The organism is Pseudonocardia asaccharolytica DSM 44247 = NBRC 16224 (assembly GCF_000423625.1).
In the GTDB taxonomy this organism is placed as follows: Bacteria; Actinomycetota; Actinomycetes; order Mycobacteriales; family Pseudonocardiaceae; genus Pseudonocardia; species Pseudonocardia asaccharolytica.
This window is the reverse complement of the sequence record NZ_AUII01000028.1, coordinates 1-55,782: the sequence shown is the minus strand read 5'-3', so window position 1 is coordinate 55,782 and position 55,782 is coordinate 1. Positions and strand designations below refer to the sequence as shown.

Genomic DNA, 55,782 nt, shown 5'->3' with positions numbered 1-55,782 from the left:
CGAGTTGTGGGAGGCCCCCGCCGCCTGACGCTTTGTCCGTTCTCTCTGTCCCGCACCGCCAGTACCAGGAAAGGGCCGCCACCGTGAGCAACTTCGGGTTCCTCAGGGCCGAGTGGCCTGCCCTGCACGCCGAGGCGGTGCGCGCCGAGCGGCTGGCGGTGGCGGACCCGCGGGCGTCGTGCTTCTACGCGCGCCGGGTCTTGGAGCTCACGGTCACCTGGCTGTTCCAGGCCGACGGCTCGCTCCAGCGCCCCTACCGGGAAGACCTGGCGGCGATGATCGCCGAGCCGACGCTGGTGCGGGTGGCCGGGCCGGGGATCCGGGCGAAGATGGACGTCATCCGCCGGCAGGGCAACACCGCGGTGCACCGCAACGGCCCGGTGGCGCCCAACGACGCGGTCCGCGTCGTCGCCGAGCTGTTCCACGTCCTGTACTGGGTCGCCCGCACCTACTCGCGCGACCCGGCCGACCTGCCCGCCGCCGGCCTGGCCTTCGATCCGGCCGTCATCCCGCGCCCGGTCCCGGCCGGCGTGCGCCTGGCCAAGCAGGCCGAGCTCAAGGCGCAGGCCGAGAAGTACGCGGCCCAGGACGCCGCGCTCCGCGCCGAGATCAAGGCGGCCGACGAGGCCCGGCCCGACACCCACCACTACGACGAGGCGCAGACCCGCACCCTGATCATCGACCTGCGGCTCAAGGAGGCCGGCTGGGCGCTCGACCAACCGCAGGACCGCGAGTACCCGGTCACCGGGATGCCCGTCTCCGCGTCACCCTCGGGCACCGGCAAGGTCGACTACGTCCTGTGGGACGACGACGGCAAGCCGCTCGCCCTCGTCGAGGCCAAGCGGACCACCCGCGACCCGCAGCAGGGCCGCCACCAGGCCAAGCTCTACGCCGACTGCCTGGAGGCGCAGTTCGGCCAACGCCCGGTGATCTTCTACACCAACGGCTACCACACCCACCTCTGGGACGATCTGAACTACCCGCCGCGCGAGGTCCAGGGCTTCTACACCAAGGACGAGCTGCGGCTGCTGATCCAGCGCCGGGCGAGCCGCCTCACCCTCGCCACGCTCCCGATCAACGAGCAGATCGCCGGACGCCGCTACCAGTCGCACGCCATCCGCCGCATCGCCGAGGCGTTCGAGAACGATGCGCAGCGCCACGCCCTGCTCGTCATGGCGACCGGTGCCGGCAAGACCCGCACCGTGATCGCGCTCACCGACCTGATGATGCGGGCGAACTGGGCCAAGCGCGTCCTGTTCCTCGCCGACCGCAAAGCACTGGTCATCCAGGCCGCGGACGCGTTCAAGCAGCACCTGCCGAACGCGCCCGTGGTCAACCTGCTGACCGACAAGGACCTCAGCGGCCGCGTGTTCGTCTCCACCTGTCCGACGTTGCTCAACATGATCAACGACATGGACGGCAGTGGGCTGCGACGCTTCGGCCCCGGCTACTTCGACATGATCGTTGTCGACGAGGCGCACCGCTCCATCTACCAGAAGTACGGCGCCATCTCGACTACTTCGACGCCCTGCTCGTCGGCCTGACCGCGACCCCCAAGGACGAGATCGACCGCAACACCTACCGCCGCTTCCAGCTGGAGGACGGCGTGCCCACCGACGTCTACACCCTCGACGAGGCCGTCTCCGAGGGCTACCTCGTCGCCCCCCGCGCCGTGGATGTCCCGCTGAAGTTCCAGCGCGGCGGCATCAAATACGCCGAGCTGTCCGAGGAGGACAAACAGCGCTGGGACGAGCTGGAGTGGGACGAGGACGGCGACGTCCCCGACGAGATCACCTCCGACGAGCTGAACAAGTACCTGTTCAACGCCGACACCGTCGACAAGGCCCTGCAGACCCTGCTGACCCATGGCCTCAAGGTCGCCGGCGGCGACCGGCTCGGCAAGACGATCATCTTCGCGGCGAACAACCGGCACGCCGAGTTCATCGCCGAGCGCTTCGACGCGCACCACCCCGAGTACAAGGGCGAGTTCGCGCAGGTCATCACGCGCCGCACGGAGTACGCGCAAAGCCTGATCGACCGATTCGCCAACCCGGCCAAGGCCCCGCACATCGCCATCTCCGTGGACATGCTCGACACCGGCATCGACGTGCCCGAGGTCGTCAACCTGGTGTTCTTCAAGCTGGTGCGCTCCAAGACCAAGTTCTGGCAGATGATCGGCCGCGGCACCCGCCTCGCCCCGGACCTGTTCGGCCCGCACCGCGACAAGACCGGTTTCCTCGTCTTCGACCTGTGCCAGAACGTCGAGTTCTTCAACCAGAACCTCATGCCCGCGGAGGGCAAACTCGCCCCGCCCCTGGGCCAGCGCCTGTTCTCCCGCCGCGCCGATCTCCTGCTCGCCCTCGACCAGCAACATCCCGACCAGGTGCCCGCCGCGGAGGACGGCGCCGACGGCACGACCAGCGAGGTCGGCCTGCGCTGGGACCTGGCCCGGCGTCTGCACCAGGAGGTCACGGGCATGAACCCGGACAACTTCCTGGTCCGCCCGCACCGCGAGCAGGTCGAGGTGTTCAGCAACTTCGACAGCTGGCTCAAGCTGACCCCCGGAGGCGCACGCCGAGCTCGTCGACCACCTCGCCGGGCTGCCCACCACCTTCCGCGAGAACGACAGCAGCGAGGAGGCGAAGCGCTTCGACCTGCTCGCGCTGCGCCTCCAACTCGCCCTGGTCAACGCCGAGCCCGGCTACACCCGGCTCCAGGCCCAGGCCAGCAGCTCGCCTCCGCGCTGCTCGACCAGCTCACCATCCCCGCTGTCCGCGCCCAGCAGGGACTCCTCGACGGGCTCGCCGGCGACGGATGGTGGCAGGACGTCACCCTGCCGATGCTGGAGACCATGCGTCGGCGCCTGCGCAGCCTGGTCAAGCTGATCGAGAAGACCAGGCGCGGCATCGTCTACACCGACTTCGAGGACGAGCTCGGCGAGCTGTCGGCCGCGTCCCTGCGCGGGATGGAGATCGGCGCTGATCTCACCCGGTTCGAGCAGAAGCTGTGCATCTACCTGCGCACGCACGAGGATCAGCTGGCCGTCCAGAAGATCCGGCGCAACCGGCAGATCACCGCGACCGACCTCGACGAGCTCGAGCGGATCTTCATCGAGGCCGGCATCGGCACCGAGGTCGAGATCGACCAGGCCAAGACCACCGCCGGCGGCCTCGGCGTGTTCCTCCGCTCCCTCACCGGGCTCGACCGGGAGGCCGCGGCCGCGGCGTTCGACGCGTTCCAGCAGGGCAAGACCTTCACCTCGACCCAACTCCACTTCCTCCATGAAGTGATCGGCTACCTGGCCCGCAACGGCACCATCGAGATCGACGTCCTCTACCAGTCCCCGTTCACCGCCATCGCCCCCGGCGGACCGGAAGACATCTTCCCCGAGATCGAGATCGACGAGATGGTCACGACGATCCACGCCGTGAACGCCACCGCGGTCCCCGCGTAACGCGCGGAACTCGCCCGCGCTCGCCTACAGCGACCGCAACCGGACGTGGCGGTATGGGAGGACGCAGGACGTCTTCACCACCCAGACGGGTGGCGCTCGTCTGTTCGAGCCACCCGTGACGATTCGTCGTCCCCCTTTGACAACCGCTTCGCCCTCTTTCCCACACCCGACCGAGGCTGCGGTCACTCCTCAGGCGGGGGCTATTGCCAGCCGCGGGAGGCGACCATCCTGGCCCAAAGTCTCGGATCTCTCGGACAAGGAGACTGCCATGGTCGAGACCCGCTTCACCAGGCTCGTCGGTTGCTCGATTCCGATCCAGCAAGCGCCGATGGGTCCTATCTCCCCGCCCGGTCTGGCTCTTGCCGTCGCGGCGGCGGGCGGGCTGGGGACCCTGCACGCTTTGCACCCCGCAGCCGAGGTGGAAGCGGCATGCGGGTCTCTGCCCGAGGAGACTTCCGGGGCTCTGGCGCTCAACGTGCTCATCCCGCTCTTCGATCGCCCAACGCTCGAGCTCGCCGCTCGGCGGTGCCGGGTCATCGACTTCTTCTGGGGTCCCCCCGACCCCGAACTCGTCGAACTGGCCCACCAGGGCGGCGCCCTCGCCGGCTGGCAGGTCGGGTCCATAGAGAGTGCCCGAGCAGCGGTGGGCGCCGGATGCGACCTGGTGACCGCCCAGGGAGTCGAAGCCGGCGGCCACCACGACGGGCGCAGCGCGCTGATGCCGCTCCTAGAGGCATGCCTGCAGGAACTCGACGTCCCCGTGCTCGGGGCGGGCGGCATCGGCGGGACCGAGGACGTCGAGCGGGTGATGGCTGCCGGCGCTGACGGTGTGCGGGTAGGCACCCGCTTCATCGCCACCGAGGAGTCCGGAGCCCACCCTCGCTATCAACAAGCCCTCATCACCGCCCAAGCAGAAGACGCCGTGGAAACCGACCGGTTCTCGATCGACTGCCCGCTTTGCCCGTCGCACCATGGAGTGCTGCGTGGCTCCATCCATGCCGCCGAGCTCCGCAAGGGTCAGGTCATCGCACGGCTCGGCGCGAACAAGATCCTGGCATTTGCCGGGATCCCTCCGCTGGCTCAGGTGGAGGGCGAGCCGGAAGCCATGTGCATGTACGCCGGCCGCGGTGTGGCCGCAATCCGAGCGGTCCAGCCCGCCGCAGCGGTGGTGGCAGAGCTGGCCGAGGGGACCGCCCGGGCATCGAACCGGGGCGCCGCGCGCCAGTGAGACACGGTCCGGACCTGCTGCCGGGAGCGCGGACCCGACGAACAGAGTGGCCTGGTTGCCTGGTGTGGGCGATGTGTTGATCAGCCGCCGGAGCCTGCTCCGGAACGGTGCCGCGGGTCTAGGAGCGCTGCTCGTGAGCGGCGCGCTGCCGGGGTGCGCCCGACCTCGGCCGACGGACCCGTTCACGGTCGGGGTCGCGTCCGGTGAGCCGAGCGCATCCGGCGTCGTGCTGTGGACCCGGCTTGCGCCGAACCCGCTGGCCGAGGACGGGTTCGGGGGGATGGGTCCGGGTCCGGTCGAGGTGGAGTGGGAGCTGGCCGTCGACGAGTCGTTCCGCCGGGTGCACCGGCGCGGGACCGAGACGGCCGTTCGCGAGTCGGCGCACAGCGTGCACGTGGAGCTCGAGGGGCTGGCACCGGGGCGGGAGTACTTCTACCGGTTCCGCACCGGGTCGTACCAGTCCCCGGTCGGCCGGACCCGCACGGCCCCCGGTCCCGGCGCGCATGCCGGCACGCTCACGATGTGCGTCGCGTCCTGCGCGCAGTACGAGCACGGTTACTTCACCGCGTACCGGCACCTCGCGCAGGAGCATCCGGACCTCGTGCTGCACCTCGGTGACTACCGGTACGAGCACGCCGCGCAGGACTATGTGGCGCCCGACGGCAACGTCCGCGATCATGCCGGACCGGAGACGGTCACCCTGGGCAACTACCGGCAGCGGTACGCCCAGTACAAGACCGACCCGGACCTGCAGGCCGCGCACGCCGCCGCCCCGTGGTTGGCGGTGTGGGACGACCACGAGCTGGACAACAACTGGGCCGACGAGATCCCCGAGATGCCACAGCCCGATTTCCTCGCCCGGCGGGCGGCCGCGTTCCAGGCGTTCCACGAGAACATGCCGCTGCGGCGCATCTCGGCGACCCGGGGCATCGACCTACAGCTCTACCGACGGGTCGACTGGGGGAACCTGGCCAGCTTCTTCCTGCTCGACACCCGCCAGTACCGCAGTGATCAACCCTGCGGCGGACGGTTCGGCTCCGACTGCCCCGGGCGCACCGACCCGAGCCGGTCGATCACGGGTGGCGAACAGGAGTCGTGGCTGCTCGACGGGCTGCGCAGCTCGAGCGCCCGTTGGAACCTCCTGGGCCAGCAGGTGTTCTTCACCCAGCTCGATGTGCGGCCGGGCGCCGGGCGCGGCTTCAACCCGGACGCCTGGGACGGCTACGTCGGCAGCCGGGAGCGGCTCGTCGCGGCGCTGCGGGACTCCCGTGCGCGCAACAGTGTGATCCTCACCGGCGACATGCACCGGCACTGCGCGGCGGAGGTCAAGGAGCGCTTCGACGACCCGGCCTCGGCGACCATTGCCGCCGAGCTCGTGTCGACCTCGATCACCTCGGAAGGCGACGGTTCGGAGACCGAACCGACGACCGCCGCGATCCTGGCCGACAACCCCCATATCCGCTTCCACCACAACCGCCGCGGTTACCTGCGGGCCGCCATTCAGGACCGCGAGATCCGGGCGGACTTCCGGGTCGTTCCGTACGTCTCCCGGCCCGGCGCACCGGTCGAGACCCGCGCCTCGTTCGTGATCGAGAACGGGCAACCCGCCCTGCACCGCAGCTGAGGTGGTCCGAATCCTGCCGGGCGCAACGAGAGGGCCGGCGATCGGCGCGCTCGACCTGACGGGCTCCCCGCATCATGATCATCCGACCCTGGTGTCGAATCCGAGCGCGGACCGACCGGCGTCACGGCCTCGCCTTGTCCCCCGTCGGCGTGACGGCGAACCAGGTCCCGTCGGCACCGTTGGCGCCGGCCCCGTCGTGGTCGCCCGGATCGCCGGCGACCGTGTAGAGCGGCCACCCGCCGAGCGTGACCTGGGTCGTGCCGTCGCCTCGGCGGATCGTCCCGACCTTTGCGGGCTCGACCCCGAGCAGCACCGGCTCCGCACCGTCCGGCAGCATGACCGGCACCCATTTGTGGGTGCATTCGCCGGCGCAGCGGGACGTCGGCGGGTCGTTGGTGTCGGCGTCGGAGCGGTAGAGGATCCGGCCGTTTCCGTCGAGGACGATGGTTCCCAGCGTCGCCGTCTGCGTCGCCCACAGCTCCAGACCACCGCCGCCGTGGTGCCCATGGTCCCCTTGGTCCCCTTGGTGCCCCTGCGGCCCTTGCTGCCCCTGCGGCCCTTGGTGGGCCGCGGGCGGTGCCGTCGTCGCCGGTGCCGGGCCGGCGGGTTCGTCCGTGCCGCAGGCCCCAAGCAGCACCAGGCAGGCCGAGCCGGCGGCCAGGACCAGGCGCGCGGAACGACGGTGGGCCATCTCGATCCTTCCGGCGGTGCGGCTCGGTGTCATCCGGTGTCGAGCGGCCACGGTAGGCCCGCCCGGGCGAGCGGTTCCTCGGCGCAACGGGTACTGGGCCGAACGGCGGCTCCTTCGGCGACCGACCGGCCGCCTACGGATCGGCGGTGAGTGTGCTCAGGTCGCGTGGCGGGCCCGCTCGAGGCCGTCGAGGATCAGGTCGAGTCCGAACGCGAACTCGTTGCCGTAGTCGTAGCCGGGCGCAAGGACCCGCTTGACTGTCCTCCGGCGAGATGGGGGTACTCGCCGGAGGACAGTCGCGCCAGAATCGTCTGCGCGACCTCGGCCGTCTCCTCCGTGGTGTCGAACGGCAGGCTCGCCTCCTGCAGGGCGAATCCGTAGATATAGCTGCCCAGGACGGAGAACGCGTGGGCGGCCAACTCGATCGAGAACCCCGCTCCCCGCAACGTTCCGATCTCCGCGCCACGGTGCCGCAGCGTTGCCGGGCCGGGCGTGGTGTGCGATTCCATCAGCCCGGTCGCCCGGCGGTGGCGCGACAGGACCTCGCGGACCGAGATCGCCCGCTGCCGCATGGCCGTCCTCCGGTCGGTTCCGCCGGGAGGCAGCTCGATCTCGGCGAAGACGGCGTCGATCATGCCGTCGAGAAGATCGCCCGTGTTGGCCACGTGGTTGTACAGCGACATCGCCTCGACGCCCAGTTCCACGCCGAGCTTTCGCATGGTGAGCGACTCGATCCCCGTCGCATCGGCAAGGGCGATGGCAGCGCGCAGCACCCGATCCCGGTTCAGCCGAGCTCGGGACTCCGCGATCGTCCTCACCGAGCTTCATCGAGTCCGGCATGGTGACCCCGGTCGTCGACCGGACCTACCCGCTGAGCGAGATCCCCGCGGCCATCCGGTATGCAAGAAGGGATGCCGGTAAGAAACGTGTCATGAGCCCCAACCGAGCGGTTCTGCACAGGCAGCCCGCGAAGGCTGGGGTGACTTCGCGGCCGGAACTCGCCGCGGATCGTTATCGATCTTGTCCGGAATCGATCGTTCACGAGACATCTCGGGAAGATGGGCATCGACACCTCCACCGCGGTGGGCCGGATGTTCTTCCACATCCTCGGCGCCATCGCCGAATTCGAACACGCCCTGATGTCCGAACGCATCCTCGACGGGCTGGCCGCGGCCCGCGCCCGCGGCCGAACCGGCGGTCAGAAACCCAAGCTCGGCCCCCGCCAGGTCGCGCTGGCCCGGCAGATGTACGACGAGACCGGGCCCGACGGCAAGCGCCGCTACACCGTGGCCGAGATCGCCGCCGAGTTCGGCGTCCCCCGCCCCACCACCTACCGGCACCTGGGCAAGCCACCCGGACCCGCGCCGGCCCCGTAGCCACGGTCGCTGCCGCGCCCCCGTGACGCACTCCGTGCCGGCTCCTCGGCACGCACCTCCCACCCCAGCGGCGGGCCTCGCTCCATGAGCGGCCGCCGCGCGGGATCCCCAGAGGCTGGTTTAGCTTTTGCTATACTCGACGGCGTGGTCGCCGACGAGTGGGAGGTGTACCTCGTCGACGAGGTGCTCGAGTGGATCGACCGGCTCGATGAGCCGACCCACGCGCGGGTCGTGCAGGCCATCGATGCGCTGGCCGCGGGCGGCCCGGCCCTGGGCCGCCCGCTCGTCGACACGATCGCCGGCTCCAGGATCCAGAACCTGAAGGAGTTGCGGCCGGGAACGGTGCGGATCCTGTTCGCCTTTGATCCGTGGCGCTCCAGCATCCTGCTGGTCGCCGGGGACAAGGCCGGGCAGTGGAGAAGCTGGTACCGGCAGGCGATCCCGCTCGCCGAGCAACGCTACGAGGTCTACCTGAAACAACGTCGAGCCGAGGAGGAGGGCGAGCGATGACCAGCTACACGCGGTGGAGCGACGTGCGCGCGGCGCACGTCGAGCGGGCCGGCGGCGAGCAGGCCGTGCAGGCCGGGAAGGAGGAACTGCTCGCCCCGGTCCGCGGCCGGCGTCTTGCCGAGATCAGGCGTCGCCGGGGCCTCACCCAGCAGGAGGTGGCCGATCGAATGGGGGTCACGAAGGGGCGGGTGTCTCAGATCGAACGAGGCAGGGTCTCCGGACACGACGTGCTCGCCCGCTACGCCGCCGCCCTCGGCGGCCGGCTCCACCAGTCCATCTACTTCGACGACGGCGACATCGCGGCGATCGCCTGAGCAGCATCCACCGTGGACATTCGGGCCGGGTAAGCCAGCCCATCCCGCCCTGCCGCACGCCTGCACCGGCTGCGGCATGTACCGCGAACCGGACGCCGACTTCGAGATCGTCGAGAAACCGGCCCGGCTCGGTGGACGATCCGCCGGAAGCGCTTGCCATGATCAGCCCCGTCCCCCCGGGCCAGCGCAAGGTGCGCAACCCGAGCCTGGCCAGCATCTATCACGCGACCCTGAGGCCGTCGAGCAAGCCCACGCCGACTTCGCCGCGCTCCAGGCCAACGGCTGACCGAACAGCGACATCACTGCAGGTCAGACCCCTAAAACCTTGGATACTGCGCGAAACGACCGGGACGCCGGACCCCGAAACCGTCCTGGGCCCGGCCGCGATCACGCTGTGATCAATCCGCGCGGGCCCTAAAAGTTGAGAACTGCAGGTCAGCGCCCATAGTGCTGCGTATCGTTCTACGGTTGACGTCGTTGTACTGGTATGCTGGATAACCTTTCGATCCACACCACGCCGGACGTGATGGCCTGGCTGGAAAGAACTCGCACGTGCACTTCCACTTCACTCCGGTCGGGTCGCCCTGGTTGAATCAGATCGAGACCTGGTTCTCGGTTATCACCCGACAGTCCATTCGTCGTGGCTCGTTCAGCTCGGTCAAGGTTCTTGTCCGGCAGATCCGCGACTACATCGAGCAGTGGAACGCAAATCCCAAGCCATTCGAATGGACGGCCACCGCGGGCGAGATCCTGGCCAAGGTGCAGCTCGTCCATACGGAGCGCTAGCGAAATAGCGTCTCAAAATTCGCGTACGAAAACTATGTTTCGTTACTCCACGGCATGGCCCTTTATGAGACACTGCCGCGGTGAGCGGGATCGGCTACGGACGCGTCTCCACTCGCGATCAGAATCCCGAAAGCCAGCACGACGCTCTCACGGCCGCCGGATGCGATCGGATCTTCATTGATAAGGCGTCCGGGAAGATCGACCGCCGTCCCGAACTCGACAAGGCTCTGGATTACTTGCGGCCGGGGGGGACACCTTCGTCATCACCCGATTGTCCCGCGCCACACGTTCCTTGAGGCACCTGCTCGACCTGGCCGCCCTACTCCGTGAGCGCGAGGTCGACCTGCTGGCGCTCAAGCAGGGCATCGACACCTCCACGCCTTCGGGGCGCCTGCAGTTCCACATGTTCGGCGCCTTCGATGAGTTCCTGCGCGAACTCATCGTCGAAGGCACCCTCGAGGGAGGTGAAGAGCCGTGTCGGTGAATGGTGGCTCATCCTTTGCTTCGTTGTCGACAATGTCATCCGGCGTCGTGCCGGAGCGCCTCGCGCAGGGCTGTCACCGAAGGGGCGCCGCCGGTCGGGCCGGTCTCGTCGTGGTAGAGGCGGCAGGAGAGGCTGGCCGGGGTGTTCGGCGGGGCGAAGACGTCGACCCCGTTGATCAGCAGGGTTGGGGAGCCGTGCATCTCCAGCCGGGCCGCGTCCGCCTCGTTGCCGATCAGGTGGTGGGTGATCGACACGGCCGGGCGCCCGGTGAGGGCCTGGGTGAGCCGCTCGCGCAGGACAGCCTCGTTCGGGCAGTCCGGCACGGTCAGCACGGTCAGTTCCAGCACGGTCGCCTCCTGGTCCTGGGCAGCGTGTGGTGCTCACCATGGACGGTAGAGATTCCAGTGCGCTGGAAGGTCAAGCGTAAGCTGCAGGGATGCGCATCGGAGTGCTCGCCCAACGAGGCGGGGTGACCGCCAAGACCGTCCGGTTCTACGAAGAGGCCGGGCTGCTGTCCGAGCCGCCCCGCACCTCGGCCGGCTACCGCGACTACCCCGAGGGGGCCGTCGCCCGATTGGGGTTCATCCGCGACGCCCAGGCCGCAGGTCTCACCCTCGCCGAGATTCGCGGCGTCCTGGCGATCCGCGATGGCGGGCTGGTCCCCTGCCGGCATGTCACCGACCTGATCGACCAGCACTTGGCCCAGATCGAGCAGCGCCTGACCGAGCTCGCCCAAGCCCGCGACGTCCTACGGCGCCTGCAACGCCGCGCCGCCACCACCGACCCGGCGCAATGCGCGAGTGACGAGGTGTGCAGTATCCTCGCCGGCCCGGCGGCCAGCGCTTGACGTCCTCCGGCGGGCGTCAGACTGTGGGGGCGGACCACTCCACCAGCGGCGGGCGGACCGCCGCGCACAACGGGTGACCGCGCGAATCCGTCAGCCCCAGCCGGGCCACCAGCAGCCCTTCTTTACCGCGGCGTCCAGTACGGCCGCAGGGAGGCCATCGAACCACAGCTTCACCCGCCGGAACATCGCAAACACTCCGGCATCATCGACCGTGCCCCACAACAGGTACACGAACCGGCCGCCTGGCCTGCCCGGTACAAACGGGCCCGGTCATCCCGCGCACCTTCGCGCCGGCGCCGGGCTGGTCGCCCGACGGCCACCGCATCACCGCGCCGCTGACCTACTCCCGCGGCAGCGACAAGACCTGGGTCTACGGGGCGCTGCGGGTCCGCGACGGCACCGAGGTCACCTGCTGCGCCCCGGCGCGCAACAGCGACGGCTGGATCGGGCTGCTCGGGCAGGTCGCCCGCGCGAACCCGCGGGGGCAGATCCGCATCGTCACCGACAACCTGTCCAGCCACACCAGCGTCGCGGTGCGCGGATGGCTGGCCCGCCACCGGCGGATCCGGCAGGTGTTCATCCCCCGCTCCGCCTGCTGGCTGAATATGGCCGAGGGCTGGTGGCGGTTGCTGCGGCGGGCGGCGTTCGCCGGGCAGACCTTCGCCGACGCCGCCGAGATCGCCTCCGCCGTACAGACCGCCACCGCCCAGCTCAACACCCGCGCCACCCCCTGGGTCTGGGGACGACCGCCGCCACCCACCCGCACACTCCGCCGCAGGTTCGTCTACCTGCTTTGAGGAACGCAGCACTACACGCAGCTCCGCCTGGTCCGCCCCCTGGCCGAAGACCTCCGGCGCCCCTGGGAAAGGCCCCTGACGCCGGATCGGTTGGCCCCCGAAAGGGTCCGGCGCAGCTATCACCGCAGCCGGCGGGCCCTGGGCACCCCGGCCGGCGCGCCGAAAGCCACCCACCCCGGCCCGGGCCGACCCAAGGGCCGCGCCTCCACCCCCGCACCTCGCCACCCAGTCGGCAAGAAACAACACAAAAAGGACGCTCCTCGGAGCGGCGGAGCCACGGAGGGTTAAAAGTCAAGCTCAAGCCAGGGGTTTCTCGGGCAAACCGTGATCGCCGAGGACGCCCCTGCTCGGGGTGGCCCAGGAGACGATCGAGACCTCGGACCTGCCCAGCGGCTGGGAGCCGTCCGCGGCATCGACACCGACGAGTTCGCCGCGTTCTGCAGACGGCAGTCGGCCAGCTACAAGACGCCGAAGTACTTCGTCGTGCTGGAGAGTCTGCCGAAGAACGCCAGCGGCAAGATCCTCAAGCGGGACCTGCGCATCGCCTTCGCCCACCTCACCGGGTAGCGGCCATGCTGTACCCGCACTGAGCCCCGAGGGTCTGGTGCGCCGGCGGGGCGCCGTGGGGATTCGGGTTTCGTCGCCGATCGTCCACAATGCTGTGGTGTTCACGGTCCTGGGCGTTCCGGCCCACCCGCTCCTCGTCCACGCGGTGGTCGTCCTGATTCCGCTGGCGGCGCTCGGCGCCGTCGCGGTCGCGATGCGGCCGGTCTGGACCCGGCCGTATGGACCGCTCGTCGCGGCGGGGGCACTGGCCGGGGCCGTGGCGGCCACGCTGGCGAAGTTCGCCGGCGACCAACTGCAGGCCGCGATCGACATCACCCCGTCGTTCGTGCCGGTGATCGAGCAGCACGCACGGTTCGGCCTGTTCGTGGTGGGGGCGTCCTGGGCGTTTGCGGTGCTCGCGATCGCCGCGGGACTGCTCGGCCGCCGCTCGCGCGGTTCGGCGCCGCGGGTCGCCGGGGCGTTGTCCGCGGCCGCAGGCCTCGTCGCGATCGCCGCCGCGGTGCTCGCCGGCCACACCGGCTCGCAGGCGGTGTGGGGCTCCGTCGCGGGTTGGCCAGCAGGCGCCGGGGGCTAGGGTCAGGCATGCTCGGCCGCGCCTGGGGGATCGGACGGTCCCTGGTCATGTACCACTCCGTGCCGGGCAGGCATCGGCGGATGGCGCGGTTCTACCGCGAGTTCCTCGGGCCCGGGGATATCGGCTTCGACATCGGCGCCCACGTGGGAAGCCGGGTGCGCGCCTGGCGGCGGCTGGGGGCGCAGGTGGTCGCGGTCGAGCCACAGCCCGATTTCGTCCGCATCCTGCGCCTGTTCTTCGGCCGTGACCGCGGCGTCACCGTCGTGCCGATAGCCGTCGGGGCCCGGGCCGGACGGGCGCGGCTGGGCATCTCCACCGCGACGCCGACGGTCTCGTCGATGGCGCCCGACTGGATCACGTCGGTGGCGGCGGACCGCAGCTTCGCCCGGGTGCGCTGGGACCGGTCGGTCGAGGTGGAGGTGGCGACCCTCGACGATCTCATTGCGGTCCACGGCGAGCCGGCCTTCTGCAAGATCGACGTCGAGGGCTTCGAGGTCGACGTGCTGGCCGGGCTCAGCCGACCCCTGCGCGCGCTGTCGTTCGAGTATCTGCCGCCGGCGCATGACGCCGCCCTCGCCGCGCTGGACCTCGTCGAACGGCTCGGCGAGCCGGCCGGCGGGTACCGCTACAACTACTCTCCGATCGAGACGATGCGGTTCGCCGGCGACCGCTGGCTCGACGCGGACGGCCTGGTGCGGCTGCTGGAGCGGTTCCGCCCGCTGGGCCGCTCCGGCGACGTCTACGCGCGCCTGGCCCGCGAGTCCTAGCAGACGTCCCACGCGGTGAGGATGTCGTCCGCGGTGAGGTGGACGGAGCGGTTGCGCAGCGCGATCCCCTCCGCCACCCGGGTGATCCCGAGATCGCCCACCGCCTCCTTCCCGGCGCCGATGATCTTCGGCGCGGTACCGACGATGACGCGGTCGACCAACCCGTCCGCCAGCAGTGACGTGATCACTCTGGCGCCGCCCTCGACCAGGAGGCTCCGCACCCCGCGCTCGCGCAACGCCCGCAGCCCGGCCACGAGGTCCACACCACCCGGCCCGGCCGGCAGCACCACGATTCCCGCGCCGGCGTCCCGCACTCGCTTCCGATCGCCTTCGGTGGACCGGTCCGTGGTGAGCAGCACGGTCACCGGGTCTCCGTCGAGCAGCAGGGCGTTCGACGGGGTCCGCAGGGTGGAGTCGAGGACGACCCGTAGCGGCGACACGCCGGGGACGAGACGGACGGTCAGCCGCGGGTCGTCGTGCAGCACCGTTCCCACGCCGACCATCACCGCGTCGCAGGCCGCCCGCAGCGCGTGCGAGACGGCGCGCTCCTCCTCACCACTGATCCATTGCGAGTCGCCGCCCGCGGTCGCGATCCGCCCGTCGAGGGTCTGGGCGTACTTCAGGACGACATAGGGACGATCCGCCGGTGGGTCGACCTCGCCGAGCAGGTGGACGGCGTCCGGTGGCGACGAGGGCGCCGGTTCCAGCTCCTCCCCGGACGGCCGGAGGTGGCCGAGCCGCCGCTCCTTGGTGTGCAGGTAGCCGACGTTGCGGCTGTGCGCCGCCGTCCGCAGCGGCTCCATCCCCTCGACCGGGATCCCCGCCTCGCGCAGGCCGCGCGCCTTGTCCGGATTGTTGCTCAGCAGCCGCACCGGGCCGATGCCCAGCGCGTGCAGCACCGCGGCGGCGTCGTCGTAGCGGCGACCGTCGACCGGGAGCCCGAGCCGCAGGTTGGCCTCGACGGTATCGGCGCCGCCGTCCTGTTCGACGTACGCGCGCAGCTTGTCGACCAGCCCCACGCCGCGCCCCTCGTGTCCGGTGGCGTAGAGCAGCAGGCCGCGCCCCTCGACGGCGATCCGGCGCAGCGCGAGACGGAGCTGGACGCCGCATTCGCAGCGCACCGAACCGAGGGCATCACCGGTCAGGCATTCCGAATGCAACCGGACGAGCGGCGCGTTCCCGCCCACCAGCTCGCCCTTGGCCAGCGCGAGATACACCAGCCCGGTGGGCACCTCGAACGCCGTCACCTGAAACTCGCCGAACTGCGTCGGTAGCCCCACACGGACCAGCTCGCGCACGCCGTTCACCCAGGCCCCCCTTCCGAGCCTCAGGTGGACTCGCTGCCGAGTAAACCCAGGCCCTGCGACCGTGGGCAAGCATCATTGAACGCGAGCAGGCGCGGCACCGGGCCACCGGTGTCGATCCGGCAGACCGCGGCGTCACCAAGGAACATCCGCCAGCCCACCTCGTCGCCGACCCCCAACGCCCAGGTGACCGCGGCCTTGATCGGGGAAACGTGGCTGACCACCACCACGTCGCCACGCGCGGCGTCGTCGACCAGCTCGACGCAGGCCTCGTGCACCCGGACACAGACCGCCGCGAGCGACTCGCCGCCCGCGGGCACGTACTCCGGGTCCTGCCGCCACCTCCGCCACGACCGCTCGTCCAGCGCCGCCGCAGGCCTGCCGTCCAGCTCGCCGTAGTCCATCTCGATCCACCGCGCGTCCACCTCCACGTTCCCGGCGGCACCGGCGAGCACGGCGGCGGTGTGCCGAGCGCGTGTCAGCGGGCTGGACACGATGCGAGCCGCCCGCGGGAGTGCCGCGGCCAGTGCGCGCGCCTGACGGAGACCGGTCTCGTTCAGCGGCGGGTCGGCTCGGCCCAGCAGCAAACCATGCGCGTTGGCATCGGTCTGCCCATGCCGGACGAGGATCAGCACGCCACCACGCTAGTCGCCGGCGGCCGGCGGCCGGGCCACCGCCACAGCAGCACCCCGACGCCGGGAAGGCAGGCGATCAGGCTGAGCACCCCGTACACCACGGCGGCGGTGAGCCCCTGCGTCGCGCCGAACCCCACCGTCCCGAACGCGACCGTGGCGACGGCCTCCCGGGGCCCCCAGCCGCCGATGTTGACCGGCAGTCCCATCGCGAGCAGGGCCAACACCAGCAGCGGGAGCAGCTCGCCGAGGGTGGCCTCGGATCCCGCGGCCCGCGCGGCGACGACGAACAGTGCCAGGTACCCGGCCAGCGTGGCCACCGACAGCAGGACCACCCCCGGCCAGACACCGCGGGAGAGGACCGTGCGGGCGTCCGCGAGACCCGTCCGCAGGGCCGTGCGGATTCTCGAGGGGAGCGATCCGGGCATCGTTGCGACCCCGAGCGCGACCACGGCGAGGACGGCGAGGGTCCCGAGGACGACCCCGCGGCCTGGGATCAGATCGCCGGCCGCGGCGGCGAGCAGGGTCGGCTGGGCGAGCAGCACAACCACCCCGACGACGATCAGAACCACGTTGCCGGCGACCCGTTCGAGAACCACCGCGCGGACGCCCCGTCCGACGTCGCCGACCTGTTGGCCGTGGCTCACCGCACGATGTACGTCGCCGAGCACCCCCGCGGGCAGCACCGAGTTGAGCAGCAGCGCCCGGTAGCAGTCCGCGACCGCCGCCCCCAACGGCAACCGCAGGCCGAGACCGCGCGCCACGAGGCACCAGCGCCACGCGCTGAACACCGTGGTCAGCAGGCCGATGCCGAGCGCGGCGAGCACCGACCCGGTCTCGATCGCCCGCAAACCGTCGACGACGGCGTCGGTGCCGAGACGCACCCCGAGCGCAACCAGGATGCCGCCGCCGACCAGCACCCGGAGATAGGGCCAGAACCGCTGCATCACGGGGCACCGCTCGGGAGCGCGAGCACGTCGACGTGGCCGACCACGGCCCTCAGCTCGCCTGCGGTGCAGGCGTCGATCCTGCGACGCAGGTAGGCGCCCACATGCCGCTGCAGGTCCGGCTGCTGCGCACACGCGGCGTCGATCCAGCCCCGCAGCCATTCCTCCGCCAGCTCGTCCTGATCCACTCCGAGCCGCCACGGGCTGGGCCGGGTCGTCACCGCCGCGCCCCGCCCGGCGAACGCGTCGGCGGCCGCGGCGCCCGCATCCGGCCCGAGCAGCCGCCTGCCGCCGGTGCACCGCCGCTGATGGGCGTCGAAGGCGGTCGCGAACGCGGCATCCAGCGGATCGGGCGGGGCGATCTCGACGCGTCCGACGACCGTCAGGGTCAGCAGCGCCGCGCAGCCGGCCTCGGCGCAGGCGGCGGCGAGCCCGTCCACCTCCTCGGCGGTGAGCAGGTCCAGCAGGGCGGACGCGGTCACCAGCGACGTCCCGTCGAGATCCGCGGCGCGCAGCTCGCAGACGTCCCCCTCCCGGGTCCGCGCGATGACCGGGGCGCCGTCGGCGGCCACGCCCGGCAGGCCCGCGCTCGCGCGGGCGAGCAGCCCGGGGTCGCGGTCGTGCAGGATCCAGTGCTGTGGGCCGGGCAGCCGGGGCGCGAGCCAGCGTCCCATCGAGCCGGTGCCGCAGCCGAGGTCCCTGATCACGACCGGAGCACCCGTACCCAGATGGCCGCGGACGAGCTCGACCAGCTCGGATGCCCTGGCCGCGGCGTCGGCAGGTTCCCGCAGCGCCAGCCAGTCCGGCGCGCACACGGGCGACCCGGGCACGCTCAGCCGGGCAGCCGTGCCAGCACCCCGGCCAGACACCGTGACGTCATCTCCCACCCGTCCAGCGTGCCGCGCCGCGCCCGGGCGGTGTGACGCAGCCCCTCCCGCAGCGCCGGCTCACCCAACCAACGGCGCAGCGCCGCGGCGAGCGCGACGACGTCGGCCGGGGGCACCACGATCCCCGGTACCCGGCCGTGCAGGTCGCGGCCCAGCGTTTCGAGCACCCCGCCGACCCCCGCCGCGAGCACCGGGATCCCGCGGGCCAGCGCCTCGGTCACCACCATCCCGTAGGCCTCGACGCGCGACGGCAGTACGAGGAGATCGGCCGCGGCGTAGACCGCCTCGAGCCGCGCGGTCGTGAACGGGCCGGTGATCCGGACCCGCCCGCCGAGCCCGTGACGTTCGATCGCACGCCGGACCGCGGCCGCGTACGCGGGATCGCGGTGCAGCGGGCCCACCAGGTCACAGCGCAGGCGCGGGCCGGCCGTGTCACCCACGGCGGCGAGGGCCTCGACGAGCAGATCCTGCCCCTTCGTCGGGGTGACCGATCCGACGCACAGCAGGCGGGTTGCTCCGTCGGTGCCGGCGGCGAGCGGCGCGGGATCGACGCCCGGCATGACGATATGCACCCGGTCGGCGGGGACCCCGTGCCGCGCGACGAGCCGGCGCGCCACCCACGGGCTGGTGGCCACGACCGCCCGCGCGCCGTGCAGGGTCTCCCGCTCAAGGGCGGCCAGCTCCGCCGCGGCCGCGGGCGCCGGCCCCGCCTCGTCGCCGAGCGGCAGGTGCACCAGGACCACGAGCGTCAGTCTGCGCGCCGCCGGGACGAGGACGTCCGGGACACCGCAGGCCACCAGCCCGTCGAGGAGCACGACGGCGCCGTCGGGCACGGCGGCCAGCGCACGGGCCAGGCACCCGCGGGCGGCGGCGTCGGGCCGGGGCCACGCCCCGACGACCGCGAGCTCGTGCACCGCCCAGCCGATGGCCGCCAGGCCGTCACAGATGCGGCGGTCGTAGGCGTTGCCGCCGCTCGGCACGGCGGCGTCGTCGATATCGGCCGGCACGACGACGTGCACCTCGCTCACAGGGCGCGTTCGTAGCTGGCCCAGGCGACGTGCGACTCGTGCAGCGTGACGGCGATCCCGGCCAGACCGCGGGCCCCCTCACCCAGCGCGCCGGCCTGTACCTTCTCGGCGAGCCGGTCGGCGATGACCTTGGCGAGGAACTCCGTGGACGTGTTGACGCCGGCGAAGGCGGGTTCGTCGTCGAGGTTGCGGTAGTTGAGGTCGGCCAGCGCGGCACCGAGCCCGCTCGTGGCCAGCCCGATGTCGACGACGATGCCGTCGGCGTCGAGATCCGCGCGGCGGAACGTCGCGTCCACGATGTACGTTGCGCCGTGCAGCCGCTGCGCCGGGCCGAAGACCTCGCCCCGGAAACTGTGCGCGATCATGACGTGGTCGCGGACCGTGATGCTGAACAAACCGACCTCCCGGGTTCCTACCCCTGCTCATAGCGGACGCGGACGCACAGCGCCGGAAATCCACCGCCGGCGAGACGGGACATGAGCCGAGGCAGTTCCTCGAAGCGGCACTCGTCGGTGATCAGCGCGTCGAACACCGGGTCGGTGAGCAGGCGCAGGGCCAGCGCACGCCGGTCGGCGAAGCTGCGCCGCGCCCGGGCGACCGCGCCCACCTGGCTGCTGCGCACCGCCAGCCTGCGGGAATGGAAGTGCTCGCCGAACGGCACGCTGACCCTCCGGTCCCCATACCAGCTCAGCTCGATGACCTCGCCCTCGTCGGCGAGCAGTTCGAGGGAACGCGCGAGCCCGGCGGCCGTGGCGCTGGCGTGCACGACCAGATCGCACTCCCCCGCCGCGTGCTCGGGGGTGGCGAACCCGACGCCGAGCGCCTCGGCCACGGCGGCGCGCGCGGGGTCGATGTCGACGAGCTCGACCCTGACCCCGGGGAAGCGGGAGAGCAGGGCGGCGACGCTGCAGCCGACCATCCCGGCGCCGACGACGGCGATCCGGTCGCCGACCAGCGGGGCCGCATCCCACAGCGCGTTCACCGCGGTTTCGACGGTCCCGGCGAGCACCGCGCGCGCGGGCGGCACGTCGTCGGGGATCGGTGTCACCTCCGCGGCCGGCACCACATATCGGGTCTGGTGGGGGTAGAGGCAGAACACGGCCCGGCCCGCCAGCGCGGGCGGCCCGTGCTCGACCACCCCGACGTTGAGGTAGCCGTACTTGACCGGCCCGGGGAACTCGCCGTCCTGAAAGGGCGCCCGCATCGCCGCATACTGGCTCTGCGGCACGCCGCCGGAGAAGACGAGGGTCTCGGTGCCGCGGCTCACCCCCGAGAAGAGGGTGCGGACCTCGACGTCGTCGGGGCCGGGCCGGGGCACGGCGACCGGGCGAACCTCGCCCTCGCCCGGCGCGCGCAACCAGAAGGCGCGCGCAATATGGTCCACGTCATCCCCCGAAATTGTGGTGAACCCTCCGCCGCGTCGGACCCGTACCGAGAACGTGCATGTGGAGCCTCGATGATGACTTTAGCCCGGCGGTGGGCCGGCCGGCAGTTGGTCGCCGCGGCAGCCGTGCAGATCGTCCTGCTCGCGGCGCTGTCGGCCGGGGCCGGCCTCGGCCCGGTGGGCTGGTCGGCCGGCATCGCCTACCTGCTGGGTCTCTTGGCCCTCCTGACCGCCGCCGCGCGGCGGGCGCGGGTCGCGACGCTCGGACCGGCCGATCTGGTCACGCTGGCGAGGGCGGTGCTCGTCGGGGGCGTCACCGCGCTCGTCGCGGACGGGTTCTGGGGCGGTGACCCTCGCGTCGTGCCCCTCGTCGTCCTCGCCGCGGTGGCGTTGGTGCTCGATGCGGTCGACGGCCACGTCGCCCGGCGCAGCGGAACGGTGTCCGCGTTGGGGGCCCGCTTCGACATGGAGGTCGACGCGTTCCTCCTCCTCGTGCTGAGCGTGCACGTCGCCACGCTCGTGGGCCCGTGGGCGGCGGCCATCGGCGCCATGCGCTACGTCTTCGTCGCGGCGGGCTGGGCGGCACCGTGGATGCGCTCGGCGCTGCCGACGAGGTACTCCGCCAAGACCGTGGCCGCGCTACAGGGGATCGTCCTCGTGGTGGCCGCCTCCGAGGTTCTGCCGCATCCGGTCGCGGTCGCGCTGGTGGCGGCGGCGCTGGCGCTGCTGATCTGGTCGTTCGGCCGCGACGTGCGGTGGCTGTGGCGCCACGCCCGGAAGTCGGTCAGGGAGGGCTCATCGATCGTCAGCGCGGGTGCGGCGGACGTCCGACGGACCGCCCCCGACCGGTGATCAGCACGCGGTCGGCCAGCACCGAGCGTGCCGTCGGCCGCCGCGCCTGCGCCGGGCTGTCGTAGACCACCAGCAGCCGCGCCCCCGAGGGGTCGCCGGATTGCAGTAGCGCGATGCCCTCGGCGTGGTCCACGCCGTCGCCGTGCGGGAGGACGGTCTCGACGGTGATCTCGTCTCCACGCACCACCCGCCCGGTCCCGGGGGTCGCCGCCCCGTGCCAGCGGTGCACGCGCACCGGCCCGGACAGCGCCATCGACGGTCCGGCCAGCACCAGCAGATCATCGCCGTCCGGGCACAGATCGCGCACCCCGAGCCCGCCGAGGTCGAGGAAGTGTTTGCGGTAGCGCGCGCCGTCCTCGAACGCGCCCGGGGCGAGGCGGGCCGGGTCGGCCGGATCGGTCACGGGCCGCAGTTCGAGTACCGTGGCCCAGCCGCGCAGCACCGGCCCGCGCAGCCCGACGTACAGGCTCTCGCCGTGCACGGCAAGCCCCTCGACGTCCAGTCCGTTGTCCTTGGACGGGATCTCCAGGAACGGGCCGAGGTGATCGTCGCCGCGCAGCAGGTCGGCAAGATTCTCCGATCCCCGGGCACCGATGATCGCCGAGCGCCGCCCGTCCGCGGCCATCCGCACCGGCTCGGGGCGCCCGTCCGCGCCCGCCTCGACGGCCAGCCGCGCGATGACGTACCGGTTCGCCTGGCGCTTGATCTTGGCGAGGCGTTTGATCGCCTTGTCCTCGCTGTGGTGGGCCTTGATCCGCTTGCGGGCGACGCTGTGCGAGCCGACCGCCCAGAGCCAGTCGCCGGCCCGGGCGATGCCCTCGATATCGGCCTCTTCCTCGGGTGGCCCGGGCAGCTCGACGTAGTCCGCCAGCGGGAAGCTGCGCTGCCGCCCGCCCCACGTCGGCGCGGACGGCGAGTCGAGCACCAGCCGCTCGATCGTCGCCGTCTCGTCCCCGGCCAGCCACAGGTGCTCGCCCTCGCTGCGCGCCGCCGAGAGGTTCACATGGTTGCCGGTGCGCACCGCTTCCCCGCTGAAGACCAACTCGACCCGGCCCACGACGTCCACGCCTCATCTTCCCGCGGCGGGCCGGGTTCCTCACCGAGGGCTCGCCGTTCTCCCCGGCCCGTTCCGGGGGCGGGCGGTCCCCCGGCGGCGCGAGTTGCCATCATGTGCGCTTGCACACCGGCGGACCGGTGCGACCGACCGCCTGCTCGGCACGCACCGCGTGCACAGCACTGGCCAGCCACCGGTTTCGCACAGAGGGATTTCCGGATTGTCGCTCTTCACGCGCTTACATCGTCCGCCGGCTCCGCAACCGGCGACGGTCGAGAACGATCCGGCGGCGGACGGCCGCCCGCGCCGGATCGCGGCCGGGGTGGCCACCGCACTGGCCGGGCTGCTGGTGTTCCTCGCCCTCGTCGTCCCGAACGAGCTCGGTGGTCTCACCCCGGGTGCCTTCGTGCGCATCCCGGTGGAGGGACTCCTCGGCGCCGCTCTGCTTCTCGTCCTACCGGGGAGGGCGCGGCGGGTGGTGGCGGTGCTCGCCGGGGTCCTCCTCGGCCTGCTGACCATCCTGAAGATCGTTGACGTCGGCTTCTTCGCGGTGCTCGGCCGGCCGTTCGACCTGCTGTTCGACTGGTCCCTGTTGCGCGCCGCGATGGACTTCCTCACGGGCTCGATCGGCCGGGTCGGCGCGATCGGCGCCGCGGTCGCCGCCGCGGTTCTCGCCGCCGCCGTGCTCATCCTCCTGACGCTGGCGGTGCGGCGCCTGACCCGCCTCGTGGTCCGGCGCAGGACCGCCACGATCCGCGCCGTCGCGATGCTCACCGCCGTCTGGGTCGTCTGCGCGGTGCTCGGCGCGCAGATCGTCCCGAACGTGCCGGTCGCCGCGCACAGCGCGGCGGCCCTCGTCGCGGGCCGGGTGGGCCAGGTGCGGGCGAGCCTGCAGGACCAGCGGACGTTCGCCGCGGAGCTCGCCACCGACGCCTTCCGCGACACCCCCGGCGACGAGTTGCTGACCGCGCTGCGCGGCAAGGACGTCGCCCTCGCCTTCGTCGAAACCTATGGGCGCGACGCGATCGAGGATCCGGAGTTCGCGTCGCAGGTCGGTGCGGTACTCGAGGCCGGGGACCGTCGGCTGGGTGCGGCCGGATTCGCCTCCCGCAGCGCCTTCCTCACCTCGCCGACGACGGGTGGCGGCAGCTGGCTGGCCCATTCGACGCTGCTGTCGGGCCTGTGGATCGACAACCAGCAGCGCTACCACGACCTCGAGGCGAGCGACCGTCTGACCCTGACCCGAGCCTTCGGGCGCGCGGGCTGGCGGACGGTCGGGATCATGCCGGGCGTCACCTCGCCATGGCCGCAGGCCGCGTTCTACGGCTACGACCGGGTCTACGACTCCACGCACCTCGGATACCACGGCCCGAACTTCAGCTGGGCCACCATGCCCGACCAGTACACGCTCTCGGCCTTCGAGCGACTCGAACGGGCAAAGGCCGGCCACACCCCGGTGATGGCGGAGATCCCCCTGGTCTCCAGCCACGCGCCGTGGGCGCCGATCCCTCGGCTCATCGACTGGGCCGACGTCGGTGACGGCTCGGTGTTCGACTCCATGGCCGCGGAGGGCGCTCCCCCGGAGGCCATCCTGACGCGGGACCCGGATCGGGTACGCACCGACTACCGGCGTTCCATCGAGTACTCGCTGAACAGCCTCATCTCCTATGTCGAGACCTACGGCGACGACGATCTCGTGCTCATCTTCCTCGGCGATCACCAGCCCGCCCCGGTCGTCACCGGGGAGAACGCCAGCCGCGACGTCCCGATCACGATCGTCGCCCGCGACCCGGCCGTGCTCGACCGGATCTCCGGATGGGGCTGGCAGGAGGGCCTGAAACCCGGTCCGCAGGCCCCGGTCTGGGGGATGGACGACTTCCGCGACCGGTTCCTGACCACCTTCGGGCCGTAGTCGTTCCACCGGGCAGGTTGGTGACGCGGCCGGCGGATCGACTGCCGATCACCCGTTCGCTCCGCCGGGTGGGGGCGATGTTGCTACTGGCCGAGAGCCTTGATGTAGGCAGCCCGGCCCGCGATGGCGGCCGTGAAGCTGGCGAAGGAGAGTTCGTCGATCGGCTGGTGGACCGGGGCTGCCGGGCCGGCGGAGCTCCCGTCACCTGTTCGACTTCTTGTGTTCATGACTTGGCCGCGGTTTGGGTGGCAGAAGGACCGCTGGCTTTCTGTCCGACGATCCACCCCTGCAGTGAGGACGGATGATGGCCGACAAGGAGCGCAAGGAGACCCCGGCGGGTGGCGTCGCGCGCTTGAGCGCGACGCGCGGCGCCGAGACACGCACCAGCGGTGCGGACCAGAAGGAGGAAACCGGGTCCGGCCGCACCGCGACGCTGAACCTGCCGTTCGTCACGGCCGTGTTCCACCCACCGGACGTGCACGTGCCCACCAGGGAGGAACTCAACGACGCGGCGCGGCGGGTCGGCGGCCTGCTGCCCTCGGGCAAGTCGGCGTTGTACTACGGCGGCTTGGCCGCGACCGCGCTGGCCGGCGTCATCGAATGGCCCGTCGCGGCCGCGATCGGTGTCGGGACGGCGCTGGCCAGCCGGGGCGAGGCGCGTCCCGAGCCGCGCGAGAAGACCACCGCCTCGGATTGACTCTTCCCTCCGCTCGCACGCGGCACCGCGTCCCCGTTTGACGAGACCCTCCTGGCGGGCAGCTCACCGGCAGGCCGCTGGGAACCGCTGGGAGATGATCGTGCTGGGAGGAATGGTCCGGCTGGCCGGGCGGGTGATCGGTGCCTCCATCGGGGGCGCGGCCGCGCTGGTCTCGGCCTCGATGACCCAGACCGGGCAGATCGCCGGGGCTGCCGCGACGCCGCGGGTCGCGGTCACACCCGGTCCGGGAGGGCGGGCGCATATCGCGATCCGCGGGGCACATCGGCCGGACACCCAGCCGGCCGTGCGGCGGCTGGAGCGGTTGCTCACCGACCGCGACGGGCTGCACGACGCCGTGACGAACGGGGTGCTCGGCCGCGTGCTGGTCAGCTACGACCCGGACCTGTGGGACCCCGCGTCGCTCGCTCGGTTGATCGGGGACGTCGAACACGAATGCGGGCTGGATGACGAGCCGTGGGCCCCGGGCGCGCAGACCCATCCGGCGCACCCTGGGGCGCTGCTGCGCCCGGCGCTGGGGTTCGGGCTCAACATCGCCGGAGTGGGCTACGCGACCGTTGCCCGCGCGCTGCCGATCCCGCCGCTGGGCGCGGTGCCGTCGATGCTCTCGCTGGTCGACGCGGTTCCCCGGCTGCGTGCGGCCCTCGAGGCCGGGATCGGGCGGCCGGCCGCCGACCTGCTGTTGAGCACGGCCGCCGCCGTGTCGCACACCGCGACCCGCCAGCCGCTCCCGCTCGTCGCGGACGCCTGCCAGCGCTACCTCCACTACCAGGAGGCCACCGCGCGCCGACGGGCGTGGCACGAGTGGGACCTGGCGCTGGCCGACCGCGACGGCGCGCACCGGTCCGAGCCGGTCACCGTGCCACCGCGCCCGGCACCGCTGCCGGACGGCCCGCTGGAGCGGGTGGCCCACGGCTCGGCCGTGGGCGCACTGGCCGCGGCCGGTGCGACGCTGCTCACCACGGTCCGGCCGCGCGCCGGTGCCCTGCTCGCCGCGGGCGTGCCCAAGGCCACCCGCAGCACCCGGGAGGGGTTCGCCGCCCAGCTCGACCGAGACCTCTCGGCGGCGGGCTGGCTCACGCTCGATCCCGGCGTGTTGCGCAGGCTGGACCGGGTGGACACCGTGCTGATCGACGCCGAGGTGCTGTTCACCGGCCGGCAGGTGATCGACGAGGTGCTGCCCATCGAATCCGATGTGGACGATGGCGAGGCCTTCGGCCGGGCACACGACCTGGTCGATCCTCGACGGCCCCGGCGCCGCTGGCAGAGCGACGGGTGGTCGGTAGCGCCGCCGCGCGGGGACGAGCTGCCCGCGCACGCCAGTCGACTGGCGCACGAGCACGGTCAGCGGGGCGAGACGGTTCTGGTGCTGCACAACAGATCCCGACCGGTGGCGCTGGTCACCCTGACCGCGGAGCTGGACCCGCTGGCCGAGGCGGTGGTCGCCGCGGCGGCCAAGGCAGGCACGGTGCTGGTCTTCGACCCGCGCGGCGCGGTCGGCCGGCGGCTGCCGATCGACGGCGTGATCGGCGGCCGAGCCGAGGGCGACGACGGCAACGTGGGGCGACGAGGGGGCGGAGCTGCTCGGGGCGGTGCGGCGGCTGCATCGGGACGGCCGGGTGGTCGCGCTGGTGGCCCGGACCGACGACACCGCGCTCGCCGCCGCCGACGTGGGGATCGGGCTGGCCGGAGACCAGGGCGCCCCACCGTGGGGCGCACATCTGCTGTGCCGAGGTGCGGCGCAGGCCTGCCGGCTGCTCGAGGCGGTTCCGCCGGCCCGGCAGGCCAGCCGGCACGGCGCTCGGCTGTCGGTGGCCGGCTCGGCGCTCGGCGCGCTGCTGGGTCTGGCCGGCCCGGCGCGCGGAGCGGCCCGCCGTACCGGGATCCCGGTACAGACCGCCGCGCTGCTCGGGCTCGGCGCGGGAGTCTGGACCGCGATGACCGTGGCCCACCGTCCCGAGCCGGTGCCCGCCCAGCACACGCCGTGGCACGCCATGTCGCCCCAGGCCGTGCTCGCCGCGCTGGGCAGCTCCGCCGAGGGCTTGTCCGAGCCCGATTCCACCCGTCGCCGCAGCCAGCAGCCCGCGGAGCCGGCGGAGGCGCCGGTCGGGCTCGGTCGCGCCACCCTGGAGGAGCTGGCCACCCCGCTGACCCCGGTGCTGACCGCGGGCGCGGGGATCTCGGCCGGCGCGGGCTCGATCCTCGACCCGTTGGTGATCACCGGCGTGCTGGTGCTGAACGCACTGATCGGCGGCGTACAACGGATCGGGGCGCAGCGGGAACTGCGCAGGCTGACCGCCCGCAGCGCACCCCCGGTACGGATCCGGCGCGGCGGCGAGCACTCCACCGTGCGAGCGGACCAGCTGGCCGTCGGCGACGTCGTCGAACTGCAGGCGGGTGACGCGGTGCCGGCCGACTGCCGGCTGATCGCCGCGCACGGTCTGGAGATGGACGAGTCGTCGCTGACCGGTGAGTCCGTCGCGGTGGCCAAGTCGACGGGTGCGACCAGCGCGCCCGCCGTGGCCGACCGGACCTCGATGATCTTCGAGGGAGCTGTTGTCGCCACCGGCAGGGCGGTCGGCGTGGTAGTGGCGACCGGGGCGCGCACCGAGGTCGGCCGGACACAGCGGATCGCCGGCGGGCCGGCGCCGGTGAGCGGTGTCGAGGCCAGGCTGCGCTCGCTCACCGCGCGGGTGCTGCCGCTCTCGGTGGTCGCCGGTGTATTGCTGGCGGGTGTCGACCTGCTGCGCGGCCGGGGCCTTGGCCAGACGTTGAGCCGCTCGGTCGGGCTCGCGGTGGCCGCGGTCCCGGAGGGCCTGCCGTTCGTGGCCACGGTCGCCGAACTGGCCGCCGCGCGACGGCTCTCCGCCCGGGGCACCCTGGTGCGCAACTCGGCCACGATCGAGGCGCTGGGCCGAGTGAACGTGCTCTGCTTCGACAAGACCGGGACGCTCACCGAGGGGCGGCTGGGCCTGCGGCAGGTGTCGGACGGAACGCGCGCCGCGCCCCTCGATGAGCTCACCTCATCGCTGCGCGACGTGCTGGCCGTCGCGGTACGGGCCAGGCCGTTCACCGAGAGTCGCCGGCACATACCGCACCAGACCGACCGCGCGGTGCTGCGCGATGCCGCTCGCCTCGGTATCACCGCGGATCACGATCACGACCGGGTGGAGCGCCTGCACGAGCTGGCCTTCGAGTCCGGCCGCGGCTACCACGCCACGCTCTGGTGCGGCGGCGCCGGTGCGTATCTCAGCGTGAAGGGCGCCTCCGAGGTGGTGCTACCGCTGGCCGACCGGTGGCGGCCCGACGAGCAGCCCGGGCCGCTCGACGCCGAGGCGCGCGACCGGATCGCCGCGGAGGTGGACCGGCTGGCTCGGCAGGGTTTCCGGGTGCTCGCGGTCGCCGAACGGGCCTGCTCGGCTCGGACCGAGCTTGCCGAGTCGGATGTGACCGGGCTGGAGTTTCGGGGGCTGCTGGCGCTGGCCGATCCGGTCCGGCCGACCGCCGCGCGCGCGGTGGCGACCCTGCGGGCAGCCGGGGTCGAGGTCATGATGATCACCGGCGACCACCCCAGCACCGCCGAGTCGATCGCCGCCGAGCTGGATGCGCTGAACGGGCGCCGGGTGCTCACCGGGGCCGAGCTGGACGCACTCGACGACGAGCGGCTGACGTCGGTGCTGCCCGACGTCGCCGTCTTCGCCCGGGTCAGCCCGGAACAGAAGGCGCGCATCGTGAGCCGGCTGCGGGCCGCCGGGCGCGCCGTCGCGGTCACCGGTGACGGCGCCAACGACGCTCCGGCCATCCGGCTCGCGGACGTGGGCCTCGCGCTCGGTGAGCGGGCGACGCCGGCCGCACGGGAGGCTGCCGATGTCGTGATCACCGACGACCGCATCGAAACGATCACCGACGCCATCATGGAGGGCCGCGCGATGTGGTCCTCGGTGCGCGACGCGCTGTCCATCCTGCTCGGCGGCAACCTCGGCGAGATCGCCTACACCGTGGGCACCGGGCTGCTCAACGGCGCCGCGGCGCTCAGCGCCCGGCAGCTGCTGCTGGTCAACATGCTCACCGACGTGCTGCCCGCGATGGCCGTCGCGGTCCGGCCGCCACCCGACGTCACACCGGAGGAGCTGCTCGCCGAGGGCCCGGAGGCCTCCCTGGGCGCCGCGCTGACCCGCGACATCCTCGGGCGTGCGGCGATCACCGCGACGTCGGCCGCGATCGTCTGGATGCTCGCCCGCCCGGTCGGCAGCCTGGCTCAGGCGAGCACCACGGGCCTGGTTACGCTGGTCGGGGCGCAGCTCGGGCAGACCGTCGCGGTGCGCGGCCGGACACCGCTGGTGGTCGCGGCCGCGGCCGGATCGCTGGTGTTGCTCGCGGTGATCGTGCAGACCCCGGGCGTCAGTCAGGTCGCCGGATGCCGCCCGCTGCTGCCGCACCAATGGGCCATCGCGCTCACCGCGGCCGGTGCGGCCGCCGTCGCCCAGCTCCTCGCACCGCAGGTGACCCGATTCGTCATCTCCCGGTTGTCCTCCATCAGGATGCTGCTCACCCGCCGCTCAACCGCACCGGCCTAGGCCGTCGCGTCCGATGCCGAGAGGAGCAGCGATGCCCGAGTTTCCGCCAGCAGGTCACCTCGGCTGATCCCGCGGTAGTCGCCGAACCGCGCGAGGAGATCGTCCATCGAGTCCTCGCGAAGCGCGCGCCCGGTGTGCCCGCGGACGCGGAACCGGCGCAGCGGTGCTGCGCTCCCGGTAGCGCTGGCCGACGCCGAGCTGCTCGATCACCGGGTCGACCATCGGCATCAGCGCGAGCATGTAGCCGGGGTCGGTACCCGGCGCGGCGTGCTCGACCAGCACGGGATGCAGGCCATGGCGACGCAACAGCTGGCACAACATGATGCCGGCGACGCCTGCGCCGACGACGAGCACCCGCAGCCGGTCGCCGGCCGCCTCGGCGATCTGCTCCTCGAGCGGGGTGGAAACAATCATCTCCCCCCCTTGTGAACCATTCGGTCCACTCACGCGATAGCATTTGTGGACTGACTGGTACATAGATGCTACCGTGGCTGATATGGTAGACGGTGAGACCGGAGTGATGGCCCCCGAACGGTGGCGGGAGCTGCTGGAGGCGGCGGCCGCGGAGTTCGCGGCGCACGGCTACGAGCAGGCTTCACTCAATCGGATAATCCGGGCTTGCCGGATGAGTAAGAGCTCGTTCTACTACTACGTGGAATCCAAGGAGAAGTTGTTCGACATCGTCGTCGACGAGATCGCCGGTGCGCTGGCCCGCGCCCTCGACGTCCCGAGCCCGGAGGAGTTCGCCGCCGGCGATTTCTGGGATCACGTCGAACAGCTACTGGACCGGCTGGTCACGCTGTCCGAACGCGAGCCTGCGTTCACCGACGTCGGGCGGATGTTCCACCTACCGGGCGCGCCTGTCGGAAAGGACAGCGCGCTGACCCGCTCGGTCGCCGCGGCCCAGGACTGGCTGGAGCGAACGCTGGCCGCGGCGCGCAGCGCGGGCGCGGTCCGCGCGGACCTGCCACTCAGCCTGCAGCTCCAGGTCGCCGCCGCGATCATACGCGCCTTCGACGAGTGGACCCTGCGGAATCGCGACCAGCTGAGCCCGGACGAGCTCGGGCAGCTGGTGCACGCCCAGCTCGACGCACTGAAGCGGCTACTGGCGACGGCCGAATGAACCTCCGCGAAGCCACCGGCCGGCTCGCGGTTACGCGACGCCCGCAGCCGACTGCTGGACAGCCTGAACGCCCGGAACGGACAGAGCCAGGACCGGAGCCGGCCCGATGCATGATCATCGTTTCGGGGATATGAGCGCCGCCGGTGGCGCTCATGTCCCGCAAACGGCGGTCTCCCTGCACGCGCGGCTCAGTCCACCAGCAGCTCGGGCCCGGTGGCACCCCGCACCTCGTCCACCGTGACGCCGGGGGCGCACTCGACCAGGGTCAGGCCGTGCGGGGTCACGTCCAACACGGCGAGATCGGTGACGATCCGGTCCACCACACGACGGCCGGTGAGCGGCAGCGAGCACTCGTCGACGATCTTGTGGCTGCCGTCGCGGGCCACGTGCTCCATCAGCACGACGACCCGGCGCGCACCGTGCACCAGGTCCATCGCCCCGCCCATCCCCTTGACCATCTTGCCGGGGATCACCCAGTTCGCGAGGTCACCCACCGCCGAGACCTGCATGGCGCCGAGCACCGCGACGTCGATCCGGCCGGAGCGGATCATGCCGAAGCTCAAGGCCGAGTCGAAGAACGCCGCGCCCGGCCGGACGGTCACCGTCTCCTTCCCGGCGTTGATCAGGTCCGGGTCCTCGGCCCCGGGCAGCGGGTACGACCCGGTGCCGAGGATGCCGTTCTCCGACTGCAGCACCGGCGTCACCCCGGCGGGGACGTGGTTGGGCACCAGCGTGGGCAGCCCGATCCCCAGGTTGACGTAGTCGCCGTCGCGCAGCTCGCGGGCGGCCCGCGCGGCCAGCTGTTCCCTGCTCAGCGCCATGATCATCGTTCCTCGTCGCGGACGGTGAGCCGCTCGATCGCCTTGTCGGCCGCCTGGGCCGCGGTGAGCGCGACCACGCGGTCGACGTACACCCCGGGCAGATGGACCTCGTCCGGGTCGATCTCGCCGGGCTCCACCAGATGCTCCACCTCGGCGATCACCACCCGGCCCGCCATCGCGCACACCGGGTTGAAGTTGCGCGCGGCCATCCGGAAGGTGAGGTTGCCGTGCCGGTCGCCCTTCCAGGCCCGCACGAGCGCGAAATCGGCGGGCAGGGCGCGTTCGAGCACATGCTCCACGCCGTCGAAGATCGCCACCGGCTTCGGCGGCGAGGCCATGGCGACCCCGCCGTCCGGGCCGTATCGCCAGGGCAGCCCGCCCTCGGCGACCAGGGTCCCGGTCCCGGTGCGGGTGTAGAAGGCGGCGACGCCGACCCCGGCGGCCCGCAGCCGCTCGGCCAGCGTGCCCTGCGGGGTGAGCTCGACCTCCAGCTCGCCGGCGAGGTACTGGCTCGCGAAGGTCTTGTTCTCCCCGACGTAGGACGCCACCACCCGGCGGACCTGCCGGTTCTCCAGCAACCGCCCGAGACCCCGGCCGTCCGCGCCGCAGTTGTTGGAGATCAGCTCCAGATCACGGGCCTCGCCGTCGGCGATGGCGTCGATGAGCACCGCCGGAATACCGCAGACGCCGAACCCGCCCGCGGCAATGGACGCGCCCGAGCCGATGTCTGCCACCGCCTCGCGGGCGCTCGGATACACCTTGTCCATCGCGTCCCCTAGCCCAGTTCGGCGAGCTTCTTCAGCACCGTCTCCGGCTCCGCCGCGGCGGGGATCTCCGCGACGAGAAAGTCGCCTGCCGGCACCTCGACGCCGTCGGCCAGCCAGAACTCCGCGGGCACCGCCACGCCGGTGACGCCGCCCGCCACCTCGATGCCGCCGTCGCGGCGGCACCCGAGCGTCCAGCGGTAGTGCTCGGCGGCGTTGCCGATCGGGCTGTAGCGACCCAGATCCTCGGCGGGCAGGCCGGGCAGATCGGCCCGCCGCCCGTCGAGCAGCAGCAGCGAGACCGGCAGCGTCGCGAACCGGCGCAGCCAGTCGGCCACATAGACCGCCATGTTCTCGCCGTGGTCGGCGGTGATGTCGCCGATATCGCCCGCCCCGGCGAGCCGGTGGGTGGTGGCGAGCCAGCGCAGCGGCGAGGGCACCTGCGCCACCAGCGGCTGACGCGCCGACTGCGCGACGACCGACGCGAACTCCAGCGCCGCGGCCTGCGTCGCCTCGTGCGCGAGCAGCGTCTTGAGCGCATAGCCGGTCCGCGACCGCGCCGACATCGCGGCCACCAGCGCCGGGTCGGCGCCGATCGCGTGGGCGTAGAAGGCCCCGAGGTCGAGCAGCGTGGTGTCGGGGCGCAGCAGGCCTTGGGCCTGGCCGAGGAAGCGCGTGTAGCGCGTCACGTCGTCCCAGGGCACGAGCTTGCCCTGGAGGATGACGGCCTGCGCGTAGTCGTGATGGTCGAGGATCAGTCCCCGGCCGCGCCCCGAGGGCGGGGCCGAGACCACGGAGTGGAAGGCAACGGACATGCGAGAGGCTCCTGGGCGGCGGGGTGGCGTCACCCCGGACCGGGGTGACGCCACCGGTGGGACGGGTCAGGACTTGCGGTGCACGACCTCGCCGTGCTTGTCCTCCAGCTCCCGGATCCGCGCCTCCAGCGCGGCGACCTTGAGGTCCCGCCGGTCGGGGATCATGACGATCGGCAGCTGGTCGAGCGGGGCGGTCACCCGCTTCGGCCCGTCGATGTCGAAGACGGTCGCGGTGAGCTCATCGGTGTCGTCCCCCCAGGACCCGTAGTAGAGCAGGTCCTTCGGCGGCTCCGGGGTGGCGAACTCCTCGACGAACTGCGCGTAGGGCTTGCCGCGCCGCAGCCGCTCCTGCCGGGCCTTCGCCCGCAGCGCCTCGGTGCCCTCGACGTCGAGCACGAACGTCTGCGGATCGTAGGCCACAGCGAAGATCTCCCGCGCCACCTTGGGGCTGATCCGGTCCAGCTCGATGTCGCGCACGACCGCCTGCGGATCGCGCTGCAGCGGGTCGCCGTAGCCACCACCCGCGCCCTGGGCGATCATGTACAGCTCACCGTCCTTGGCGACGTCGAACTGCAGGCCCATGTGGTCGGTCAGGTACGTCCCGCCCTCGAAGGGCCGGTCGTTCATGACCTTCTCGATCGACAGGTCGAACCGGCTCGGGTCCTTGCGGACGATGTCGAAGACGTTGACGCCCTTGACCCGCGCCAGCGGGTAGGTGCCGCAACCGTAGCCGCCGAACATGCCGTAGATCGAGGAGAACTTCGCGCCCGAGGTGACGGTCATGAAGCCCCACAGCGGGGTGCCCTCGCTGGCCACGATCATCTCGTAGCCCATGCCGCCGGTGTGCTTGCCGAAGCCCATGTTGTCGCGCACCAGCCGCTTGGACACGAGCTGCATGAAGGGGACCTCCTCCTCCATGACCTCCTGCTCGGCGGTGTCGGCCATCGCGCAGAACAGCGGGGAGACCGCGTCCTCGCCGTCGAGGAAGGGCTTGGCGCCGCCGGGCATGCCGTTGAGGTCGGCGCAGAGGTTGCCGACCTGGTCGCCGTGCTGGGTGACCCCGCCCCACAGGAACGTGTTGATCTGGTTGAACCAGGGCGCGATGACGTTGGAGAACTTCTCCGGGTTGGCGAACTGCAGCTTCGCCCAGGACGACTGCAGGGCGGAGAAGCCGCGGAACGAGGCCTGCAGCGACTGGCCCATCGGGGCATCGTAGCCCGCGTCGGCCCAGGTGTGTTCGTCGGAGATGATCTCGATCGGGCTCATCGCCGAGGTGCACCGCGGCAGGTCCGGCCACCAGAACGCCAGGATCGCCTGCATCATCATCGACTTCACCGAGCACAGCGGCGAGTTGATGGCGCGGTTGAGGATCTCCGGGCCCGTGCCGCGCAGGTCGATCGTCATCTTCTCGCCCTCGACCGTGATCGAGCAGGCGAGCTTGATGAGGATGTTCTCCTTGAGCGTGGAGTCCATGAACTGGTTGAACCGCACGGTGCCGTCGGGCAGCTCGCGGATCCGCCGCCGGACCTCCGCCTCGACGTCCTCGACGGTGATGCGCAGCGCCGCGACGAAGGTCTCGACGCCGACCTCGTCGACGATCTTGTCGATCCGCTGCATGATGCGCTGGACCGCGCCGATCTTCACCTTCAGGTCGGCCAGCTGCAGCTTGGGGTCACGCACCGAGTGCTGCAGGAACGTCAGCAGGTCCCGGCGCAGCCGACCGCGCTCCACGATCTTGAACGGGCTCATCCGCAGCCCGTCGTCGAACGGCGTCTCGGAGCCGGACGGCATGCCGCCGGGCTCGCAGGCGCCGTTCTCGCCCTCGTGGATGGTGGCGGCAACCCAGGCGATGATCTTGTCGTCGCGGATCACCGGCATGATCATCGACTGGTCGGTGTTGTGCACGTTGCCGAAGCGGGCGTCGTTGTGGATGAACCCGTCACCGGCGTGGATGCCCACCGTCGGCTCGTCGCGCCAGTACTTCATGATGTAGCGGATCGGGTGGTGCAGGATCGCCGAGAACGCGATCACCCCGTGGCAGGACAGATAGGTCACGTCGCCCGAGGCGGTGTAGATCGCGGTGGTGAGGTCGCCCCATTTCGCGCCCGGTGCGGCGCCCATCGCCTCGCACATCTCGTAGCCCTCGTCGAGGGCGCCGGCGAGGCGCTTGCGGATCCGATCGATCTCGAGCGGGTCGATGCCCTCGGCGATGCACTCCTCTTCCAGCTCCGTGCGGCTGCAGATGCTGTGGTTGCGCATGATCTCGGGATCGGGCCCGAGGAAGAGGGTCGTCTCGTCCATGAACTGGTCGACCCAGTCCTGCTCCTGCGGGTTCAGCTCCGCGGCGGCGGGCTCGTGCACTGCGGTCATCTCACTGCTCCTTCGCCGGGTCGGTGTCGTCACGCAGGAACCAGACGGCGCCCTGCGGGGTGGGTTCGAGCCGCCAGCCGGGCTCGACCAGATAGGTGGTGTTCTCGGTGGTGACGATCGCCGGGCCGGCGATGACGTACTGCTCGGACAGCGCCGAGGCGTCGTAGACCGGAGTGAGCAGCGGCGCGGCGCGGCCGATGAAATGCGCCTCCCGGGCGCTCACCGGCGCCGGCGTCGTGCGCTCGCCCACGTGGTCGAGCGACTCGAACTTCACCGTGTCGCCCTCGACGTAGGAGGCGACCCGGATGGTCTGCACCCGCACCCCGGCTTCCGGGGCCTCGGAACCCTTCCCGTAGCGTTCGCCGTAGATCTCGGAGAAGGTGCGGATCAGGTGCAGCACGTCGCCGACCCGATGGATCCGGTTGACGTCGAACACGACGGCCGTGGTCACCAGCTGGTTGCCGTAGCGCATGTCCATCTCGAGGCGGTGCCGCACGTCGGCCTCGTCGTAGCCCTGCCGGACGAGGTCCTCGCGGCCCTTGGCCTCCAGCCCCTCGACGATCACGTTGAACTCGTCGTAGCGGTCGTAGAGCGAGCGGTTCGTGGCGTTGTAGAGCACGACGTGCGCGCCCTGCTCGTGGATGTGCAGCGGCTGCATGTTGCCCGCGCCGCACGCCGAGAACACCGAGGCGAACGGCGGGACCAGGATCCGCCGGATGCCGGCCCGCTCGGCGATGCCGCAGGCGTGCAGCGGGCCGTTGCCGCCGTAGGCGAGCATCGTGAAGTCCTCGGGCAGGTAGCCGCGCACCCGCAGCTCCTTGCCGATCCCGATCGCCATCTGTTCGTCGACGCCACGCTTGATCTCCTTGGCGACGTCGAGCACGTCCATGTCGAGCTCGTCGCACAGCATCTCCTCGATCGCGAAGATCGAGCGCTTCGGGTTGAGCGCGATGAACCCGTTGGCGTAGTTCTCCGGGTCGAGGTAGCCGAGCAGCAGGTCGGCGTCGGTGACCGTCGGGCGAAGACCGCCGCGGTCGTAGCACGCCGGACCGGGGTCCGAGCCCGCCGACTCCGGACCGATCTTGATGCCCTTATGGATCCGGTCGTAGGAGGCGATCGAACCGCCGCCCGCGCCGAGAGTCAGCAGGTGCACCATCGGCACCGAGACCAGCCAGCGGTCGATGGTGGGCTGGAAGTCGTAGTGCTTGACCCCGCCCTCGGGGACCAGTCCGATGTCGAACGACGTGCCGCCCATGTCGGTGGCGATGATGTGACCGATGCCGGTCTCGCGCGAAAGGTGTTGCGCCGCACCGACCCCGGCGATCGGGCCGGAGTGGATGGTCTGCAGCGCGTCGGTGGAGTTCATCTGGGCCATGCCGCCGGAGTTGTGGATCACGAGCATCGGCTTGTCGTAGCCGGAGTCGCGCAGGTTGTTCGCGAGCTGGCCCAGCGCGTGGAACATGATCTCGTGCAGGAACGCGTCCACGATGGTGGACGTGGCGCGCACGTACTCGCCCTTGCGTCCCGAGACCTGGTGTCCGAGCAGGACCGGGATCGCGCCCAGCTCGTGCGGCGGGTACTCGTCGAGGATGATCTCGAGGATCCGCAGCTCGTGCTCGGGGTTCTCGGTGGCGTTGGTCAGCGAGACGACGAGCGCCTCGGCGCCGTTGTCGACCAGTTCGCGCACCTGCTGGCGGACGTCCAGCTCGTCGAGCGGGACGACGATCTCGCCCGCGGAGTTGACTCGTTCGCGCACCGAGCGGATGAGGTGGCGCGGAACCAACGGCTCCGGGCGCTCGGCCGCGGGCAGGTTCTGCTGCATCGCCGGGTCGAGCCCCTCGCCGTAGCCGCGGCCGCGGGAGAGCGGGATCGTGTCCTCGAAGCCGTGGGTGACCAGCGCCGCGACCCGGGGGCCGTGGCGCTCGATGAGCGCGTTGGTGCCCAGCGTCGTGGCGTAGCGGACCGAGTCCACCTTGCTGAGCACCTCGGTGCGGTCGAGCCCCGCGCGCCGGCAGGCGATGTCGAGCGCCTCGTTGAAACCGAGGGCGAGGTTGTGGTGGGTGGTGAGCGCCTTCGCCTCGACATAGGCGTCGTCCCAGACGAAGAAGCAGTCGGTGAACGTGCCGCCGATGTCGACCGAGATTCGGTTCATGGGTGGGGTCCGTCCCTTCTCGACGGGCTAACCGTGGGTGTGGGCGGTGTGGCGCTGCACGTCCTCGCCCGGGCCGTAGGTGACGACGGTCATCGGGTCCGTGCCGCGGGCCTGCCACTGAGCGCGCAGGGCGTCGATGTCCCAGACCATGTCGACGGTCGGCGGGTGGCCCGGCGGCAGGTACTCGGTCTCGATCTGGGTCGCGCAGCCGGGGCAGTAGTACTCGAGGATCCGGCAGTAGCCCGGGTCCGGGGAGAACGTGTACTCGTAGCGCTCGGGATCGATGATCGGCTGGTGGATCTCGCGCGGGTCACGGTCGTAGACGAGCGTGGCCTCCTTGTAGTTGCCGCGGGCGTCGCCGAGGTCCTGGCTGCAGATCCGGCAGACCCAGCGCTCGGTGTCCAGATCGATGATCAGGTACTCGGTCATCGGAATGCGCATCGTTGCTCCTGTCAGGCAGGGGTGCTGGTGATATCGGTGAGCAGCAGGTCGCCGCCCGCGGTGACCTCGAACGTCCAGCCGTCCAAGACGCGCGTGGTGAAGAACGGGCCTTCGACGATCGCCGGGCCCGCGGCGATCGCGCCGGGCCGCTGCTCGGCGAGCGGGTAGACCGGGACGTCGCCGACCTGGGTGGCGCCCGAACGCACCTTCCGGTTCCCCGAGGGCACGGCGGGCGAGGCGGGCGGCTGGGCCGCGGTGGGCACCGTGCCGTGCGGGAGCTCCGCGGTCACCGCGAGGCGCAGCACCGCGTGCTCCCCGGATCCGACCGTCGGGACGTCGCCGGGCCGGTACGGCGTCTCGGCGACGACCGCGCCGTCGCCGTCCTCGGTCACCAGCGTCCACTCGGGGCGGCAGCCGACGAGCTCGTAGCCCTCCTGGAACATGTCGCGTTCGGCCCGGTCGGCCAGCGCGTCGTGGGCGTCGACCGCGGCGTCGGCACTCGGCGTGGTCAGCGTGACCTCGTAGGTCCGGCCGATGTCGGAGAACCCGATCCCGAAGGCCGAGAAGACCGCGGCCAGCCGCGGGATCAGCACCCGGCGCACGCCGGTCAGCCGCGCGGCCCCGCAGGCGCTCATCGGCCCGGCGCCGCCGAACGCCGCCAGCGTCGTCGACTCCTCGACCAATGCGCCGAACGACTCGGCCATCCGCGCGAAGTACGCCGCCTCCATCCGCACGAGCGCCTCGTCGAGGCCGATCCCCAGCGGCTCGGCGACCGTCTCGGTGATCACCGCCCGAGACCGCTCGGCATCGAGGGCGAAGTCGCCGTCGAGATAGGTCGCCGGGTCCAGCACGCCGAGCAGGAGGTTGACGTCGGTGATCGTCGCGCTGGTGCCGCCGAAGCCGAAGCAGGCCGGGCCCGGAGCGGCGCCGACGCTCTCCGGGCCGACCTGGATGTCGCCGTCACGCACTTGGATGATCGAGCTACCGCCGATGCCGCTGGAGTGCACGTCGCTCATCGGGAACGAGATGCGCACGCCCTCCACCGCGCCCCGGCGGTCGGTCGCGATCCGCGCCTGCTTCACCGAGCCGACGTCGGTCGTCGTGCCGCCGACGTCGACCATCAGCACATGCTCGAGGCCGTAGGCGGTGGCCAGCGCGCGAGTGCCCTCGAGGCCGCCGCGCGGGCCCGAGGAGTACGTCTTGAGCGCCACGGACTTCGCGACCCGCGACGACGCGCCGTCGTTGCGGTAGATCAGCAACGGGTTGCGCACCCGGTGGCGACGCAGCCGGTCCTCGGCGTTGTAGAGGAAGCGCTCCATGACCGGGTGCAGGAACGAGTTGAGCAGGCCCGACCAGATCCGCCGGGCGGGAACGCGGTCGGTGGCGAACTCCCACGAGTACAGGAACGGCACCGAGCCCAGCAGGTGCCGGGGGAAACAGCGCAGCAGGATCCCGCGGACCCGCCGCTCGGCCTCTCCGTCGGCATCGCCGACCGCCACGACGATGCGGGCGGCACCGTCGGTGGTCAGCTTGTTCACCTGCGCGACGAGCTGGGCGGACAGCTCCTCGTCGCCGGTGCCCGGATCGACGACCGCCACCCGCAACCCCACCAGGTCGTCGAACAGTCCCCGCTCCTGTTCGGTCGCGCGCAGGTCCGCGACGACCGAGGCGTCGTCCACGATCAGGCCCAGGCTCGGGCCTTTGCGCTCCACGAGTGCGTTGGTGCCTTGCGTCGTCGAGTACCGGATGTGCCGGGTGCGGTGCAGCAGCCGCTCGAGGTCGCGTCCGCCGAACACGTTCTCCGACACCTTCGCGATCCCGTCGAACAGACACTGCGACAGGTCGAACGGGGTGGTGAGCGTCTTGGTGAACGTGAAGTCGGTGCCGTCCCAGACACAGATGTCGGTCAGCGTCCCACCGTTGTCGATATTGATCAGATGATCCACGGATGTATCCACCTCTGCTTCGAGGGCCGGGGCGCGCCGCCCGCGGCGGCCTGCGTCGGCCGCTGGACGACAACTGTGGGCCGTGTCTCACAGCGGTGAGGTGTCTCACGATCGGACAGGTTCAGCGCTTCCCCTTCGGCGAGGTGACCAGCAATCATCTGGGGATTCACGAGAAGGGACCTGGAATGGCGGACACCGCCAACCGGCGCCTGCGCATCGCGGCAGCGCGCGCCAACTTCCTGGCCGACGGCCGCTGCAGTGAGGACGTGTCCGAGATCGTCTCCGCGTCCTGGCGACGGTCAGCCTCTGCCGGGGTCGACGCCGGGAGCCATGAGGCGCCCTTCCACGACGACCTCGACGTCTCCTCGCGGCTGGTGCGCTGCTCGCAGCCGGTCATCGACCGGATCAGCCAGGAGACCGCCGACATCCCGCTGAGCATCGCGCTGACCGACGGCCGGGCCCGGATCCTCAGCCGTTCGGACAGCGACCCGACGATCGGGAGTCTGCTCGACCGCGTCTCGTTCGCCCCCGGCTTCGGCTACGCGGAGGGCGGCGTCGGGACCAACGGCGTCGGCACGGTGTTCGGCTCGGGCCAACCGGTCCACATCGTCGGCCCGGAGCATTTCCACGACCGGTTGCAGCCCTTCGCCTGCACCGGGGCACCCATCCGGAACCCGCTCACCGGGCGGATCGAGGGCGTCCTGGACATCAGCTGTCTCACCGAGCACTGGAGCGCGCTGATGCACTCGCTGGTGCGCTCGGCGGCTCATGACATCGAGCGCAACCTGCTGCTCGACCGCAGCCAGCGCACCCAGGCACTGTTCGAGATGTTCGTCCGGCTCGACGCGCGGTCCCGCAGCGCGGTCGTCGCCGTCGGCGGTACCGCCGTGATGAGCAACGCCCGCACGCAGAGCCTGTTCACCCCCGCCGAGCAGCTGACCATCCAGGAGCACGCCCGCTACCTGCTGACCCACCGCGGCGAGCCGCTCGACCTGATCGAGCTGGCGCCCGGCCGGCAGGTGCGGCTGCGCGGCACCAGGGTCATCGTCGGCGGCGAGACCGCGGGTGTCGTCGTGCAGGTCGGGCTCGTCGCCGACGGCGACGTCTCGGCCGCGATGCCGGGGCTCGCGGACATTGCGGACGCCGAACGGCGGGCATCGGCGCGGACCGCGAGCACCCGCGGGCCGATCGCGCTCGACGGGGAGAGCCGCTCCCCGCTGTGGGTGCGCGCCTGCCAGGGCATCACGGCCGCGCTCGGCGCGCACGAGGCGCTGCTGGTCATGGGCGAAACGGGCTGCGGCAAGTTCTCCCTGGTCACCGAGGTGTATCACCAGGTCAACCCGGGCGGGCGCACGCTGGTGATCGACGCGTCGGACATCTCGCTGGACAGCTACGGCGGCGCCGAGACCGCCGTGCAGAACATGAGCCTGCCGACGCTGCTCGTCTTCCGGAACATCGACGAGCTGTCCACTGACGGAGTCGAGCGGCTGAACTCGTTCCTGCTCACGCTGGCCGACACCGACCAGCCCGCCTATGTGGCCGCGACGCTGTCGGACGCGAACCTCGACTCCGATCTCCCGTTCCGCGATCTGCTGACCCACTTCCAGCGCGCGGTCACGGTCCCGCCGCTGCGCCACCGCTCCGAGGATCTGCCCGAAATCGTCGCCAGGGTGCTGATCGGGGTCGCGGACGGCCGCAGCGTCGGCGTCAGCCCCGCCGCCATGCGAGTGATCTCCGGGTACACCTGGCCGCGCAATATCGCGCAGCTCGAAGAGGCCCTCCGCTCGGCCCTGCTGAAGCGGCCGGTCGGCGAGATCAAGCCCGAGGATCTGCCCGGCTACTGCCACCACACCGCGCGGCGCAGGCTGTCGGGGATCGAGGCGGTCGAGCGCGACGCGATCGTGCAGGCCCTGCACGCCGCGGGCGGCAACCGCGTCCAGGCCGCCGCGGCGCTCGGGATCGCCCGATCGTCGCTGTACCGCAAGCTCAAGTCGTTCGGGATCACGACGATCTGACACCGGCCCCGTTCGTCACGCGCCGGTCGCGCCGTCCAGCACGGCGAGCACGCAGTCGACGATCAGCCGCCGCCCGTCCTCGTCGACCCCCTCGACGTCCGGGTGCTCGCGCAGCCATGCGTCCAGGCCGGCAGGCACCATCGCCACCGCGCAGGTCGCGCGGATCCGGGCGTCCGGGTCTGCCCGCGAAGCGCCCGCCCCGGAGAGCAGCTCCACCGCGGCCGACCAGGACGTGGTCGTGCATGGCTGTTCGGCCTGTCGATGGACTACCAGGTGTTCCTGGTCAGCCGCATCGGCGGGTTCGTCTCCGGCGACGCCCGGACGATCAAGCTGCTGGGGCTCGGGATGGCCGCCGCCGTCCTGCTCGACGCCTTCGTGATCCCGATGCTGGTCGTCCCCGCGCTCATGCACCGGCTCGGGGTCGCCAACTGGTGGATCCGCGCCGGCTCGACCGGATCCTGCCGCGCGTCTCGGTCGAGAGCATGGCGCTCGACGCCGACGAGCCGGCCGCGCTTGCCGAGCCGCCGGACCTTCCCGGTCGCGACGGCGTGCGCTAGCTTCGGCTGAACCCGATCCCGGCAACGGAACGCTGGACGGATGGCGACGTTCGTGCTCGTGCATCCCGCCTGGCTGGGGGGATGGAGCTGGCGCAAGCTCATCCCCCTGCTTTCGGCGGCGGGGCACCGCGCGTACGCGCCGACCCTCACCGGTCTCGGCGAACGTGCCCACCTCGTCCACCCCGAGGTCGATCTGTGGACCCACGTCGAGGACATCGTGAGCACGCTGGCCTACGAGGATCTCGACCAGGTCGTCCTGGTGGGCAACAGCTCGGCCGGAATGGTGATCACGGGCGTCGCCAACCGGGCGCCCGAGCGGCTCGCCCGCCTCGTCTACCTGGACGCCTTCGTGCCCGACGACGGCCAGTGCCTGCTCGACCTCCTCCCGGATGACCGGCGGACCGGGCTGGAAGCGCTGGTCGAGCGCGAGGGCGACGGGTGGCTGCTGCCTCGGTTCAGCGCGGCACCGTGGGAGGAGATCGCCTCGCGGGCCTGGCACGTGACCGATCCGGCCGACCTGGCGTGGGTACTGCCTCGGCTGCGCTCCACACCGTTCGGGCATTTCACCGGCACGGTCCGGGGCGGAAACCCGGCGGCCGCGCAGGTGCCCCGGACCTACATCCGCTGCGTCCGATTCCCGCATCCGGGTTTCGACCGCCATGCCGAGATCGCAATGGTGACGCCGGGGTGGGGGTTCCGTCGGCTCGACTGCGCGCATCTGCCCTACATCACATGCCCGGACGAGTTGGCGGGGCTGCTGCTCGGGCTCGTCGAGGGCGGCCGCGCCGAGCCGTGATCGCGGTCAGCCGAGCCGGGGAGGCCCCAGACCTCTTCGAGCGTGTCGGGCGTCAGGACCAGCCCGGGCTCACCCTGCGCGCGCAGGCGTCCGTCGTCGAGCAGCAGGCAGCGGCCGGCGCGCAGGCCAAGGTGGTGCGGAGCATTCCGGTCACCGGCGCGTGGCAGGAGCCGCTGAAGTGGCAGCAGCCCCGTCCGGCGATCTTCGTCCGCGGTGACACGGCGTATGTGAACGACCCGAACACGAAGGAGCTCAGCGGCGTCCGTTCCTGAGTCGACGCGCGGCCGGGCGCTCGCCACGCTGGTCGGGTGCGCGACTTCGAGAACTTCGAGTACGAGGCGCTGCCCGGCCGGATCGTGTTCGGCGCCGGCGCCGCGCGGACCCGGCTCGCCGCCGAGGTCGAACGGCTGGGCAGCGCCCGGCTGCTCGTGATCTGCAGCGAACGCGACGCGCCGCTGGCCGACGCCCTCACTGCGCCGTTCGCCCGCCGCGTCGCGGGCCGGTTCACCGAGGTCCGCCAGCACGTACCGGTTGACTCGGCGGCGCGGGCCCGGGCCCGCGCCGCCGAGTCCGCCGCCGACGGGGTGCTCAGCATCGGTGGCGGCTCGGCGACCGGCACCGCGAAGGCCGTCGCGCTCACCACCGGGCTTCCGGTGGTCGCGGTGCCGACCACCTACGCCGGTTCCGAGGTGACCCCGCTGTGGGGCCTCACCGAGGAGGGGCGGAAGACCACCGGCACCGATCCCGTCGTGCTGCCGCGCACGGTCGTCTACGACCCGGAGCTGACCCTTGGCCTCCCGGTCGAGCTGTCGGTGACCAGCGGGTTCAACGCGCTGGCGCACTGCGTCGACGCGTTGTGGGCGCCGCGGCGCAACCCGGTCGGCGTGCTGTTCGCCGAGGAGGGGATCCGGGCGCTCGGTGCCGGGTTGCCGACCGTGGCCGCCGATCCCGCCGATCCGCGCGCCCGCTCCGACCTGCTCTACGGCGCCTATCTGGCGGGGACGGCGCTCGCCACGGCCGGGGCCGGGCTGCACCACAAGATCTGTCATGTGCTTGGCGGCGCGTTCGACCTGCCGCACGCCGCGACGCACGCCGTCGTCCTCCCGCACGTGCTCGCCTTCAACGCCCCGTATGCACCCGGCGTGGTACACCGGATCGGCCGCGCGCTCGGGGCTGACGACCCGGTCGCCGGGCTGCGGGCGCTGGCCGCGCGGCTGGGTGTCCCACGTGGACTGCGGGAGCTCGGCCTGCGCGCGGACCAGGCCGACGAGGCCGCCCGGCTGGTCGCAGACGCCGCCCCGCCCGGTAACCCGGGCCCGGTGGACCACTCCGCGATGCACACCTTGCTGCGGACGGCCTGGTCGGGAGGCCCTGCGGCGGCCGGCTGACCCCGACTCGCTCGCGTGGATCCCGCGACTCGCGCTCGGAAATACCGCGACTCGCGGGGGGAGGGAGGGTCGGCTACAGTCCTCCCGGATCACGAAGCCCGGCTCCCCGACGGACACGGATTCCCCGATCCGTCCGGCCCCCACCGGATGTCCGCCCGGGCCCGATGACCCGGAAGGCAGGTCGTGTCCCGGCACCGCTCCCCCGGCGGCCGGCGCGCGCGACGCGGCCTTGCCCCGGCGCCCGTCGGGGTCTCGGTCGCGGCGCGGCACGCCGCGCTGAACAACTCCCCGGCGGCCAACGCCGCGATGTCGGCCGCCCTCACGGGCGGCTGCCTGGCGCTCGTCGCTCCGCTCGTGACGCTGACCGGGCCCCCCGATCCGGCAGCGGACGCCGCCGTGCTGCGCCTGACCGCCGACGGCGGTCCCGCCGGAACGCCGGTCGCGGCCCGGTCCGCCACCGACGGTGGCCTTCGCGTCGTTTCCGTGATCTCCCGCGCCGCGGACGCCACGCCCACCCCGGAGACCGCCGATGCGGCGGGCCTGCTCAAGGCGGCCGGCCTGGCCGACCTCGCCCGGCGCGCCGAGGAGGAACGCGCCGCCCGGGAGGCGCGCGCCCGCTGCGCCATCGAACTCTCCGGCCTCGGCCGGGTGAAGCCGTGGGTGGCCAGGGCCGCCCAGTTCCTCTCGTGTCTCTACGATCAGCCCGACCTCATCGGTGTCGCCGGGCGAGGCCGCGTCTCCGACCATCCGCGGGGCCTGGCCATCGACCTGATGGTGCGCGGGGAGCGGGGTGACCGGATCGCGCAGTGCGCGCTGCGCAATCGCGAGGCGCTGGGCATCACCTACGTGATCTGGAAGCAGCGGATCAACTACGGCGACGGCTGGCAACGGATGGAGAACCGCGGCAACGACACCGAGAACCACTTCGACCACGTGCACATCTCGTTCGGCCGCACCGCCCCGGCCGCGGTCCCGGACGCGGACCTCTGCCGCTGAGCGGTCACGGCGCGGCGTCGTACCCGGCCATCCGCGGCCCGCGCAGGGACTGTTTCCACTCCGCCTCGTACACATGCCGGCGCCCGGCCATCGTGTCGTCGCGGACGCCGCGCTCCAGATCCCGGAAGAGCCGGTAGTACCCGTCGTCGAACTCCTCGACGATCTGGAAGGTCCACCGGCCCGGTAACACGTTGCGCCCGAGCAGCTCGGTGCGGATCCGCTCGGCCCATTCGCCGTGCCCGGCCGACCGCAGCTCGTCCACGACGTCGCGCAGCATGCCGTGGGCACCGCCGATGAGCTGGTGGAACTCGTACAGCGCGCCCCGCGCCCGCTCCACGGTCTCCAATGCCTCGGAGAACCGGCCCACGGCGGCGACGAGCTCGTCGGACGCGCCCTCCGGGCGGGCGTGGGCGGAGTCCGGGGCCCTGCGGTCGTCCGTCACGATCACCGCGGTACCCGGGGCGGTCCCTGGCCAAACCCGTCCGCCCTCGGCGAACGCCCACGCCCTCGGCGAACAGCGCCCCATCCGCGTCCGCCGGCCCCGCCCGTGCGCGGCCCGCTGCTGCGTACGCCCGCGCCGGCCACGAGCCTCCTCGACCCGGTCCTGGACCGGTTGCTCGCCGAGCGGATCGTGTTCCTCGGCAGCGAGGTCGGCGACGAGGTGGCCAACCGGATCCTGATGCACCAGCCGTCGGCCGGGCTCGGCGGCACGGTGACCGATATCGCGATCCGGGCCGGGTCTACGGCGAGACGAAACGCGAGATCGCCGAGATCACCGCGCGACACAGCGGGCAGAGCGTGGAGACGGTCACCGCCGACTCCGACCGCGACCACTGGTTCACCGCGGAACAGGCGCGAGCTACGGCCTGGTCGACCACGTGGTAGGTCGTACGGCCTGACCGGCCGGCCCGGACGGCGATGGCAGAGGCCATCGGCCGGACGGTCGGAGCGAGCGGCTAGCGTGGGGGTGCACGAGCTTCTGTATCGATGGAGGTCATCAGGATGCGCGTGGGCGTGCTCACCGGGGGTGGCGACTGCCCCGGCCTCAATGCGGTCATCCGGGCGATCGTCCGCAAGGGGGTGCCCGAGTACGGGTTCTCCTTCCTCGGGTTCCGCGACGGCTGGCGCGGCCCGCTCGAGGCGTTGACGAAGCCGCTGGACATCCCCGCGGTGCGCGGCATCCTGCCGCGCGGCGGGACGATCCTCGGCTCGTCGCGGACCAATCCGTTCGCGATCGAGGACGGCGTGCAGCGGATCCGCCGCACCCTGCAGAACCTCGGTGTCGACGCGCTGATCGCGATCGGCGGCGAGGACACCCTCGGCGTGGCGACGAAGCTGCACGAGGCCGGGGTCAATATCGTCGGGGTGCCGAAGACGATCGACAACGACCTGGCCGGTACCGACTACACCTTCGGCTTCGACACCGCGGTCAACATCGCGGTCGATGCCATCGACCGGCTGCACACGACCGCGGAGTCGCACCACCGCGCGCTGATCGTCGAGGTCATGGGCCGGCACGCGGGGTGGATCGCCCTGCACGCCGGGATGGCGGGCGGCGCCAGCGCGATCCTCATCCCCGAGGTGCGCTTCGATATCGACCAGGTCTGCAAATGGGTCGAGTCGCGGTTCCAGCTCGAGTACGCGCCGATCATCGTCGTCGCCGAGGGCGCGATCCCCAAGGAGGGCGAGGCGGTGCTGCACTCCTCGGCGAAGGACGCGTTCGGGCATGTGCGGCTCGGCGGGATCGGCGACTGGCTGGCCCACCAGATCGAGGAACGCACCGGCCAGGAGGCCCGCACCACCGTCCTCGGGCATGTGCAGCGCGGCGGCACGCCGTCCGCGCGGGACCGGTGGCTCGCCACCCGGTTCGGGCTGCACGCGATCGACGCGATCGCCGAGGGCAAGTGGGGCCAGATGATCGCGCTGCGCGGCGCGGACATCGTGACGGTGCCGCTGTCAGAGGCCACGCAGCAGATCAAGGTCGTCGACCCGGCCCTGTACGCCGAGGCCGAGGTCTTCTTCGGCTAGGGCGGTCCTGGACCTCGAGGTCGAGGACGGCGCCGAGCCCGGTACCGGTCAGCAGGTCGCGCAGCCGCACCGAGACGTTCCGCAGCCGGATCCGCCCGTCGAGCCGCCGGGCCGCGAGCGCCAGCCGCAGCAGCGCATCGACGGTCGCGGGATCCGGCTCGGTGAGCCCCCGCACGTCGAGGACCACGACGCCGTCCGCGGCCACCAGCGCCCGCACCCGTCCGCACAGTTCTGGGTCCGGGCCGGTCACGACGATGATCGACCCCATGCCCGGGTGGACGTCGCGGAGCCTGGGAACTCATCGGTGACCGGCCCGGCGGGCGGGCTCAGCGTCGATGTTCGCTCCGCAAGCTCCGCTCAGCGTCGATGTTCGCTCCGCAAGCTCCGCTCAGCGTCGATGTTCGCTCCGCAAGCTCCGCTCAGCGCGGCAGCCCGGTCACCCGGAACTCGTCGAGCCACAGGACCGTGGCGCGCTGCGGGCCCGAACGCAGAGCCAGCTCGCCGGTGTCGTCCAGCGTCCCCACGACGGCGGCGGCGAGGTCGCGGGCGGCGAACGCGGCCAGGCAGCCGGGCTCGCGCCCCGGCGGGACGCACAGCAGAAACCCGTAGCTGGGGAAGCAGTTCAGCCATCGGGTCAACGGCACCCCGGCGGGCGCGGGCACCGCGTCCACGTCGAGGGTGACGCCGAGGCCGCCCGGTTCCAGCAGCATCGCCAGCGACCCGACCAGACCGGCCATGCTGATGTCCTTGGCCGCCACCACGAGCCCGTCGCGGGCCAGCGCCGGCAGCAGCCGCACGTCACCGGCACACCGCCGGCCGCGGGAGGCGAACGCCGGGAAGTACGGGAAGTCGGGACGCATCGCGCCGTCCAGCGCGGCGGTGACGACGAGCGACTGACCGGGCCGGGTGCCGGTCACCGACAGCGGGGCGGGCGCCGACCCGACGCCGAACGCGGAGACCGCGGGCTCGCCGTCGTGGATGGTCAGATGGCCACCGATGATCGGGACATCGAACAGTTCCGCGGCCGTCCGCATGCCCCCGAGAACCTCCCGGGCCACGGGCTCGGAGGCGACCACGGTGTCGACGATCCCCAGCGGCTCGGCCCCCATCGCCGCCAGATCGTTGACGTTGGTGAGCACCGCGGCGAACCCCGCGCCGCGCGGGTCGGCGCGCACGAACGGTGGGAACAACGCCTCCCCGCACGCGACGACGCTCCCGGCCACCACCGCGCCGTCGTCACCAGGGCCGCCGACCCAGTCGGTGGGCCCGAGCACGTCGCCGACCAGCGCGATCTCGGCCTTGGCGCGCAGCGCCGGGTTGCTCAGCACGGAGTCGACGAGCTCCGTCAGCGACACCGCCGCATCGACCGCCGAGTCAGGCACGCAGCATCCACCAGATCGCGCGAGCCGGTTCCACGCCCGGGTTGTGCCAGCTGTGCGGCCGATCGGTCGGATAGTGCAGGGTGTCTCCGGCCTGCACCCGGTAGCGCTCCCCCGCCACCTCGACGATCAGCGCGCCCGCCACCACCAGCAACAGCTCCTCGCCGGGGCGCAGCGGCCGGGTGTCACCGCTCGACCCGCCCGGATCGATATCCGCCTGCACGGCGGCGCCGCGCAGCCGCTCGTCGGACAGCGCCAGCCCGGCCGCGGTCACCCCCTCCGCCTCGGGGGCCCAGCCGGGCGGCGGCCCGGGTCGCTCGGCCGCCCGCACATGCACCGCGACCGGCTTCTCCGGCCCGTCGTCGACGAAGAAGCCGATCGGGCGGCCGAGTGCCGCCGAGAGCTTGAGCAGCGTTGTGATCGTCGGGACCATGTCGCCCCGCTCGACCTTGTGGATCGCGGCCGCGGAGACGTCCGAGCGCGCGGCGAGCTGCTGCAGCGAGAGCGCGAGCTGCTGGCGCACCTCGCGCACCTTCGGGCCGATCGCACGGACGATCGGTTCCCATCCGGCGACGGCCCGGGCGGGCTCGCCGCGGGAGTCCGGCATGGTCATCGGGCTGCCTCCGGGGTCTCGACGAACGTCTACCATCATAAACGTCATCCCCCTATCGTGTGCACGCACGGCCGTCCTGATCGGCTGATCCAGCACGGAGCCGTCGGCGCGGTCGGGGTCGGCGCGGGCTCCGCGGAGCAGGAGGTGGCGGCGAAGCGTGCCCGAGGGTCGAGTCCGGTTGCCGGTCTGATCAGACCATGCCCTGGCGGGTGGCCGTGTAGACGATCTCGGTGCGCCGCCGGACCTCCAGCTTGTCTCGCAGGTTGCGCACGTGGAACTTCACCGTCGCCTCGGAAATGCGCAGGCGACCGGCGATCTCCCGGTTGCTCATCCCGACGGCGAGCAGCTTGAGGACCTGGTTCTCGCGTGCGGTGAGCAGCTGGCCGCGACGGCGCTCGCCGTGGTCCTCGCCGCGCAGCACATCGATCACCGTCGTGTTCGTCCGCGAGTCGAAGACGCTCTCCCCGCGCAGCAGCGCCCGCACGGCGCGCACGATCTCGCCGGTTTCGGCGCCCTTGCGCAGGTAGCCGTGCACCCCGAGGCGGACGGTGCGCAGCATGACCGCCCGGTCCCGGCAGCCGGTCAGCACGAGCACGCGCAGCCCCCGGTGCCGGTCGAGGAGCATCTTGGCGACGTCGAGGCCGGCGCTGTCGCCACGGCCGAGGTCCACATCGAGGACCACCACATCGGGGCGGCACCGGTCGGCGATGAGCAGCGCGTCGCGGGCGGTGGCGGCCTCTCCGACGACGCTGAGGTCGGGTTCGGCCGCCAACAGCTTGCGCATTCCGTACCGGACGATCCCCTCACCGTCGATCAGCATCACGCGCGCGGTGCGTCGGACGGCCTCTGGTCCGATGTCTCTGGCGCGGGGCTGGTCCAGCACGGCGTCAACGGTCATGTCGACCTCCCCCTTTGGATGGTTCGCGGGCGAGAGCGACCGTAGGCAACGCCACGTTGCCCGTTCGTTGCACTGTCCGGTGGGGGAGGTCGACCCCGTGCTTGCCGGGCAGGTCGGGGTAGGTGATGATGCCGGTCAGGCGGGCCGGGTTGCCCAGCGACGACGCTCGGGAGTGGTGATGTCACGCGACTGTGTTGCACAGCCGGATCCCGCCGCGACCGATCCCGTCGCCCGCGCCCGGGCGCTGTCGAAGGTGTTCGACGCGGTGCTCGCCGGCGACGAGGTTCCGCCGGCCGCACCCCGTCCGATCATCTCGGAGTCCTGGCGGCGCAGTCTCGCCGCGCATGTCGATCCGGAGAAGCGGACCCCGCCGGTCGTCTTCACCCCCGATGAGCTGCACGATATCCGTGCCACGCATCCGCTGGGCACGGTCATGCCGCTGCTGCGCAGCACTCTCGTGAGCATCGCCGACGAGGCGATGCACGTGATGTTGGTGACCGACGCCGAGGGCCACATCCTGTGGCGCGAGGGCGCCGCCAGTCTGCTCGCCAAGGGCGACCGGGTCGGCCTGTTCCCCGGCACGCAATGGAGCGAGGACGCGATCGGCACCAACGCCATGGGCACGACCATCGCCGTCGACGCGCCGGTACAGATCCACTCCGCCGAGCACCTCGTGCGGACATACCACACCTGGACCTGCGTCGCAGCCCCCGTGCACGACCCGGACACCGGGGCCATCCTCGGCGCGATCGACATCAGCGGCCCGCTGCACACCGTGCACCCGGCCCTTGTACAGCTGGTGTCGGCCACGGCGCAGCTCGCCGAGAACCAGCTGCGGGTCCAGTTAGCGATCGCGGACGAGCGGCTGCGGATGCGTAACATGCCGCATCTGACCAGCCTCCGCGGCGATCCGGGCGCCCTGGTGACCCCCACCGGCCGGGTCCTGGCGGGTGAGCCCTACGGCTGGTGGCCCGAGCGGATCGACCTCGACGACGGCACCGACCGGATCGTGCTGCCCAACGGCCGCGAGATGATGGTCGAACCCCTCGCCGAGGGGTATCTGCTGCGCGCGCCGCGGTCGACGTCCTCGGGGAGTACCGCCCGCCCGATCCCGGCGCTGTCGCTGCGGTTCATGGGCGACGGCTCCCCGACCCTGCTGCTCAACGGCCGGTCGATTCCACTCACACTGCGGCCGGCGGAGATCCTCACCGCGCTCGCCATGCACCGCGAGGGGCTCACCGCGGAGCAGCTGGCGTTGCTGCTGTATGGCGACGACGGAAACCAGACCACGGTTCGCGGCGAGATCCACCGGCTGCGGGGGCTGATCGGCGCCGAGGTGCTGCAGACCCGGCCCTACCGGCTCGCGGCCACCGTCGACAGCGACTTCTGTGCGGTGCGCCGCGCCGTGGCGGCCGGCCGAGTCGAGGTCGCCCTGCGGGCGTGCGGGGGCTTCCTGCTCCCCCGCTCGGACGCCCCCGAGATCCGGCAGCTGCGCGACGAGCTCGTCACCGGCCTCCGCCGGGCGGTGCTCGATTCCGGCAACGCCGATCTGCTGCACATCTTCGCCGGTCACCCGCTGGGCACGGGGGACCTGGAGGTATACGACCGGCTCGTCGAGCTCCTCCCGGCCGGCGACCCGCGACGGCCGTCGGTCGTGTCGCGCAGGGCCCTGCTGCAAGACGAGTAGCAGACGACGCGCCCCGCGTCTCGGACGCGCCGAGCCGTCGTGTGAGCGGCATCATAGGAGGCGTCACGGCGACGGCCGGGACGGTTCGTGTGCGGCTGTCGCCATATCGGTACGGAGGGCCACAGATGATCGAGATCGGAGTTTTCCACAACGGCGCGTCGGATCTCCCGGCGAAGCGGGTGAGCTACAACGGCGACCAGGTGGTCGTCAACGACGGCGACCTTCCGGCCACCCACCAGGCCGGACAACGGATCATCGCCAACCAGATCCGCCAGGGGATCCTCGCCGATCGGCTCGGCTTCGACTACTGGTTCCAGACCGAGCACCACTTCCAGCCCGAAGGCGCCGAACTGTCCCCGAACCCGCTGCTCAGCGAGGCGGCGATCGCGTCGCGGACCGAACGGATCCGGCTCGCCCAGGCGGCCAACATCATCACCTGGTGGCATCCGATCCGGATCGCCGAGCAGGCCGCGATGCTGGACGTGATCAGTGGCGGGCGGCTGGAGTTCGGCATCGGCCGTGGCTACCAGCCCCGGGAGAACGAGACGTTCGGCTGGGCCTACGGCTCGACCATCCAGGACCAGGAGCGCAACCGGGCCTACTACGAGGAGGCCTACGAGACCATCATCGAGGCTTGGACCCAGGACTCGTTCTCCCACCACGGCGAGTTCATGTCGCTGCCGCCGTCGTACACGAAGTGGAACCACAAGCAGACGCTGGCCTACTTCAGCCAGCCCGACGTCGGCCGCAGCCTGGAACAGGTGGTCAAGGTCGGTGCGGCGGACATGTACTCGGCCGGCAACCCGGTGCAGGCCACGACCACCAAGCTGCTGGAGTTCTCGGTCTACCCGCAGCCACTGCAGAAGCCCTACCCGCAGATCTGGGAGCCATTGACGAGCCCCCGCTCGGTCAAATGGGCCGCGGAGCGCGGGATCAACGGCTACTTCATCGTCGAGCCGAACTCGCGTCTGCGCAAGAACATCGACCTCTACTACGAGGCCGCCGAACAGGCCGGCTGGCCCGACCGGCAGAACCGGGGGCAGTTCAAGCACGGCTGGGACGCCGGGAAGCACCGCGGCGTGGTGACCTGCCGCTACATCCACGTGACGGAGAAAGGCCTCGGCGACCTCGACCGGGCGGCGGCCGCCATGGAGCTGCAGTGGGACTACTACGGTCCGTTCGGCTTCGCGGCGGTGCTTGCCGAGGCGGACGAACCGTTCTACGACCTGAACATGAAGGTCACCGCGGACCTGCTGCGGCAGAAGAAGGTCGCCATTCACGGTTCCAAGCAGTACGTCATCGACTCGATCATGGAGATCAAGGAACGGTGCGGCTACGACGATTTCATGTTCAACGCCTGGTTCGAGCTCGGCGGCTTCTCCGGCCAGGAGATCGAGGCGCAGATGCAGTACTTCGCCGAGGAGATCATGCCGGTGCTGCGGCGGGAGTGCGGCGGCTCGCCGGACCTTCCGACCAGCAGCGTGGACCTCGAGGTGAAGGCTCAGGCGCCCGCGACGGCGTGACGCCCACCCACCTGGTGTGCACCCACATCTCGCACCTCGGCGACTACCCGATGCCTGGTGGGTCGCCGGCCGCGAGCTGCGGGCCAGTCCCGGAGAAGCTCGACGTCGTGCGGGCCTGACGCCGCTACCAGCACCACATCAGCGAGCTCGCCGAGCTCACGCCCCGCTCGTCCTACGACTGCTCGGGGGTCGCACACGAACCCGCGTGAGACCCCGCACGCCGCCCGCGACCCCTGATCGGTCCGGACTTACCGCCGCTGGACCGGCGTTCGAGACTGCTCGACCTGCAGCGTGGCCAAGCGGTCCCGGTACTCCTGCTCGTTGATCTCACCGCGGGCGAATCGCTCCGCCAGCACCTGCTCGGCCGTCAGCCGTGGGGTCACCGATCGATCGCCACGGGCGAGGTAGCGCACCAGCGCAACCACGCCGAAGATGATCAGCGCCCAGAACAGCACCATGCTGACGGTCATGAGCGCATAACCCCAACCGCTCATGCCAGGTCCGTACCACCACATCACTTCGATCACTCCCTTGTGGATCGACCAACGTCCTCAGGGTCAGCGGCGGGGCCCAGGCGTCGAAGGCCACGGCCTCGACGATCAACGCCGCACCGGCGAGAAGCCGAACGGCAGATGGCTTGCGGTTCACCACGACTGCCCCTCTGTCGGATGGCTCCCCCCACGGTGCTCCGGTGAGAGCTGTGGCGGCACCAGCCGTCGGGCTCCACCTGCACGACGAAGGTCCCGCGGTGCGAGGGCCGACCGGCCCCCGATACCCCACGCCTTGCCGCTGGCCCGGCGCGGCCGGGCCAGCCCGCGTAACGGCGCGGACGACCTCGATGATTCGGATCCACCGTCGGCGGCGGTCGATCAGCGGACCTCGATGACACCCATCATCCCGCGGTTCTCGTGATCGAAGATGTGACAGCGGTAGACGGTGCGGCCGGCGAAGGTGTCGAGGGCAACGCGGATCTTCACCGTTCCAGAGTCATGCCCATATCCCCTTTACTTCTCCGATAGTGTTCATCCATCTACTATGTGACGTGAAGCGCCCTGGAGGCCGCGCGATGGGCCGGCCGGCGTTGCCGAGCGACGTACCTCGTCTCACGGGAGGGGTGGAGTAATGGACGGAATCGCCGACATGGGCGGCACCGACGGCTGGGGGGAGGTCGCACCACCGGCTCACGACGAGCCGGTGTTCGCCGAGCCCTGGGAGGGGCGCGCCTTCGCGCTGACCCTGCTCACCATGGGCCGGGTCTCCGGGCAGAACCTCGACGCGTTCCGGCACGCGCTCGAACGCCTCGATCGCCCGGCCTACCTCGACGACGGCTACTACGGGCGCTGGCTCAACGCCGCCGAGCTGATGCTCACCGACAGCGCGATCCTCGCGCCGGGCGCGATCGACGCCCGCGCCGAGCGGCTGCGCGGCGAGGACGTTCCCGAGCCGCCGATCCCCGAGCCGAACAAGCCCGACTACGCCCCGACCGCCGCGGGATCGCTGCGCACCGTGGAGGAGGCGCCGCGGTTCGCGGTCGGTGGCCGGGTGCGGGCGCGCAGCACGCCGTCGCCGGGACACACGCGGCTGCCGCGCTACATCCGCGGGCATGTCGGAACCGTCGAGATCATCCAACCGGCCGCATTGCTGCCCGACACCCACGCCCACTTCAAGGGCGAGAACTCGCAGCACGTGTACTCGGTGCGGTTCGACTCCCACGAGCTCTGGGGTCCCGACGCCGAGCCGTTCGCGTTGACCATCGAAATGTTCGACAGCTATCTGGAGAAGGCTTGACGTCCTCCCCTGCCTGACGGTGGGGGATTCCAGCTTCTACGCAACCGGGAGGGTACGCAGTGCTGAGGTTCGCGGTTCACCGCGGCGGGCCACCCCGCCGCTCCCCGCGCGGCCCGTCCGGCCGCGATGTCCCGGGCCGCGTTCGGGTCGGCGTTGCTCGTGTGCCCGCAGGCCACGCAGGCGAGGAGCGCTTGGCTCTGGCGACTCTCCGCGGCGGTGTGCCCGCAGACCGAACAGCGCCGGCTGCTGAACGCGGGATCGATCTTCTCCACTCTCCCGAGGGTCTTGTGCCCGAGCCGGGTGGCGAACAGCCCCCACCCGGAGGCGAGGATCGCGCGGTTCAACCCCGCCTTGGCCCGCACGTTGCGGCC

The 55,782-nt window shown here is 71.7% G+C and carries 60 protein-coding genes and 3 pseudogenes (1 of these 63 only partly in view); 32 read left to right on the top strand and 31 right to left on the bottom strand.

All coding sequences use genetic code 11. The annotated features are described in order from the left end of the window. The 5 genes from G567_RS30385 to G567_RS0121230 form a co-directional block, all read left to right on the top strand. Positions 1-28 carry the final stretch of a restriction endonuclease subunit S gene (locus G567_RS30385; protein ID WP_084796323.1) on the top strand. 1,097 nt of this gene lie to the left of the window's left edge, so only the last 28 of its 1,125 coding nucleotides appear in the window; the start codon falls outside the window, past its left edge; it ends in the stop codon at positions 26-28. Between the two features lie 55 nt (positions 29-83). After that, entirely contained in the window at positions 84-1,544 is a 1,461-nt protein-coding gene (locus tag G567_RS35680; protein WP_211223997.1) for a DEAD/DEAH box helicase family protein, read from the top strand. Positions 1,545-1,606: 62 nt separating this feature from the next. After that, complete coding sequence (locus G567_RS35675) at positions 1,607-3,454, top strand: type I restriction-modification enzyme R subunit C-terminal domain-containing protein (protein WP_211223996.1); 1,848 nt, start codon at positions 1,607-1,609, stop codon at positions 3,452-3,454. 268 nt (positions 3,455-3,722) lie between these two features. Further along, on the top strand, positions 3,723-4,682 hold the full coding sequence (locus G567_RS30375; RefSeq protein WP_051233377.1) for an NAD(P)H-dependent flavin oxidoreductase: 960 nt from the start codon (positions 3,723-3,725) through the stop codon (positions 4,680-4,682). 55 nt (positions 4,683-4,737) lie between these two features. Next, entirely contained in the window at positions 4,738-6,306 is a 1,569-nt protein-coding gene (locus G567_RS0121230; protein WP_373865909.1) for an alkaline phosphatase D family protein, read from the top strand. Between the two features lie 121 nt (positions 6,307-6,427). Here G567_RS0121230 and G567_RS32380 read toward each other — a convergent pair whose 3' ends face one another. Both G567_RS32380 and G567_RS30365 read right to left on the bottom strand, forming a co-directional pair. Beyond that, the gene (locus tag G567_RS32380; protein ID WP_051233376.1) at positions 6,428-6,997 is read right to left on the bottom strand and encodes a hypothetical protein; all 570 of its coding nucleotides are present in this window, start codon (positions 6,995-6,997) and stop codon (positions 6,428-6,430) included. A gap of 194 nt (positions 6,998-7,191) precedes the next feature. Continuing rightward, a complete protein-coding gene (locus tag G567_RS30365) occupies positions 7,192-7,815 on the bottom strand; it encodes a TetR/AcrR family transcriptional regulator C-terminal domain-containing protein (RefSeq protein ID WP_245585742.1) in 624 nt (207 codons plus the stop codon). A 240-nt stretch (positions 7,816-8,055) separates the two neighbouring features. Here G567_RS30365 and G567_RS36735 point away from each other — a divergent pair, with 240 nt between their 5' ends. The 5 genes and pseudogenes from G567_RS36735 (at position 8,056) to G567_RS36345 (ending at position 10,467) form a co-directional block, all read left to right on the top strand. After that, positions 8,056-8,373 carry a recombinase family protein gene (locus G567_RS36735; RefSeq protein WP_084796321.1) on the top strand — a complete coding sequence of 106 codons (318 nt, stop codon included), beginning with the start codon at positions 8,056-8,058 and terminating at the stop codon, positions 8,371-8,373. A 144-nt stretch (positions 8,374-8,517) separates the two neighbouring features. After that, complete coding sequence (locus G567_RS0121210) at positions 8,518-8,883, top strand: type II toxin-antitoxin system RelE/ParE family toxin (protein ID WP_028931558.1); 366 nt, start codon at positions 8,518-8,520, stop codon at positions 8,881-8,883. Next, a complete protein-coding gene (locus G567_RS0121205) occupies positions 8,880-9,197 on the top strand; it encodes a helix-turn-helix domain-containing protein (protein ID WP_028931557.1) in 318 nt (105 codons plus the stop codon). The genes G567_RS0121210 and G567_RS0121205 overlap by 4 nt, the downstream gene beginning before the upstream one ends. A 552-nt stretch (positions 9,198-9,749) precedes the next feature. Next, a complete protein-coding gene (locus tag G567_RS30355; RefSeq protein WP_051233375.1) occupies positions 9,750-9,983 on the top strand; it encodes a transposase in 234 nt (77 codons plus the stop codon). Between the two features lie 80 nt (positions 9,984-10,063). Continuing rightward, positions 10,064-10,467: pseudogene (locus G567_RS36345) on the top strand (recombinase family protein). A 35-nt stretch (positions 10,468-10,502) separates the two neighbouring features. On the opposite strand, the gene G567_RS0121190 reads toward G567_RS36345, so the two are convergent. Further along, the gene (locus tag G567_RS0121190) at positions 10,503-10,814 is read right to left on the bottom strand and encodes a hypothetical protein (RefSeq protein WP_028931555.1); all 312 of its coding nucleotides are present in this window, start codon (positions 10,812-10,814) and stop codon (positions 10,503-10,505) included. Between the two features lie 89 nt (positions 10,815-10,903). Between G567_RS0121190 and G567_RS0121185 the strand changes: the two genes are divergently transcribed. After that, on the top strand, positions 10,904-11,314 hold the full coding sequence (locus tag G567_RS0121185; RefSeq protein ID WP_028931554.1) for a heavy metal-responsive transcriptional regulator: 411 nt from the start codon (positions 10,904-10,906) through the stop codon (positions 11,312-11,314). Positions 11,315-11,330: 16 nt separating this feature from the next. Here the strand turns inward: G567_RS0121185 and G567_RS37270 are convergent. After that, positions 11,331-11,569: pseudogene (locus tag G567_RS37270) on the bottom strand (DUF5990 family protein); the annotation flags it as partial. On the opposite strand from G567_RS37270, the gene G567_RS0121175 reads away from it, so the two are divergent. The 4 genes from G567_RS0121175 to G567_RS0121160 all read left to right on the top strand — a co-directional run bounded on the left by G567_RS0121175 (position 11,557) and on the right by G567_RS0121160 (position 14,019). After that, positions 11,557-12,111: an IS630 family transposase gene (locus G567_RS0121175; RefSeq protein WP_028931553.1), complete on the top strand. Its 555-nt coding sequence runs from the start codon at positions 11,557-11,559 to the stop codon at positions 12,109-12,111. The pseudogene G567_RS37270 and the gene G567_RS0121175 overlap by 13 nt on opposite strands. A gap of 324 nt (positions 12,112-12,435) precedes the next feature. Further along, positions 12,436-12,678 carry a hypothetical protein gene (locus G567_RS0121170; protein ID WP_028931552.1) on the top strand — a complete coding sequence of 81 codons (243 nt, stop codon included), beginning with the start codon at positions 12,436-12,438 and terminating at the stop codon, positions 12,676-12,678. Between the two features lie 97 nt (positions 12,679-12,775). Then, entirely contained in the window at positions 12,776-13,252 is a 477-nt protein-coding gene (locus G567_RS30345; protein WP_147201143.1) for a DUF2231 domain-containing protein, read from the top strand. Between the two features lie 47 nt (positions 13,253-13,299). Continuing rightward, entirely contained in the window at positions 13,300-14,019 is a 720-nt protein-coding gene (locus G567_RS0121160; RefSeq protein WP_245585741.1) for an FkbM family methyltransferase, read from the top strand. On the opposite strand, the gene ribA is transcribed toward G567_RS0121160, so the two are convergent. The 7 genes from ribA to G567_RS0121125 are packed head-to-tail and all read right to left on the bottom strand — an operon-like array spanning position 14,016 to position 20,192. After that, entirely contained in the window at positions 14,016-15,326 is a 1,311-nt protein-coding gene (gene ribA / locus G567_RS35230; RefSeq protein ID WP_169338728.1) for a GTP cyclohydrolase II RibA, read from the bottom strand. The two genes, G567_RS0121160 and ribA, sit on opposite strands and share 4 nt — an antisense overlap. A gap of 20 nt (positions 15,327-15,346) precedes the next feature. Further along, positions 15,347-15,958 carry a histidine phosphatase family protein gene (locus tag G567_RS30335; protein WP_051233373.1) on the bottom strand — a complete coding sequence of 204 codons (612 nt, stop codon included), beginning with the start codon at positions 15,956-15,958 and terminating at the stop codon, positions 15,347-15,349. Further along, entirely contained in the window at positions 15,952-16,902 is a 951-nt protein-coding gene (locus G567_RS30330) for a lysylphosphatidylglycerol synthase transmembrane domain-containing protein (protein ID WP_084796325.1), read from the bottom strand. The genes G567_RS30335 and G567_RS30330 overlap by 7 nt, the downstream gene beginning before the upstream one ends. After that, positions 16,902-17,732, bottom strand: coding sequence for a class I SAM-dependent methyltransferase (locus G567_RS0121140; RefSeq protein ID WP_245585740.1), 831 nt, complete (start codon positions 17,730-17,732; stop codon positions 16,902-16,904). The genes G567_RS30330 and G567_RS0121140 overlap by 1 nt, the downstream gene beginning before the upstream one ends. A 2-nt stretch (positions 17,733-17,734) precedes the next feature. After that, entirely contained in the window at positions 17,735-18,817 is a 1,083-nt protein-coding gene (locus G567_RS0121135) for a glycosyltransferase family 4 protein (protein ID WP_028931549.1), read from the bottom strand. Further along, positions 18,814-19,212, bottom strand: a complete 399-nt coding sequence (locus G567_RS0121130) for a 6-pyruvoyl trahydropterin synthase family protein (protein WP_028931548.1) — start codon at positions 19,210-19,212, stop codon at positions 18,814-18,816. The genes G567_RS0121135 and G567_RS0121130 overlap by 4 nt, the downstream gene beginning before the upstream one ends. 17 nt (positions 19,213-19,229) lie before the next feature. Further along, positions 19,230-20,192: a zinc-dependent alcohol dehydrogenase gene (locus tag G567_RS0121125; protein ID WP_211223999.1), complete on the bottom strand. Its 963-nt coding sequence runs from the start codon at positions 20,190-20,192 to the stop codon at positions 19,230-19,232. Positions 20,193-20,273: 81 nt separating this feature from the next. Here G567_RS0121125 and G567_RS0121120 point away from each other — a divergent pair, with 81 nt between their 5' ends. Continuing rightward, positions 20,274-21,053, top strand: coding sequence for a CDP-alcohol phosphatidyltransferase family protein (locus G567_RS0121120; protein WP_084796318.1), 780 nt, complete (start codon positions 20,274-20,276; stop codon positions 21,051-21,053). On the opposite strand, the gene G567_RS30325 is transcribed toward G567_RS0121120, so the two are convergent. Beyond that, positions 21,007-22,119, bottom strand: coding sequence for a DUF3616 domain-containing protein (locus G567_RS30325; RefSeq protein ID WP_051233371.1), 1,113 nt, complete (start codon positions 22,117-22,119; stop codon positions 21,007-21,009). The two genes, G567_RS0121120 and G567_RS30325, sit on opposite strands and share 47 nt — an antisense overlap. Before the next feature lie 310 nt (positions 22,120-22,429). On the opposite strand from G567_RS30325, the gene G567_RS30320 reads away from it, so the two are divergent. Both G567_RS30320 and G567_RS0121105 read left to right on the top strand, forming a co-directional pair. Next, positions 22,430-24,019 carry a sulfatase-like hydrolase/transferase gene (locus G567_RS30320; RefSeq protein ID WP_245585739.1) on the top strand — a complete coding sequence of 530 codons (1,590 nt, stop codon included), beginning with the start codon at positions 22,430-22,432 and terminating at the stop codon, positions 24,017-24,019. A 304-nt stretch (positions 24,020-24,323) separates the two neighbouring features. Continuing rightward, positions 24,324-24,716: a hypothetical protein gene (locus G567_RS0121105; RefSeq protein ID WP_245585738.1), complete on the top strand. Its 393-nt coding sequence runs from the start codon at positions 24,324-24,326 to the stop codon at positions 24,714-24,716. Positions 24,717-24,779: 63 nt separating this feature from the next. On the opposite strand, the gene G567_RS34465 is transcribed toward G567_RS0121105, so the two are convergent. Continuing rightward, positions 24,780-24,953, bottom strand: a complete 174-nt coding sequence (locus G567_RS34465) for a hypothetical protein (protein WP_154667170.1) — start codon at positions 24,951-24,953, stop codon at positions 24,780-24,782. Positions 24,954-25,499: 546 nt separating this feature from the next. Further along, a complete protein-coding gene (locus G567_RS32360; protein WP_051233370.1) occupies positions 25,500-25,919 on the bottom strand; it encodes a hypothetical protein in 420 nt (139 codons plus the stop codon). Between the two features lie 407 nt (positions 25,920-26,326). Between G567_RS32360 and G567_RS30315 the strand changes: the two genes are divergently transcribed. Continuing rightward, positions 26,327-29,311, top strand: a complete 2,985-nt coding sequence (locus tag G567_RS30315) for a cation-translocating P-type ATPase (RefSeq protein ID WP_051233369.1) — start codon at positions 26,327-26,329, stop codon at positions 29,309-29,311. A 54-nt stretch (positions 29,312-29,365) separates the two neighbouring features. On the opposite strand, the gene G567_RS34460 is transcribed toward G567_RS30315, so the two are convergent. Then, positions 29,366-29,725, bottom strand: coding sequence for an FAD-dependent monooxygenase (locus G567_RS34460; protein WP_161631733.1), 360 nt, complete (start codon positions 29,723-29,725; stop codon positions 29,366-29,368). 82 nt (positions 29,726-29,807) lie between these two features. On the opposite strand from G567_RS34460, the gene G567_RS0121085 reads away from it, so the two are divergent. Continuing rightward, the gene (locus G567_RS0121085; RefSeq protein WP_245585737.1) at positions 29,808-30,434 is read left to right on the top strand and encodes a TetR/AcrR family transcriptional regulator; all 627 of its coding nucleotides are present in this window, start codon (positions 29,808-29,810) and stop codon (positions 30,432-30,434) included. Positions 30,435-30,622: 188 nt separating this feature from the next. Here the strand turns inward: G567_RS0121085 and G567_RS0121080 are convergent, their stop codons facing one another. From G567_RS0121080 to G567_RS0121050, 7 genes are all read right to left on the bottom strand, one after another. Further along, positions 30,623-31,255 carry a CoA transferase subunit B gene (locus G567_RS0121080; RefSeq protein WP_028931542.1) on the bottom strand — a complete coding sequence of 211 codons (633 nt, stop codon included), beginning with the start codon at positions 31,253-31,255 and terminating at the stop codon, positions 30,623-30,625. A 2-nt stretch (positions 31,256-31,257) separates the two neighbouring features. After that, positions 31,258-32,022 carry a CoA transferase subunit A gene (locus G567_RS0121075; RefSeq protein WP_028931541.1) on the bottom strand — a complete coding sequence of 255 codons (765 nt, stop codon included), beginning with the start codon at positions 32,020-32,022 and terminating at the stop codon, positions 31,258-31,260. A gap of 8 nt (positions 32,023-32,030) precedes the next feature. Then, complete coding sequence (locus G567_RS0121070; protein WP_028931540.1) at positions 32,031-32,834, bottom strand: hypothetical protein; 804 nt, start codon at positions 32,832-32,834, stop codon at positions 32,031-32,033. 66 nt (positions 32,835-32,900) lie between these two features. Next, positions 32,901-35,204 carry a hydantoinase B/oxoprolinase family protein gene (locus G567_RS0121065; protein ID WP_028931539.1) on the bottom strand — a complete coding sequence of 768 codons (2,304 nt, stop codon included), beginning with the start codon at positions 35,202-35,204 and terminating at the stop codon, positions 32,901-32,903. A gap of 1 nt (position 35,205) precedes the next feature. Further along, a complete protein-coding gene (locus G567_RS0121060) occupies positions 35,206-37,356 on the bottom strand; it encodes a hydantoinase/oxoprolinase family protein (protein ID WP_028931538.1) in 2,151 nt (716 codons plus the stop codon). A 27-nt stretch (positions 37,357-37,383) separates the two neighbouring features. After that, entirely contained in the window at positions 37,384-37,797 is a 414-nt protein-coding gene (locus tag G567_RS0121055; RefSeq protein WP_028931537.1) for an acetone carboxylase subunit gamma, read from the bottom strand. 11 nt (positions 37,798-37,808) lie between these two features. Further along, positions 37,809-39,743, bottom strand: a complete 1,935-nt coding sequence (locus G567_RS0121050; RefSeq protein WP_028931536.1) for a hydantoinase/oxoprolinase family protein — start codon at positions 39,741-39,743, stop codon at positions 37,809-37,811. A gap of 143 nt (positions 39,744-39,886) precedes the next feature. Between G567_RS0121050 and G567_RS0121045 the strand changes: the two genes are divergently transcribed. Next, positions 39,887-41,758 carry a sigma-54-dependent Fis family transcriptional regulator gene (locus G567_RS0121045; protein WP_245585736.1) on the top strand — a complete coding sequence of 624 codons (1,872 nt, stop codon included), beginning with the start codon at positions 39,887-39,889 and terminating at the stop codon, positions 41,756-41,758. 15 nt (positions 41,759-41,773) lie between these two features. Here G567_RS0121045 and G567_RS35225 read toward each other — a convergent pair whose 3' ends face one another. Then, a complete protein-coding gene (locus tag G567_RS35225) occupies positions 41,774-41,974 on the bottom strand; it encodes a hypothetical protein (RefSeq protein WP_028931534.1) in 201 nt (66 codons plus the stop codon). Between the two features lie 45 nt (positions 41,975-42,019). Here G567_RS35225 and G567_RS0121035 point away from each other — a divergent pair, with 45 nt between their 5' ends. From G567_RS0121035 to G567_RS32355, 5 genes are all read left to right on the top strand, one after another. Next, positions 42,020-42,325 carry a hypothetical protein gene (locus G567_RS0121035; RefSeq protein ID WP_028931533.1) on the top strand — a complete coding sequence of 102 codons (306 nt, stop codon included), beginning with the start codon at positions 42,020-42,022 and terminating at the stop codon, positions 42,323-42,325. A 30-nt stretch (positions 42,326-42,355) separates the two neighbouring features. Continuing rightward, on the top strand, positions 42,356-43,111 hold the full coding sequence (locus G567_RS0121030) for an alpha/beta fold hydrolase (protein ID WP_028931532.1): 756 nt from the start codon (positions 42,356-42,358) through the stop codon (positions 43,109-43,111). Continuing rightward, entirely contained in the window at positions 43,108-43,383 is a 276-nt protein-coding gene (locus G567_RS35220) for a hypothetical protein (RefSeq protein WP_028931531.1), read from the top strand. Before G567_RS0121030 ends, G567_RS35220 begins: the two co-directional genes overlap by 4 nt. A 36-nt stretch (positions 43,384-43,419) precedes the next feature. Beyond that, entirely contained in the window at positions 43,420-44,499 is a 1,080-nt protein-coding gene (locus tag G567_RS0121020) for a maleylacetate reductase (RefSeq protein WP_028931530.1), read from the top strand. A gap of 183 nt (positions 44,500-44,682) precedes the next feature. Continuing rightward, complete coding sequence (locus tag G567_RS32355; RefSeq protein ID WP_051233368.1) at positions 44,683-45,495, top strand: VldE C-terminal domain-containing protein; 813 nt, start codon at positions 44,683-44,685, stop codon at positions 45,493-45,495. Between the two features lie 4 nt (positions 45,496-45,499). Here the strand turns inward: G567_RS32355 and G567_RS36340 are convergent, their stop codons facing one another. Next, positions 45,500-46,180, bottom strand: a complete 681-nt coding sequence (locus G567_RS36340) for a hypothetical protein (RefSeq protein ID WP_245585745.1) — start codon at positions 46,178-46,180, stop codon at positions 45,500-45,502. Between G567_RS36340 and G567_RS33495 the strand changes: the two are divergent. Next, positions 46,100-46,394: pseudogene (locus G567_RS33495) on the top strand (ClpP family protease). The gene G567_RS36340 and the pseudogene G567_RS33495 sit on opposite strands and share 81 nt — an antisense overlap. A gap of 103 nt (positions 46,395-46,497) precedes the next feature. Next, positions 46,498-47,523: a 6-phosphofructokinase gene (locus tag G567_RS0121000; RefSeq protein ID WP_028931528.1), complete on the top strand. Its 1,026-nt coding sequence runs from the start codon at positions 46,498-46,500 to the stop codon at positions 47,521-47,523. Here G567_RS0121000 and G567_RS0120995 read toward each other — a convergent pair. The 4 genes from G567_RS0120995 to G567_RS0120980 form a co-directional block, all read right to left on the bottom strand. Then, positions 47,471-47,791, bottom strand: a complete 321-nt coding sequence (locus G567_RS0120995; RefSeq protein WP_028931527.1) for an STAS domain-containing protein — start codon at positions 47,789-47,791, stop codon at positions 47,471-47,473. The two genes, G567_RS0121000 and G567_RS0120995, sit on opposite strands and share 53 nt — an antisense overlap. Before the next feature lie 151 nt (positions 47,792-47,942). Further along, entirely contained in the window at positions 47,943-48,905 is a 963-nt protein-coding gene (locus tag G567_RS30305) for an AIR synthase related protein (protein ID WP_051233367.1), read from the bottom strand. Further along, the gene (locus G567_RS0120985) at positions 48,898-49,515 is read right to left on the bottom strand and encodes a cupin domain-containing protein (RefSeq protein WP_028931526.1); all 618 of its coding nucleotides are present in this window, start codon (positions 49,513-49,515) and stop codon (positions 48,898-48,900) included. The genes G567_RS30305 and G567_RS0120985 overlap by 8 nt, the downstream gene beginning before the upstream one ends. Positions 49,516-49,705: 190 nt before the next feature. Continuing rightward, on the bottom strand, positions 49,706-50,413 hold the full coding sequence (locus tag G567_RS0120980) for a LuxR C-terminal-related transcriptional regulator (RefSeq protein WP_051233366.1): 708 nt from the start codon (positions 50,411-50,413) through the stop codon (positions 49,706-49,708). Positions 50,414-50,591: 178 nt separating this feature from the next. Here G567_RS0120980 and G567_RS0120975 point away from each other — a divergent pair, with 178 nt between their 5' ends. From G567_RS0120975 to G567_RS36730, 3 genes are all read left to right on the top strand, one after another. Beyond that, on the top strand, positions 50,592-52,100 hold the full coding sequence (locus G567_RS0120975) for a helix-turn-helix domain-containing protein (RefSeq protein ID WP_037057809.1): 1,509 nt from the start codon (positions 50,592-50,594) through the stop codon (positions 52,098-52,100). A gap of 125 nt (positions 52,101-52,225) precedes the next feature. After that, complete coding sequence (locus G567_RS32350) at positions 52,226-53,623, top strand: LLM class flavin-dependent oxidoreductase (protein ID WP_051233365.1); 1,398 nt, start codon at positions 52,226-52,228, stop codon at positions 53,621-53,623. Continuing rightward, positions 53,620-53,742 carry a hypothetical protein gene (locus tag G567_RS36730; RefSeq protein ID WP_261763886.1) on the top strand — a complete coding sequence of 41 codons (123 nt, stop codon included), beginning with the start codon at positions 53,620-53,622 and terminating at the stop codon, positions 53,740-53,742. Before G567_RS32350 ends, G567_RS36730 begins: the two co-directional genes overlap by 4 nt. A gap of 129 nt (positions 53,743-53,871) precedes the next feature. On the opposite strand, the gene G567_RS30295 is transcribed toward G567_RS36730, so the two are convergent. Then, positions 53,872-54,117, bottom strand: coding sequence for an SHOCT domain-containing protein (locus G567_RS30295; protein ID WP_245585735.1), 246 nt, complete (start codon positions 54,115-54,117; stop codon positions 53,872-53,874). Positions 54,118-54,492: 375 nt separating this feature from the next. Next, a complete protein-coding gene (locus tag G567_RS33490; RefSeq protein WP_084796317.1) occupies positions 54,493-54,600 on the bottom strand; it encodes a multicopper oxidase domain-containing protein in 108 nt (35 codons plus the stop codon). A gap of 145 nt (positions 54,601-54,745) precedes the next feature. Between G567_RS33490 and nthB the strand changes: the two genes are divergently transcribed. Then, entirely contained in the window at positions 54,746-55,411 is a 666-nt protein-coding gene (nthB, locus tag G567_RS0120950) for a nitrile hydratase subunit beta (protein WP_028931523.1), read from the top strand. Here nthB and G567_RS33485 read toward each other — a convergent pair. Beyond that, positions 55,393-55,782, bottom strand: a 390-nt coding sequence (locus G567_RS33485; protein ID WP_154667169.1) for a zinc ribbon domain-containing protein, incomplete at its 5' end; no start/stop codon positions are given. The genes nthB and G567_RS33485 overlap by 19 nt on opposite strands.

Excerpts from the sequence above, each read along its gene's own strand:
- G567_RS32360 (WP_051233370.1), bottom strand. The coding sequence starts at position 25,919 with ATGGGCAGCACCTCGTCGATCACCTGCCGGCCGGTGAACAGCACCTCG.
- G567_RS0121160 (WP_245585741.1), top strand. The coding sequence starts at position 13,300 with ATGTACCACTCCGTGCCGGGCAGGCATCGGCGGATGGCGCGGTTCTAC.
- G567_RS32350 (WP_051233365.1), top strand. The coding sequence starts at position 52,226 with ATGATCGAGATCGGAGTTTTCCACAACGGCGCGTCGGATCTCCCGGCG.
- G567_RS0121035 (WP_028931533.1), top strand. The coding sequence starts at position 42,020 with ATGGACTACCAGGTGTTCCTGGTCAGCCGCATCGGCGGGTTCGTCTCC.
- G567_RS0121030 (WP_028931532.1), top strand. The coding sequence starts at position 42,356 with ATGGCGACGTTCGTGCTCGTGCATCCCGCCTGGCTGGGGGGATGGAGC.
- G567_RS0120980 (WP_051233366.1), bottom strand. The coding sequence starts at position 50,413 with ATGACCGTTGACGCCGTGCTGGACCAGCCCCGCGCCAGAGACATCGGA.
- G567_RS36735 (WP_084796321.1), top strand. The coding sequence starts at position 8,056 with ATGGGCATCGACACCTCCACCGCGGTGGGCCGGATGTTCTTCCACATC.
- G567_RS0120975 (WP_037057809.1), top strand. The coding sequence starts at position 50,592 with ATGTCACGCGACTGTGTTGCACAGCCGGATCCCGCCGCGACCGATCCC.
- G567_RS30295 (WP_245585735.1), bottom strand. The coding sequence starts at position 54,117 with ATGAGCGGTTGGGGTTATGCGCTCATGACCGTCAGCATGGTGCTGTTC.
- G567_RS0121070 (WP_028931540.1), bottom strand. The coding sequence starts at position 32,834 with ATGTCCGTTGCCTTCCACTCCGTGGTCTCGGCCCCGCCCTCGGGGCGC.
- G567_RS34460 (WP_161631733.1), bottom strand. The coding sequence starts at position 29,725 with ATGATTGTTTCCACCCCGCTCGAGGAGCAGATCGCCGAGGCGGCCGGC.
- G567_RS0121000 (WP_028931528.1), top strand. The coding sequence starts at position 46,498 with ATGCGCGTGGGCGTGCTCACCGGGGGTGGCGACTGCCCCGGCCTCAAT.
- nthB (WP_028931523.1), top strand. The coding sequence starts at position 54,746 with ATGGACGGAATCGCCGACATGGGCGGCACCGACGGCTGGGGGGAGGTC.
- G567_RS30375 (WP_051233377.1), top strand. The coding sequence starts at position 3,723 with ATGGTCGAGACCCGCTTCACCAGGCTCGTCGGTTGCTCGATTCCGATC.
- G567_RS0121065 (WP_028931539.1), bottom strand. The coding sequence starts at position 35,204 with ATGACCGCAGTGCACGAGCCCGCCGCCGCGGAGCTGAACCCGCAGGAG.
- G567_RS0121205 (WP_028931557.1), top strand. The coding sequence starts at position 8,880 with ATGACCAGCTACACGCGGTGGAGCGACGTGCGCGCGGCGCACGTCGAG.
- G567_RS0121120 (WP_084796318.1), top strand. The coding sequence starts at position 20,274 with ATGATGACTTTAGCCCGGCGGTGGGCCGGCCGGCAGTTGGTCGCCGCG.
- G567_RS0121185 (WP_028931554.1), top strand. The coding sequence starts at position 10,904 with ATGCGCATCGGAGTGCTCGCCCAACGAGGCGGGGTGACCGCCAAGACC.
- G567_RS0121055 (WP_028931537.1), bottom strand. The coding sequence starts at position 37,797 with ATGCGCATTCCGATGACCGAGTACCTGATCATCGATCTGGACACCGAG.
- G567_RS0121080 (WP_028931542.1), bottom strand. The coding sequence starts at position 31,255 with ATGGCGCTGAGCAGGGAACAGCTGGCCGCGCGGGCCGCCCGCGAGCTG.
- G567_RS0120985 (WP_028931526.1), bottom strand. The coding sequence starts at position 49,515 with ATGACCATGCCGGACTCCCGCGGCGAGCCCGCCCGGGCCGTCGCCGGA.
- G567_RS0121105 (WP_245585738.1), top strand. The coding sequence starts at position 24,324 with ATGGCCGACAAGGAGCGCAAGGAGACCCCGGCGGGTGGCGTCGCGCGC.
- G567_RS0121085 (WP_245585737.1), top strand. The coding sequence starts at position 29,808 with ATGGTAGACGGTGAGACCGGAGTGATGGCCCCCGAACGGTGGCGGGAG.
- G567_RS32380 (WP_051233376.1), bottom strand. The coding sequence starts at position 6,997 with ATGGCCCACCGTCGTTCCGCGCGCCTGGTCCTGGCCGCCGGCTCGGCC.
- G567_RS0121075 (WP_028931541.1), bottom strand. The coding sequence starts at position 32,022 with ATGGACAAGGTGTATCCGAGCGCCCGCGAGGCGGTGGCAGACATCGGC.
- G567_RS0120995 (WP_028931527.1), bottom strand. The coding sequence starts at position 47,791 with ATGGGGTCGATCATCGTCGTGACCGGCCCGGACCCAGAACTGTGCGGA.
- G567_RS30330 (WP_084796325.1), bottom strand. The coding sequence starts at position 16,902 with ATGCAGCGGTTCTGGCCCTATCTCCGGGTGCTGGTCGGCGGCGGCATC.
- G567_RS0121060 (WP_028931538.1), bottom strand. The coding sequence starts at position 37,356 with ATGAACCGAATCTCGGTCGACATCGGCGGCACGTTCACCGACTGCTTC.